At 38.3% G+C, this 57,671-nt stretch carries 45 protein-coding genes, 1 tRNA gene, 1 rRNA gene, 1 other RNA gene and 1 pseudogene (1 of these 49 running past the window's edge); 38 read left to right on the forward strand and 11 right to left on the reverse strand.

The features are described from left to right. The 3 genes from rrf to ssrA form a co-directional block, all read left to right on the forward strand. Positions 1–90, forward strand: a 5S ribosomal RNA gene (gene rrf / locus C4S38_RS13490); the annotation flags it as partial. 136 nt (positions 91–226) lie between these two features. Next, on the forward strand, positions 227–1,108 hold the full coding sequence (locus C4S38_RS13495; protein WP_103984131.1) for an alpha/beta hydrolase: 882 nt from the start codon (positions 227–229) through the stop codon (positions 1,106–1,108). A 55-nt stretch (positions 1,109–1,163) separates the two neighbouring features. Then, positions 1,164–1,563, forward strand: a transfer-messenger RNA (tmRNA) gene (ssrA, locus tag C4S38_RS13500). Between the two features lie 49 nt (positions 1,564–1,612). Here the strand turns inward: ssrA and C4S38_RS13505 are convergent. After that, positions 1,613–1,855, reverse strand: a pseudogene (locus tag C4S38_RS13505) (site-specific integrase); the annotation flags it as partial. A gap of 431 nt (positions 1,856–2,286) precedes the next feature. Between C4S38_RS13505 and C4S38_RS13510 the strand changes: the two are divergent. Beyond that, positions 2,287–2,502, forward strand: coding sequence for an NVEALA domain-containing protein (locus C4S38_RS13510; RefSeq protein ID WP_103984132.1), 216 nt, complete (start codon positions 2,287–2,289; stop codon positions 2,500–2,502). A gap of 216 nt (positions 2,503–2,718) precedes the next feature. Then, positions 2,719–3,867 carry a 6-bladed beta-propeller gene (locus tag C4S38_RS13515; protein ID WP_160034735.1) on the forward strand — a complete coding sequence of 383 codons (1,149 nt, stop codon included), beginning with the start codon at positions 2,719–2,721 and terminating at the stop codon, positions 3,865–3,867. 457 nt (positions 3,868–4,324) lie between these two features. Here the strand turns inward: C4S38_RS13515 and C4S38_RS13520 are convergent, their stop codons facing one another. The 6 genes from C4S38_RS13520 to C4S38_RS13545 all read right to left on the reverse strand — a co-directional run bounded on the left by C4S38_RS13520 (position 4,325) and on the right by C4S38_RS13545 (position 11,178). Beyond that, positions 4,325–5,119 (reverse strand): M23 family metallopeptidase, encoded by a 795-nt coding sequence (locus C4S38_RS13520; protein ID WP_394340857.1) that lies wholly within the window; start codon positions 5,117–5,119, stop codon positions 4,325–4,327. 182 nt (positions 5,120–5,301) lie between these two features. Then, positions 5,302–6,480 carry a mannonate dehydratase gene (gene uxuA / locus C4S38_RS13525; protein ID WP_103984135.1) on the reverse strand — a complete coding sequence of 393 codons (1,179 nt, stop codon included), beginning with the start codon at positions 6,478–6,480 and terminating at the stop codon, positions 5,302–5,304. Positions 6,481–6,550: 70 nt separating this feature from the next. Continuing rightward, complete coding sequence (locus tag C4S38_RS13530; RefSeq protein ID WP_099465807.1) at positions 6,551–7,363, reverse strand: SDR family oxidoreductase; 813 nt, start codon at positions 7,361–7,363, stop codon at positions 6,551–6,553. Between the two features lie 61 nt (positions 7,364–7,424). Further along, on the reverse strand, positions 7,425–8,057 hold the full coding sequence (locus C4S38_RS13535; protein ID WP_103984136.1) for a glycerophosphoryl diester phosphodiesterase membrane domain-containing protein: 633 nt from the start codon (positions 8,055–8,057) through the stop codon (positions 7,425–7,427). A 408-nt stretch (positions 8,058–8,465) separates the two neighbouring features. Then, positions 8,466–9,407 carry a malate dehydrogenase gene (gene mdh, locus C4S38_RS13540; RefSeq protein WP_099465814.1) on the reverse strand — a complete coding sequence of 314 codons (942 nt, stop codon included), beginning with the start codon at positions 9,405–9,407 and terminating at the stop codon, positions 8,466–8,468. 232 nt (positions 9,408–9,639) lie between these two features. Then, positions 9,640–11,178 carry a fimbrillin family protein gene (locus C4S38_RS13545; protein WP_103984137.1) on the reverse strand — a complete coding sequence of 513 codons (1,539 nt, stop codon included), beginning with the start codon at positions 11,176–11,178 and terminating at the stop codon, positions 9,640–9,642. Positions 11,179–11,501: 323 nt separating this feature from the next. On the opposite strand from C4S38_RS13545, the gene C4S38_RS13550 reads away from it, so the two are divergent. Beyond that, positions 11,502–11,771 (forward strand): helix-turn-helix domain-containing protein, encoded by a 270-nt coding sequence (locus C4S38_RS13550; protein ID WP_234999387.1) that lies wholly within the window; start codon positions 11,502–11,504, stop codon positions 11,769–11,771. 5 nt (positions 11,772–11,776) lie between these two features. Here the strand turns inward: C4S38_RS13550 and C4S38_RS13555 are convergent, their stop codons facing one another. Genes C4S38_RS13555 through C4S38_RS13565 form a run of 3 tightly spaced genes read right to left on the reverse strand, consistent with a single transcriptional unit; the run spans position 11,777 to position 14,091 of the window. Continuing rightward, on the reverse strand, positions 11,777–12,961 hold the full coding sequence (locus tag C4S38_RS13555) for a class I SAM-dependent rRNA methyltransferase (protein ID WP_103984139.1): 1,185 nt from the start codon (positions 12,959–12,961) through the stop codon (positions 11,777–11,779). After that, positions 12,962–13,543, reverse strand: a complete 582-nt coding sequence (locus C4S38_RS13560; RefSeq protein ID WP_103984140.1) for a 3'-5' exonuclease — start codon at positions 13,541–13,543, stop codon at positions 12,962–12,964. It lies immediately after the preceding gene. After that, a complete protein-coding gene (locus C4S38_RS13565; RefSeq protein WP_099465819.1) occupies positions 13,540–14,091 on the reverse strand; it encodes a DUF5063 domain-containing protein in 552 nt (183 codons plus the stop codon). The genes C4S38_RS13560 and C4S38_RS13565 overlap by 4 nt, the downstream gene beginning before the upstream one ends. 261 nt (positions 14,092–14,352) lie before the next feature. Between C4S38_RS13565 and C4S38_RS13570 the strand changes: the two genes are divergently transcribed. The 22 genes from C4S38_RS13570 to C4S38_RS13675 all read left to right on the forward strand — a co-directional run bounded on the left by C4S38_RS13570 (position 14,353) and on the right by C4S38_RS13675 (position 40,798). After that, the gene (locus C4S38_RS13570) at positions 14,353–14,928 is read left to right on the forward strand and encodes an HU family DNA-binding protein (protein ID WP_103984141.1); all 576 of its coding nucleotides are present in this window, start codon (positions 14,353–14,355) and stop codon (positions 14,926–14,928) included. Positions 14,929–15,044: 116 nt separating this feature from the next. After that, complete coding sequence (locus tag C4S38_RS13575) at positions 15,045–17,552, forward strand: FtsK/SpoIIIE family DNA translocase (RefSeq protein WP_103984142.1); 2,508 nt, start codon at positions 15,045–15,047, stop codon at positions 17,550–17,552. Positions 17,553–17,556: 4 nt separating this feature from the next. Then, on the forward strand, positions 17,557–18,240 hold the full coding sequence (locus C4S38_RS13580) for a LolA family protein (RefSeq protein ID WP_103984143.1): 684 nt from the start codon (positions 17,557–17,559) through the stop codon (positions 18,238–18,240). A 39-nt stretch (positions 18,241–18,279) separates the two neighbouring features. Beyond that, on the forward strand, positions 18,280–19,233 hold the full coding sequence (trxB, locus tag C4S38_RS13585) for a thioredoxin-disulfide reductase (RefSeq protein ID WP_099465823.1): 954 nt from the start codon (positions 18,280–18,282) through the stop codon (positions 19,231–19,233). A gap of 60 nt (positions 19,234–19,293) precedes the next feature. Further along, positions 19,294–20,070 (forward strand): glycerophosphodiester phosphodiesterase family protein, encoded by a 777-nt coding sequence (locus C4S38_RS13590; protein WP_103984171.1) that lies wholly within the window; start codon positions 19,294–19,296, stop codon positions 20,068–20,070. Positions 20,071–20,081: 11 nt separating this feature from the next. Next, entirely contained in the window at positions 20,082–21,560 is a 1,479-nt protein-coding gene (locus C4S38_RS13595) for a glycoside hydrolase family 10 protein (RefSeq protein WP_103984144.1), read from the forward strand. 47 nt (positions 21,561–21,607) lie between these two features. After that, positions 21,608–22,039, forward strand: coding sequence for a hypothetical protein (locus C4S38_RS13600; protein ID WP_103984145.1), 432 nt, complete (start codon positions 21,608–21,610; stop codon positions 22,037–22,039). 97 nt (positions 22,040–22,136) lie between these two features. Next, positions 22,137–24,365: a TonB-dependent receptor gene (locus C4S38_RS13605; protein WP_103984146.1), complete on the forward strand. Its 2,229-nt coding sequence runs from the start codon at positions 22,137–22,139 to the stop codon at positions 24,363–24,365. Between the two features lie 31 nt (positions 24,366–24,396). Beyond that, positions 24,397–24,732, forward strand: a complete 336-nt coding sequence (locus C4S38_RS13610) for a cation transporter (protein WP_099465842.1) — start codon at positions 24,397–24,399, stop codon at positions 24,730–24,732. A gap of 192 nt (positions 24,733–24,924) precedes the next feature. After that, on the forward strand, positions 24,925–25,452 hold the full coding sequence (locus C4S38_RS13615) for an RNA polymerase sigma factor (RefSeq protein ID WP_103984147.1): 528 nt from the start codon (positions 24,925–24,927) through the stop codon (positions 25,450–25,452). A 1-nt stretch (position 25,453) separates the two neighbouring features. Then, positions 25,454–26,731, forward strand: coding sequence for a porin family protein (locus tag C4S38_RS13620; protein ID WP_103984148.1), 1,278 nt, complete (start codon positions 25,454–25,456; stop codon positions 26,729–26,731). Between the two features lie 55 nt (positions 26,732–26,786). After that, entirely contained in the window at positions 26,787–27,584 is a 798-nt protein-coding gene (locus tag C4S38_RS13625; RefSeq protein WP_103984149.1) for a BFO_2992 family lipoprotein, read from the forward strand. A gap of 154 nt (positions 27,585–27,738) precedes the next feature. After that, positions 27,739–28,488, forward strand: coding sequence for a BFO_2992 family lipoprotein (locus C4S38_RS13630; protein ID WP_103984150.1), 750 nt, complete (start codon positions 27,739–27,741; stop codon positions 28,486–28,488). A 66-nt stretch (positions 28,489–28,554) separates the two neighbouring features. Next, the gene (locus tag C4S38_RS13635; protein WP_103984151.1) at positions 28,555–29,121 is read left to right on the forward strand and encodes a YIP1 family protein; all 567 of its coding nucleotides are present in this window, start codon (positions 28,555–28,557) and stop codon (positions 29,119–29,121) included. A gap of 15 nt (positions 29,122–29,136) precedes the next feature. Further along, positions 29,137–29,598, forward strand: coding sequence for an SsrA-binding protein SmpB (smpB, locus tag C4S38_RS13640; protein ID WP_103984152.1), 462 nt, complete (start codon positions 29,137–29,139; stop codon positions 29,596–29,598). Between the two features lie 25 nt (positions 29,599–29,623). Continuing rightward, positions 29,624–30,556 carry a nucleoside recognition domain-containing protein gene (locus C4S38_RS13645; protein WP_234999390.1) on the forward strand — a complete coding sequence of 311 codons (933 nt, stop codon included), beginning with the start codon at positions 29,624–29,626 and terminating at the stop codon, positions 30,554–30,556. Beyond that, positions 30,553–34,245 carry a methionine synthase gene (gene metH / locus C4S38_RS13650; protein ID WP_103984154.1) on the forward strand — a complete coding sequence of 1,231 codons (3,693 nt, stop codon included), beginning with the start codon at positions 30,553–30,555 and terminating at the stop codon, positions 34,243–34,245. The genes C4S38_RS13645 and metH overlap by 4 nt, the downstream gene beginning before the upstream one ends. Positions 34,246–34,409: 164 nt before the next feature. Beyond that, positions 34,410–35,375 carry a DUF3810 domain-containing protein gene (locus tag C4S38_RS13655; RefSeq protein WP_103984172.1) on the forward strand — a complete coding sequence of 322 codons (966 nt, stop codon included), beginning with the start codon at positions 34,410–34,412 and terminating at the stop codon, positions 35,373–35,375. An 89-nt stretch (positions 35,376–35,464) separates the two neighbouring features. Then, the gene (ileS, locus tag C4S38_RS13660) at positions 35,465–38,884 is read left to right on the forward strand and encodes an isoleucine--tRNA ligase (RefSeq protein ID WP_103984155.1); all 3,420 of its coding nucleotides are present in this window, start codon (positions 35,465–35,467) and stop codon (positions 38,882–38,884) included. Between the two features lie 126 nt (positions 38,885–39,010). Continuing rightward, the gene (locus C4S38_RS13665) at positions 39,011–39,391 is read left to right on the forward strand and encodes a TraR/DksA family transcriptional regulator (RefSeq protein WP_099465837.1); all 381 of its coding nucleotides are present in this window, start codon (positions 39,011–39,013) and stop codon (positions 39,389–39,391) included. Next, positions 39,392–40,012 (forward strand): lipoprotein signal peptidase, encoded by a 621-nt coding sequence (locus C4S38_RS13670; RefSeq protein WP_099465838.1) that lies wholly within the window; start codon positions 39,392–39,394, stop codon positions 40,010–40,012. Next, positions 40,013–40,798: a DUF4296 domain-containing protein gene (locus C4S38_RS13675; protein WP_103984156.1), complete on the forward strand. Its 786-nt coding sequence runs from the start codon at positions 40,013–40,015 to the stop codon at positions 40,796–40,798. Positions 40,799–41,115: 317 nt separating this feature from the next. Here the strand turns inward: C4S38_RS13675 and C4S38_RS13680 are convergent, their stop codons facing one another. Further along, complete coding sequence (locus C4S38_RS13680; RefSeq protein ID WP_103984157.1) at positions 41,116–41,886, reverse strand: RNA methyltransferase; 771 nt, start codon at positions 41,884–41,886, stop codon at positions 41,116–41,118. A 73-nt stretch (positions 41,887–41,959) separates the two neighbouring features. Here C4S38_RS13680 and tamL point away from each other — a divergent pair, with 73 nt between their 5' ends. From tamL to C4S38_RS13730, 10 genes are all read left to right on the forward strand, one after another. Further along, positions 41,960–44,320 (forward strand): translocation and assembly module lipoprotein TamL, encoded by a 2,361-nt coding sequence (gene tamL, locus C4S38_RS13685; RefSeq protein WP_103984158.1) that lies wholly within the window; start codon positions 41,960–41,962, stop codon positions 44,318–44,320. A 66-nt stretch (positions 44,321–44,386) separates the two neighbouring features. Further along, positions 44,387–44,460 (forward strand) — tRNA-Arg (locus C4S38_RS13690). A 613-nt stretch (positions 44,461–45,073) separates the two neighbouring features. After that, positions 45,074–45,640: an RNA polymerase sigma-70 factor gene (locus C4S38_RS13695; RefSeq protein WP_234999400.1), complete on the forward strand. Its 567-nt coding sequence runs from the start codon at positions 45,074–45,076 to the stop codon at positions 45,638–45,640. A 152-nt stretch (positions 45,641–45,792) separates the two neighbouring features. Next, positions 45,793–46,731, forward strand: coding sequence for a FecR family protein (locus tag C4S38_RS13700; protein WP_103984159.1), 939 nt, complete (start codon positions 45,793–45,795; stop codon positions 46,729–46,731). 220 nt (positions 46,732–46,951) lie between these two features. Continuing rightward, positions 46,952–50,245 carry a TonB-dependent receptor gene (locus C4S38_RS13705; RefSeq protein WP_160034738.1) on the forward strand — a complete coding sequence of 1,098 codons (3,294 nt, stop codon included), beginning with the start codon at positions 46,952–46,954 and terminating at the stop codon, positions 50,243–50,245. Positions 50,246–50,269: 24 nt separating this feature from the next. Beyond that, positions 50,270–51,967 (forward strand): RagB/SusD family nutrient uptake outer membrane protein, encoded by a 1,698-nt coding sequence (locus C4S38_RS13710; protein ID WP_160034741.1) that lies wholly within the window; start codon positions 50,270–50,272, stop codon positions 51,965–51,967. 19 nt (positions 51,968–51,986) lie between these two features. Then, positions 51,987–53,996, forward strand: a complete 2,010-nt coding sequence (locus tag C4S38_RS13715; RefSeq protein WP_103984174.1) for an FAD-dependent oxidoreductase — start codon at positions 51,987–51,989, stop codon at positions 53,994–53,996. A 19-nt stretch (positions 53,997–54,015) separates the two neighbouring features. Beyond that, positions 54,016–54,846, forward strand: a complete 831-nt coding sequence (locus C4S38_RS13720) for a DUF4886 domain-containing protein (RefSeq protein WP_160034744.1) — start codon at positions 54,016–54,018, stop codon at positions 54,844–54,846. 30 nt (positions 54,847–54,876) lie between these two features. Then, entirely contained in the window at positions 54,877–56,244 is a 1,368-nt protein-coding gene (locus C4S38_RS13725) for a Gfo/Idh/MocA family oxidoreductase (protein ID WP_099465501.1), read from the forward strand. Positions 56,245–56,360: 116 nt separating this feature from the next. Continuing rightward, positions 56,361–57,671, forward strand: partial view of a mandelate racemase/muconate lactonizing enzyme family protein gene (locus tag C4S38_RS13730; protein ID WP_200817980.1) — the 5' portion only. The gene runs 39 nt beyond the window's last position; only the first 1,311 of its 1,350 coding nucleotides appear in the window; its start codon is at positions 56,361–56,363; the stop codon falls past the right edge of the window.

Genomic DNA, 57,671 nt, shown 5'->3' on the forward strand with positions numbered 1-57,671 from the left:
GATCCACCTCTTCCCATACCGAACAGAGAAGTTAAGCCTCGTCGCGCCGATGGTACTGCGTAACAGTGGAAGAGTAGGTAGCCGCCGTTTTAAAGGAGAGAAGGAGTCCATTCATCTGAGTGGACTCCTTTTTTAGTTTGTGAAGGTGACAGTTTATTTTTTATGTTGGTGTTGATTGGAAAATCAAATAAGATGTATATATTCGTCCATTATAAATATTACTGATATGATAAAGAAATGGATGTTTTTGTTTATTGGAATGTGTTGTATGGCAAACGCTGTTATAGCGCAAAATAATCCTGTTCTTTTATTCCCTAAAGGTGCTCCCGGCGAAACAATTAAGTTGATAGAGAAGGCCGATAAGGATGGAGGGAAGGTAGGCGGAGAGACAGTACTTCGTATCACTAATGTAAGCGAACCGACAATTACTGTTTATCCTGCACCGGATGAAGTTGCAACAGGTGCAGCAATGGTTGTTTGTCCCGGAGGTGGATATAATATCCTTGCTTATGATTTGGAAGGGGATGAAGTCTGTGAATGGCTTAATAATATCGGTGTTACAGCTGTATTACTTAAGTATCGGGTGCCTCGGAGAGCTGAACGGGCAAAACATGAGGCTCCTCTTGAAGATATTCAAAGAGCTATGAGTTATGTGCGTTCTCATGCTGAAGATATGAATATAGACCCGCAAAGAATAGGAGTAATGGGGTTCTCTGCTGGAGCTCATTTGGCAGCTATGTTGAGTAATAATTATAATGAGAGAACCTACCAACCTATTGATGCAGTAGATAAAATTAGTTGTCGACCTGATTTTTGCTTATTGGTATATCCTGCTTATTTGGATGGTGGCAATTTTCAGTTAGCCCAGGAATTAAAGGTTTCATCGGAGACACCACCTACAATGATTGTCCAGGCTGAAGATGACAAGTCTTATATTAATAGTAGTCTTTTTTATTATTATGCATTGAAGGAAGCTGGGGTTCCTGCACGGATGCATTTATATAGTAATGGTGGTCATGGGTTTGGGTTACGTGATACAGGAGCCTCTGTTAATGAGTGGCCTGACAGAGCAGAAGATTGGTTTCACGAAATTAATATAATAGAATAGGGTTTATAGATGATATAATATGGAGATTTTTTGTATCTTTGTATTTGCAAACTAAGGGGCTGACCGGTTTTGACAGCGGGCAGAAGTGGTTTGTAAGCATGTAGTGCGTGGTTGGCTTGCACTTAAATCTCAGACAACGAACAATTAACTGGCGAAAACAATTACGCTCTCGCTGCTTAATCGAAGTATAGTAGATTAAAGCTTAATCCCTGCAATAGTTGCGGGGACGTGACATCACCCGGATGCTGTTGCTCCGAAGCGTTCCGATAAGGTGGTGCAGCAATATCGGAGATAGCGAGAAATAAGTCTCGGGTTTCTTGTGAAAGTTTAGAGAATAAGAATTAAGTGGGTGGCTTCGGTCTTGCTTAGTTCCGACAATGAAGGCGAAGATAAACATGTAGAAAGCAAATTAGTTCCTCGTTTGGACGAGAGTTCGAATCTCTCCAGCTCCACAAAGACTACTGATTATCAGTAGTCTTTGTTGTTTAGGGACTATTTCGGGGATTAAGCGTTTGTTTTAGCTGATTTTTTGTTGAATAATTTCATGGCTTCTCGCTTTGCCGAATCTGCAATGTCAATGTATGGCTTCATTGATTTGTAGTCGCTATGCCCAGTCCATTTCATAACAACTTCAGGTGAGATGCCAAGCATTAGTGCATTACATATGAACGTACGTCTCCCTGAATGTGTTCCGAGTAATTTGTATTTTGGATAAACTTCGTCTATTCGTTTTTTCCATATATAATAGGGATGGCACTATTGCTCAAGAAATAGGAAACGGAAGAATTGTCTTTGGTAATTTATATACCATAGATCCTCATGTTAAAGGGGAACTGTGGGTAGAAGGAGATGTAGTAAAGAAATCAAATGGTTAAACAATAAATAATTAAAATCATGGCAAAGTAGTAAAAATCTGATTACGTCCAACCGACAAAGAGGAATCACCGATTAAGGTTTACCGGTTAGTTATTAATGCTTTGATGTATCAACCATCGATGCCTATTATAATCTGGTAAAATTTGTAATTATATGAAATGTCATTAAAATGTCATTATTTTTTTTGCTTTAAAAATTACTTAATCAGTTAATTTTGTTCAAAATTAAAAGTTTATAGATTTAAAACCCAATAATTGCAAAATAATATATTTCCTAACAATCATATTAATAAAATAGTAATTATGAAGAAAAAAATCGTAGGTTTAGTTTCCGTAAGTGCGATAACAATCGCGGGCTGGTATTTCAGCCAAAATAGTGAAGTTAAACTATCTGATTTGACATTGGATAATATTGAAGCATTAGCAGGTGGAGAAAGCGGGAGTGAATACCATTCGGCTTTTAAATATAATCCCATTTTAGATAGGAATATATGTAACGGACCAGGTAATGCTTGTTAAAGAAAAAAGAAATATTTCAGTTTAAACGTGAAGTTTATTTATATAAACGATAAAAAACATAAAGAGAGAGGTAAAATATCACCTCTCTTTTTTGTATTTCACGTATTATTGAAACATTATATTACAAAAAGATTAACTCATTTTCCCTTTTTACGAAGAATTATAAAAATAAGATACGAAATTAGCAATGACTTTTACAATTTAAAATGAATGTATATGAGTGAAATAAAAATGAATATGTGTAAATTACTAATTGTAATAGGATTAGTAATAGTTATAAATTCATGCCAAAAAGATACAGATAAAAAAAATATGGCAAATATTGATGATATAACTATATCAAATAATGATCCTCATATTTGCCTAGACAGTATAATAAAAGACATATCTTTTATTCCACTTCAAACTATTGATGATAATCTAATCGGATTTATATCCAATCTGGTATTTGCTGAAAACAGAATTATTGTAGGAGACAACATATCTTCAAAAGGCATATATTTGTTTGATTGTAAAGGGAACTTTCTCAATAAAGTTGGTAATATTGGGAATGGACCAGGTGAATATAATAATTTTACCTATATAACATTAACTCCTGACAAAAAATCAATTATTGTAATAGATGGAAATAATGGGAAAGCCTTATACTATGATCTTAATGGAAAGTATATTAAAGATCGTAATCTTCCTTTTAGAAGTGAAATTGTAGAACAATTTGGAGGGGATAAATGGATATTTACTAATACAGCTGGAGTTTACGATGGTAGTAAATCATTAGACAATACATTAGTTATAACTGATTCAAAAGGAGAAATTCTTAGTAGCAATTTTCCTAGTACATATAGAAAAGATTTTAATTTGGTAACTCATCCAAATCATTTAATGATAAATAATAAAGTCGTTTACTATAATCCAAATCTTTCAGATACTATTTACCAATTAGATAAGCACATTGTACCTCGTTATGCGATATCAGTAAAAGGTACAAACAGGCCATCACTTGAAGGAAACAATGCCATGCGAAATTATATTGATTATATTCAAAATTCAAAATGTTTCAATGGTGATTTTGTTGAACTAGACAAATATATATTTATCGGTCTTTTCCCAAATGGTACATATCCCTCTGTTTATACTAAATCAATGAAAAATTGTTATCAGATAAACGATGAATATGATCATACACAATATGCTTTCTTTAAAAATTATGATATTCTTAAAAGTATAGATTCAAAACATTTGGCAATTGGGACAAGTTCCGCCAATTATATTAGTCTATTGGAACAAATCGGCGTTTCTTCCATTGATTTTCCCGAAATCAATAAAGAAGACAATCCAATAATAATTGTGTATTCATTTTTCTAATATAATTATCAAAAAACTTATATTTTCATTCACATTGAATTAATATATAAGTTTTTTGATTTTACAACCATAAGCAAAAATGATTTGTCGGCTAAGAAATGTTGTTGACGAACTGGCCGATCTATTTTGGAAAAAAGTAGTCAGGTTATTGTTAACAAGTAGAAGTTTGACGTTTAAGTACCATTTAATGACTACTTAAACGTCAAACTATTTTTTTACTTTTCGTTCTGAAAAACTGTACTGGTGGTTTTGCCAATTATAGTCTAGGTGATTTTTATAAGATGATTCTGAATTTAGTTCTTATATATTTAATGTATGAGATAGATTGGTCCCCACGTTATAAAAATAAGGACTAAAAACGGTTCTTCCTTGTTCTTTTTATAGTATTTATTTTCATGCTTGCTCGCTGTATTTTTTGTATAATCAATGCGTTACTCTACTCCTTTCTGTTCCTTTCTTATTTTGTGGTTTTTTTATAGGCTTTTGCCAGTTGATGTGGCAAAACATCTGAGGTTTTAACATTGACAGTATTCCCTCTTTTCATGCAAATAATATTTTTTCGTTTTAGGGTTCTTTGCTCCATATCAAAAATAATGTTCGGATTAAAATGCTCTCCGTTGATACGGGTTTCAAAATGCAGATGTTCTGTTGTGGCTCTGCCTGTACGACCGGTTAATCCGATGGGATCACCTGCTTTTACATAGTCTCCGGACTGAACAAGATTTTTTGAGTTGTGACTATAAACTGTTTCCAACCCGTTAAAGTGTCGGATGACAATTACATTTCCATAAGCTGCAAATGGTTTTGCCATACGTACGACTCCGTCGAATGCTGCAACAATAGTGTCATTAGGGCAGGTTTTTATATCTGTACCCGAATGGCCTTTCCGCCGACCTCCATATGGCGATATCACTTTTCCATTTGGAAGAGGAAATGCGTATGCACCTTCAGGAATGATACTAAGATCGATGATTTCAGTATTGCTGTTTTTGAATAATTGAGGATCTTTTATGGCTATATAGCTTTTCTCCTGGAGAGAAAATGTTTCTGAAACTTTTCTTTGAGGTGGATGTATTTTAAGTATTTCAGGAGCCGGAGGCAGAACAATACTGAAATCTTTTATAGGTAAAGGGATGTTCTGTTCGGGAAAGTTAACCGATACGGGTATTTCTTTTTTTTGTTTTTTTTTGTTTGGTGTTGCACCATAAGTTGCTGTTGCAATCAGTAATGCTAATGCGAGTTTATATAGTATTTTTGCCATTTACAACTTTGTTAATAAAACAAAAGTAATAAAAAGCCGGCAGAGAATAGGCCTCTGCTAACTATTTTATAACTTATTTGGAATAATTATGGCCTTAAAAGTATGGAGAGAAAAAGAATCCGGATTTCTTCCGAGAGGAATTTTAAATTCTTTCGGAAGAAATCCGGATAGTATTATTTGGAAGAGAAAAGCGAACATGCAATCCCCATTTCTAGTCCACGTAACTCGGCCAGTCCGCGTAAGCGTCCAATGCAAGAGTAGCCAGGATTTGTTTTCTTTTTTAAGTCATCAATCATTTGATGACCATGATCCGGCCTCATTGCTATACTGCATTGGCGGCGTTGCTGGATGGTAAGTAGCGCTTTCATCACCTTATACATATCTACATCTCCTTCCAGATGATTCGCTTCATAGAAATTACCTTCCGGGTCACGTTTAGTACTACGGAAATGAACGAAATTGATCCGTTCGGCATATCGTTCTATCATGCCTGCCAAATCATTGTCACTTCGTACGCCAAATGACCCGGTGCATAAACATAGCCCATTGCTTGGATTAGGGACGGCTTCAATGAGTTTTTGAAAATCATCTTCAGTGCTTAAAATTCTAGGTAACCCTAAAATAGAAAAAGGAGGATCGTCTGGATGGATTACCAGACTTACGTTTGCTTCATCGGCTACCGGTGCAATTTCTTTTAGGAAATAGATTAAATTGGAACGGAGTTTTTCTGCAGTCACATTTTTATAACGGGATAATTCTTCGCGGAATTGCTCGATAGTGAAACTCTCTTCTGATCCGGGTAACCCGGCAATCATGTTACGGGTAAGAAGATGACGTTCGTCCTCACTCATGGACTCATATCGTATCCTGGCTATTTCTATTTCTTCGGAGGTATATTCTTGTTCTGCTTCGGGACGTTTAAGAATAAACAAGTCAAAAGCCATGAATGCTGCCCGTTCAAAACGAAGAGCTTTTGATCCATCTGGCATTGTATAAGCCAAGTCCGTACGTGTCCAGTCAAGGACGGGCATAAAGTTGTATGTAACTACTTTAATACCACATGCACCTAAATTTTTGACGCTTTGTTTGTAATTTTCTATGTAATGCTGAAAGTTCCCTGTTTGCGTTTTGATATGTTCGTGTACAGGAACACTTTCCACAACATCCCATTTTAACCCTGCTTCTTCAATGATCGCTTTCCGTTTTTTTATTTCTTCAATTGTCCATATTTCTCCGTTTGGGATATGATGGAGTGCGTTGACAATTCCGGAGGCACCCGCCTGACGAATGTCCCGGAGGCTGACCGGATCCTGAGGTCCGTACCAGCGCCAAGTTTGATTGCATAAATACATGAATTTCTTTTTTAGTGGTTTGAATTTACTCTTTTTTATTCTTTTCGTGGTTTATGATCGTATTTGTGGTTTATATGGAGAAGGCATCAAAACCTCCGTCGACAATAGCAACAGTTCCGGTTACAAATTTAGAAGCTTCGCTGATAAGATACTGAATTGTTCCATAAAGTTCTTCAGGTTTACCCAAGCGACGGAAAGGCGTATGAGCAACTACCGACTCGGCACGCGAAGTGTAAGAACCATCCGGATTTGTCATCAACGTTCTGTTTTGTTCTGTTAGAAAAAAACCTGGAGCTATGGCGTTTACACGTATTCCTTCACCAAATTTTGAAGCTAATTCACCTGCCATGTATTTAGTCAGGTTCGTGATTGCAGCTTTAGCAGCTCCGTATCCAACTACACGAGTTAATGGGCGTAAAGCAGATTCGGAAGAGAAATTTACAATAGCTCCTTCTTTCTGTTTTGCCATAACTTCTGCAAAAACCATTGTCGGAAGTACGGTACCGAACAGGTTTAAATCAATAACTTTTCTGAAAGCTTCTATATCCAGATCGAAAATGGTTTTGTCTGGTGCAATAGTAGCTCCTGCCATATTACCTCCTGCTGCATTGAGCAAAACATCGATGCGTCCGTATTTGGATAGGATGTCTTTTTTGTTTTGTTCCAATACTTCTTTTTTCAGTACATCTGTCAGGAGGAAAGATGCTTCTCCTCCTTTTGCTTTGATTTCTGCAACAATTTGTTCGCCTACTTCTGCAGCACGATCCAAAATAATAATTTTAGCACCTTCTTCTGCTAAATGTCCGGCTATACCTCGTCCCAGGATACCGGCTCCTCCTGTAATAATAATGACTTTGTCTTTAATACAAAATAAATTTGCCATGTCCTTTTAATTTAAAGTGTGATAATCTCATATGTTTGTAATTTTAGTGGTTTCTATGTTTTTATGACTCCGTAGTGGTTCCTGTTAGTGTATTTAATTTGCGGAACGTATAACAATACATCATATATATCAATGGCATTGCGAAAAGAATCCCGATACCAAACAACAATATTCCGACGATCATAATACCGAGCATTGCCAAAATTAACATAAATAATTGTCCTACTTGTCCCTGGGTTATTTCCCAACTTCGTTTTATCGAATCCATAAAACTTGCATCTTCTTCAACGATGAATGCTGCAAAAAATTGCAGACGCAAAGCTAAATAAATACCAGGAATAAGAAATACGAGACATCCGATAAATACAGCAATACCAACAATAATGCTGGCTGTGCAGTAAGTGAATATTTTACGGGCCTGTTGTCCGTATGCAGAAAACTGCGGTTCGATACCATCCAAAGTCTGGAATAAGTTTTTAATATATCCCATTGAAAAAATCAGAGAAATAATAATGCTGATGAAATTTACAATAATTTGTCCTGTTATTGATCCGCTGCTTGGCAATGCAAATATGCCTAACGTAAATGATAATATAAACATGCCAATAAGTAATCCAACTAATACCCAAATCTGGGATTTGGTGTATTTCCATGAAGTACTGAATACTTCGGAAATCATAAATTTTGCTTCCATAGATTATCTAGTTTTTATCTGTTTAAATGCAAATTTAAAATATATTATTGAATAAAGCAATTTTATATTTTATTTCGTAGATCAATTTGAACGAATAGATTTTCGATTTGTCAAAATGTGATATATGACTGATATCTAAATATAAAATAAAGCTATTTTTAAGAATAAAAGAATGTATAAACAATAAAAGATTCTACATTTGTACGTTTTTCTGAAAAATAGATGTCTAGTATATAACCAGAACCGATAAATTATGAAGTAATATGATTAAGGCAAGTTGATCAATTGAAATCTTATTTCATAGGTGTTTATTTAGGAATGAGCTTACATAGATAATCATAAAAAAGAGGGTAACTTCAATTTGAAGTTACCCTCTTTGGCTATATAATCAACGAGTTTGTTAATCGATTATAATGCACCAACTTCTTTTAAAGCTGCGTTTGTTGCGCGAACAGCAGCAGCGCTCTTTTCGAACAATGCTTTTTCGTCTGCAGTCAGGTCAAGTTCAACGATCTTTTCAACACCGTTGCGACCAATGATTGCCGGAACACCGATGCAAATATCGCTTTGTCCATATTCGCCATCCAAAGCAACGCAAGAAGGAATCATTTTCTTTTGGTTGTGAAGGATTGATTCTACTACAAAAGCTCCTGCAGCACCTGGTGCATACCATGCAGAAGTACCTAATAATTTAGTTAATGTAGCACCACCTACCATAGTAGAAGAAACTACTTCCTGTAATTTTTCAGCGCTCAATAATTTGCTAACAGGAATACCTTTGTATGTAGCCAGACGAGCTAATGGAATCATAGTTGTATCGCCATGACCACCGATTACCATACCTTCTACTTCGTTGGCATTGCAACCTAGAGCCTGAGACAGGAAATATTTGAAACGTGAGCTATCCAGAGCACCACCCATACCAATGATGCGGTTTTTAGCAACACCTAAAGATTTCAGTGACAAATAAGTCATTGTATCCATCGGGTTAGAGATAACAACCAAGATAGCATTTGGAGAATATTTCAGAATGTTCTGTGCAACGCTCTTAACGATACCAGCGTTAACACCGATCAGTTCTTCACGAGTCATACCCGGTTTACGAGGAATACCTGAAGTGATAACAACAACGTCAGAGTTTGCTGTTTTTTCGTAATCGTTTGTGCAACCTACAACTGTAGAATCGAAACCTAGTAGTTGAGCTGTCTGCATCATATCCATAGCTTTGCCTTCGGATACGCCTTCCTTAACATCAAGCATTACAACTTCGTCTGCCACTTCATTAAAGGCGAGAACATTTGCACAAGTAGCACCTACATTACCGGCGCCAACAACTGTTACTTTAGACATAATAATAAGTTTTATATGTTTTACTTATATAATAATACTTCCATCTCTCTTAAAAGCGAGACAAAGGTACAACCTATTACGAAATGAAGAAATATTTCCGTATATATTTTGCGGGGGCAGATTATTAATTATCGCTAAATGGGAAGGCGGATGGGCGGACTAAGCTATTTGCCCGATCCTCACCATCCGCCTATTGGTTTCTATACCGTCTTTAAGACGATCCCCGTCCGATCTATTGGATTTCGAGAACCGGGAAGTCTTTGCCGTAGACATACACCCACCTGATGCCTGTGTCTGCGCCTGCATTGGCGTTCAGGGCTTCGAGCAGGGTTGTTTCAGCCTCGCTTATCTGTGTGCTGAATTTTCCACTCTTATCAAATTGTGTTGATTTGTCAAAAGAAGAAAAAGAAACCTCTTTCCAATAATATCCGATAACCGCATTCGCTTCCGTTGTTTCTGTCGTTTTGATTACGGAATAACTGTTCTTGATCGTACCGCTGCCAGTGCCGCTTCCTGCGATGTTGACCGGGGTAGTTGCATCTCCCGTTTCCGAAACAAAGCAGTTGCTGATTGCGGCTCCTGCAAAACTTCCTGCAATACCGCCGATCGTGTTACCGGAAATTGTTCCGGTGAAGGAACATTGCGATATGGTTGTACCTGCGCCTGCTACGCCGACCAGGCCGCCGATTGTGCTGCCGGTGGATGTGACGGAACTTGTCCCTGCCACATGGCAGTTGGTCACGACCGCATTCGTGACGGTGTCGGCAAGAAGGGCGATGCCGTCTGCCGTCCCGTTTATCGAGCCGGAGAGGCGGAGGTTGCGGATGGTGTCGGAAGGGGTAGTTTCGTTTCCTACCGTCCCGAACAAACCGGCCGTTCCACTGATCCCGCTGATCGTATAACCCTGGCCGTCGAAAGTGCCGGTGAAGGGATAGCCGGCATTGCCGATGGAACCGAAGTCGGCAGGTACGGATATATTGTTGTATAACCGGATCGCCCTGACACCATCTACTGTTGTGCAGAGAGAGTCAGGTATCTCTCCGCCTTTGTTTATGGCATCCCTGAATATCTCTAATCCTTTTAGCGTATAGATACCTGCATGCGGCTGTCCGTAAACAGTCTCTTCGCCGTCCGGCCCGCTCCAGTTAGCAATCCAAGGGCCTACGCCTACACCGAAGTTTTCGGACAGATCCATGGTGATGCGCATGTGTTCACCGGCTTGGAGTTCACCGTTGGTAAGATCGATATCCTTCAAAGTCCCATAATATTTATTGCCACTGTAGGTAATACAAAAATCACCGGCTGTAGCAAAGTCTGTACCCAGAGCCGATGTCAGCGGGGGCAGATAGATGAGCGAATAGGTTGCGCCACTGACTGTTTGCTTATCCAGATTACCGAATGAAACTGTCAGGGCATCTGTCACACCTTCAGCCTTCTTTGTTATACGCAAGGCGTTATCCCTGTCTTGCTCAGCCGTCCATTTCTGTGGGATAGCATAGAAAGTGATGGATATGGATTCCTGTGTGATGTCCTCATTGTTCCAATTACGTACGCGTATGCTTAATTTGCTTACTATATGCTTGAAAGGCAGGGTGACGGATGGGCTTTCCTCATATTTGGCCGTAGCTCTTGCGCTGATAAAAACTTCCAGCGGGGTAACGGATTTATCGTTCAGTTTGTCTTTCGCGGGATTAGTGTCACTCTTCTTATTACCCTCAACGAAATCGACCGTTCCCGAAGCAGGATTGTCGTCGTTGCCGCTACCCTCCATCGTTACCCCTGTCGGAGTCGTGTAGGCAATAAAGGGTATCTCGTTTTCTTTGTCCCCCCCATTTCAGCTCTTCTGTGCCTTCAGCCGGAGTTCCGCTTTCTCCTATTTCCAATGTCCCTTTGTTACCGTTTTTGACGTGGTAAACAAGTGTTTTTACCTCTCCCTTATCATGTTTACGTACATAGATCCCATTGATATAGGGGAGCGGGACGATTTCGCCTTTCTCGGCTCCTAACGCTTTGGAGGAAAGAACGGCGGATTCTTGCAGGGTGGAGGAGAAAAAAAGGTTTATCTCTCACCTTGTTAAACTTATAGAAGAAAATTTGTCAGATAAGAACTTTAAAGTGAAGGATTTGGCTGATTGTGTGAACATGAGCCAAACTACGTTATATCGGAAAGTAAAACTGATCACGGCATTAAGCGTTATCGAACTGATCCGTAATGTCCGTTTAAAAAGAGCTGCTGTATTGCTTAAATGCCATAGATACTCTATACAAGAAGTTTCCGAAATGGTAGGCTATAATGATATCCCAACATTCCGGAAACATTTTACTGAATTTTTCGGGAAAGTCCCCTCTGCTTATGCTAAATAAATAATTTATTCTACATACAAAACCAATCCTTTCAGATATTCGCCTTCCGGGTGATATATATTAACCGGATGGTCGGCTGGCTGGGTAAGCTGGTGTAAAATGCGTACGCTTCGTCCTGATTGAGCAGCAGCACTGAATACTGCTAGCCGGAAGTTCTCTTTGCTTACTACCTGTGAGCATGAGAAGGTAAACAGGATACCTCCGGGCTTGATCTTCTCGAATGCGATGGCATTTAGCTTGCGGTAGCCTTGCAAAGCATTTCGTAATACATTTTTGTGTTTGGCAAAGGCGGGAGGGTCAAGGATAATCAAGTCATAGTTGCTTCCCATCTTTTCAAGGTATTTGAAAGCATCTTCCGCATATGCATCATGCCTTGTATCTCCGGGGAAATTCAGCTCTACATTTTTCTTTGTCAGACTAATAGCTTTTGCCGAACTGTCTACCGAGTGAACTACTTTTGCTCCTCCGCGCATGGCATAGAAAGAAAAGCCTCCTGTATAGCAGAACATATTTAATACGGAACGGTCTTTGGAATAATGTTCCAGCAAAGAACGGTTTTCGCGCTGGTCTACAAAAAATCCTGTTTTCTGTCCTTTTTGCCAGTCAACACAGAACTTTAATCCGTGCTCCAGTGCAATATCTTCTACTTCTCCACCATATAAATACCCGTCTTCGCTATCCAGGTTCGCTTTAAATGGCAGGGTGGCTTCCGATTTATAATAGATATTTTGTAGAGTGTCTCCAAGCACAGTTTTTAATGCTTCTGCAATTTGATGGCGTGCATAGTGCATACCAACCGAATGGGCTTGCATAACAGCCGTATGTGCATACATATCTATTACCAATCCAGGCAGATTATCTCCTTCGCCATGAATCAAACGGTATGTGTTGTTGTTTTCCGTACCGGCTAATCTTAACGACTTACGGAGAGTATATGCAATGCGGATGCGTTCTGTCCAGAAATCTGTATTGACTGTAGCAGGCTTAAATGATAAAATACGCACGGCTATACTTCCTATCTGGTAATGACCGACTGCCAAAAAGCGCTGGTTTTGTCCGTAAACTTCTACCAGATCACCTTCTTCGGGCTTTCCTTCTATAGACTGGATTGCACCTGAAAATACCCATGGGTGGAAGCGCAATAGCGATTCTTCTTTCTTTGGTTTCAGAAAAACTTTACAATAATTCATCTATGCTTGATTCAATAAGTTATATATTTGGAGACATGCCCATGCATCTAATGATGCATATTTTTTTTGCGATTCAGTAAGAACATCTGCTTCCCAATTAGTCAGCCGTTGCCCTTTAGATATCTTTTTCTTGAATAAAATGGCATATATTTTTTGCAGGCTGGCATCTTCTATGCCGAATTTCACTACGTATTTCTGCAAATCCAGAAAGTTTACCGGCTCTGCATTTGTACGTTTATGCAGGGCGGCAAAATCATCCCTGAGGGAAAGGCCTATTTTCATCACATTGTTGTTCTGTATAAAATCGACCAGCGATTTAGGTATATCAATCCGGTTTAGCCGGAATAGAAAACATGTGTCTTCGGTTGATATCTGCATCAGTGATATTTTATAATGTTGCCCTTTCTTAAAGCTGGGACGTGTCTCGGTATCGAATCCGACTTTCGGGCATTTTGACAAATATTCAACGGCTTTATCGGTGTCCTTTTCCGTATCTATTATAAAAATCCGGCCTTTAAATTCTTCTATAGGAAGGGTGGCTATATCTTCTTTTTTTATTGTATGTGTGTATTGTTGTATCATTCGTTGTTGTTCTTTTCCAGATTTTCTTCGTCATCATAGCGTACAGCATGGAGTGCTTTCAAGGCATTCAATAGCTGTTGCCCCCAATATTCACGAAAATTTGTACGGCATAAGGCAATTGCGTTTTGCATGACTTCTTCGTTCCCCTGGCGGAAAAGCGAGATGAAATTTCCGGTGTCCTGGTATACATCGGCTAGATTTTCGGAAATGAAAGCTGCTATCGGAGCATCGCTATATTGCATATCCGGATGGAAAGTTTCCAGATAAGTATCTTTGTCTCCAAGCAAGTTGGCTATTTGGTTGCGTACGGATTCGTACATATCTTCGGTAACAGAAAATTCCAGTTCTGCCTCGTCGTCTGCTTCGACATCCGGTAAAAGGGATGCTTTCAGGTATAATAAGGGCAACATCTTTACCGATTTGTCTACAAATTCATACAAATCACGTTGTCCGGCGGTTTCAACGAAGGAACAAAATTCTAGTGCTACAGTGACAAATTCTAGCGTATTCCGTTCGTATATAGGATTATTTTCTTTCTCTTTTTCCATTTTTGTTTCTATAGTTTCCTACGATAACAGTTTGCAAAAATAGCAAATATTGTGATACTTTTAGGCAAACCGTTCGTATATTTGTACTTGAATGAAAGTACGGTTGATAACTGTCAGCCAAGCGGCCGACAATTGTCAACCGTATGGCTGATAATTATTAACCGTATGGTTGACAATTATCAACTTATATTTTCTATGCTACCATTTGAGGTAGAGCAATATTATAAATAACAAAAAGTAAACGTATAAATATAAAAAATAATGGCAATAAAATTTACCGCCCATCGCACTCCGAAACCAAATGGTCGTAAAGGAGAAACATTAACGCATGCACGTGCCTTGTGTCATGGTACATATAAACTGGATGAAATCTGCCGGTTGATATCCGAACGTTCGTCGGTAACGTCGGCCGATGTAAAGGCTGTTCTCGATTCTCTTTCCTGGGTATTGGATTATGCCTTGAGCGGAGGCTATCATGTGGAGCTTGAAGAACTGGGATATTTCTCGCCTTCTTTACGGAGTAAGCAGAAAGAGAACGGGAAGGTCAGCGTATGTGTAGACGGTATAAACTTCCGTTGTTCTACAAAGTTGAAAGAGAAAATGAAAGAGATAAAACTGGAACATATCAAACCCCGGGTAAAAGATAACGTTTCTGTCGATGCAAAAAGCAGGTTGCAGGATTATCTGGAACGAAATAAATGTGTTACACCCCGTATATATGCCGGCTTGATGAACTGTTCGCGTTATCGGGCACAAGCGGATCTGACATCTTTTGTAGAAGAAGGACTCCTGCAAAAAGTAGGACATCATAATAAGGTTTTGTACCTGCTTGCGTGAGTTTTTCGGAGTGATAAGTGAAAAAATACTCGATAATTCTATGTACATTTGCAAATTGTTAAAACGGGAAAGGGCATACCGCTATTGTCCGTATTTATAAAAGGGAAGCAATATATATGGCAAAAAAAACGACTTCGGCGAAACAAAGTAGTAACGAAGAAAGCAAACTCGGTTCTGTAAGATCCTTTTTTAAGAATGAACGTACGCGTTTTATATCCGGGTTGATTATTTCTATAGTTACTATATATATAGGACTGGCTCTTATTTCTTTTTTCTTTACGGGAGGGGCAGATCAAAGCAAAATAGAAAATATACCTTTATCCGACCTGGTAACCAATCATGGTTCGGTAGAGAACTGGACAGGAGCCAGAGGTGCTTATCTTTCCGATTTGCTGATGAATCGCTGGTTCGGCATATCATCTTTTATGATATTATTCTTTTTGGGCTCTGTGGGTGCGAAGCTGATGAATCTGAACCGTATCTCTCTTTTGAAACGGTTTCTGTTCTGTTCGGCCTGGTTGCTTTGGGGATCGCTGTTTTTTGCCTTTATCTTTATAAAAGGATACGAAGATACCTTCATCTATTTGGGAGGGCAACATGGGTATTATCTTTCCGAAATGATGATTAATAATATCGGTATTCCGGGAACTATCCTGTTTCTGGTCGGTTTTTTTCTGATAATCGCCATTTTTACCAGCAAACGTACGATACCTCTTTTACAGAGGTTCTTGTCATTCCATTGGCTGAAGAAGCGTTTTGATAAAGAGGAACAGGCAGAAAGCGATGAAGAAGATGAAGGAAAGGATATTCCTTCTTTTTCCGAACAACCCGATGAAAAACCGGAAATGGAAGATGAGGTATTTGATACCGCGAAAGAATTGGCAGAAGTCGATGCAGCCCGTATGTCTGTAAAAAGTACGTATGCTCCGACTACTACGACTGTGAGTGATGCCTTCGAAGTGACTGTTCCGCGTGATGAAGAAGAATATATTCCTGTTTCAAAAAATAATAACACAGAAATAGACGATACGGATTCGGATGATAGCGGAGATGGGACATTTACCGTAGAAGTACCTTCAGGAGATGATGAGGTATACGATGGCTCAGCTTTAGGTGAATATGATCCGAAACTGGATTTATCCCATTACCGCTATCCTACGATCGATCTGTTGAAAAAATACGATCAGGGAGACCAACAGGTGGATATGGAAGAGCAAACGGCTAATCAAAAGCGCATCAAGCAAACACTGGAAAGTTTTGGTATCAGCATTGCCTCTATTAAAGCAACGGTTGGACCGACAATTACGTTATATGAAGTAATACCCGATACCGGTGTACGTATTTCCAAGATTCGTAACCTGGAAGATGATATTGCACTTAGTCTTTCTGCTTTGGGCATTCGTATTATAGCTCCGATGCCGGGTAAAGGCACGATTGGTATTGAAGTGCCAAATAAAGATCCCCAGATGGTTGCCATGCAATCGGTTATTGCTTCCCGTAAGTTTCAGGAATCAAGGTACGACCTGCCGGTTGCATTAGGTAAGACTATTACGAATGAGATATTTATGTTTGACCTATGTAAAATGCCTCATTTACTTGTTGCCGGTGCGACAGGACAAGGTAAGTCTGTCGGATTGAATGCTATTATTACCTCATTGTTGTATAAGAAACACCCGTCGGAATTAAAGTTCGTACTGGTAGACCCGAAGATGGTAGAGTTTAGTATTTATTCGGAGATAGAACGTCATTATCTGGCCAAGTTGCCGGATGCCGATAAGGCTATTATTACGGATTTTACGAAGGTGATCCAGACGTTGAACTCGCTTTGTAAGGAAATGGATGACCGCTATGATCTGTTGATGAAGGCGCATACACGTAATATCAAGGAGTACAACGCTAAGTTTATAAGCCGTCATTTGAATCCGGAAAAAGGCCATAAATTCATGCCTTATATCGTAGTTATTATAGACGAGTTCGGCGATTTGATTATGACGGCCGGAAAAGAAATAGAATTGCCTATCGCCCGTATTGCCCAGAAGGCGCGTGCGGTTGGTATTCATATGATTATTGCAACGCAGCGTCCGTCAACCAATATTATTACGGGTACGATCAAAGCAAACTTCCCGGCTCGTATGGCTTTCCGTGTTTCGTCGATGATCGATTCGCGCACCATACTTGATTCTCCGGGTGCAAATCAGTTGATTGGCCGGGGCGACTTGTTATTCTCGCAAGGTAATGATATGACACGTGTGCAATGTGCCTTTGTTGATACACCTGAGGTAGAACAAATAGCCTCTTTTATCGGAGGACAGCCGGGCTACCCTACAGCCTTCCAGCTGCCTGAATATGTGGGCGAAAATGATGGAGAGAAGGTTCCGGGAGCAGTCGATTTGTCGGATCGTGATCCGCTTTTTGATGAAGCTGCCCGTTTGATTGTTATTCAGCAACAAGGTTCTACATCACTTATCCAGCGTAAGTTTGCCATTGGTTATAACCGTGCCGGACGTTTGATGGACCAGCTTGAAGCAGCCGGTATAGTAGGGCCTTTTGAAGGTAGCAAGGCGCGTCAGGTGTTGATTCAGGATGAATATAACCTGGAACAATTGTTGAATTCGTTAAAGTAACAGGATGGAAATAGAAAAGAAACAAAGAATGGTGCGTATATTTATCCGCGCTTATCTGATATTACAGCTATTGTTGCTAGCCGCATTAATAGGGTTTACTTGTAATGCCCAGAATGCAGACGATATTTTGGGTAAGGCGGCTATGGCTTATGATAAATCGAATGGGATAGAGGCTGCTTTTACAACTCATACCCGTTCTGACCAGCAGAATGTACCGGAAAGTTTTTCCGGTGTTATTAATATGAAAGGGGAGAAATTTATGTTGAAAACCCCGGATATGAGAATATGGTTTGACGGTAAAACACAATGGGCATATATGGAGCGGAATGATGAAGTGAATGTAACAACACCTTCGGGGGAAGAACTTCAAATGACGAATCCGGTATTACTGTTGGGTTCTTATAAAAAAGGTTTTACTCCCTTGTATAAAGGTGAGAGCACGGCAGCTAATGGAAAATCGGCTTATGATATAGAATTGACTCCCCGAAAAAAAGGGGATATACAGCGCGTATTTCTTCAGATAGAAAAGAATACGTATCTGCCTGTGGGCATTAGTGTGGATTCTAAAAATGGCGTTACCATGACAATCCGGATCAGTAAATTGAGGACGGAAGTAAACCAACCGGATTCTTACTTTGTTTTTAAAGATGCAGATTTTCCTGACGCAGAAGTGATAGATCTCCGCTGATGTAGATTATAAAAGTAAATTATCAAAATAAGAAAGACTATGGACAACTCAACAAATGAAAAAGTTCGCTGCCTGATTATCGGTTCGGGCCCTGCCGGATATACGGCCGCAATCTATGCCTCTCGTGCAAACCTGAACCCAGTGCTTTATGAGGGTATTCAGCCGGGTGGACAGCTTACAACGACAACCGAAGTTGAAAATTTCCCGGGTTATCCTAATGGTATAACAGGGCCGGAATTGATGGAAGACCTGAAAAAACAGGCTGTTCGTTTCGGTGCGGATATTCGTATGGGCATTGCAACTGCATCGGATTTATCATCTGCTCCATATAAGATCACAATTGATGGAGAGAAAGTGATTGAATCCGAAGCGGTTATTATATCGACAGGTGCGACGGCCAAATATCTGGGTATTCCCGATGAACAGAAATATGCAGGTATGGGAGTATCGGCTTGTGCTACTTGCGACGGCTTTTTCTATCGTAAAAAGATTGTTGCTGTTGTAGGGGGGGGGGATACGGCATGCGAAGAAGCTATCTACCTGTCGGGTTTGGCAAAACAAGTTTATCTGATAGTGCGTAAACCTTATCTGCGTGCATCAAAAGTAATGCAAGAACGTGTGTTTAACACTCCCAATATTATCGTATTGTTTGAGCATAATACAATTGGACTGTTTGGCGAAAGTGGTGTGGAGGGAGCTCATCTGATAAAGAAAATGGGACAACCCGACGAAGAAAAGGTTGATATTGCTATTGATGGTTTCTTTTTGGCTATTGGTCATAAACCAAACTCTGATATTTTTAAAGAATGGTTGGAAACAGACGAAATTGGTTATATAAAGACAATACCGGGAACACCCCGTACTACTGTGCCGGGCGTTTTTGCCGCAGGAGATGTGGCAGACCCGATTTATCGCCAGGCTATTACAGCTGCAGGAAGCGGATGCAAAGCTGCTATAGAAGCCGAACGGTATCTGTCTGAAATAGGAAAATAGTTATCAGGGCAGGCTTTAGTGCCTGCCTTTTTGTTTAATTTTATATATTATATTTTTACCATGAAATTAAAAACTACTATTGTTGTCCTTCTCTGTGCTTTGATGGCACTGCCTGCTGTTGCGAAGGATAAGACGAAAGTGATTGCACATCGGGGGTATTGGAAAACAGAAGGTTCTGCTCAGAATTCTATCCGTTCTTTAGAATTGGCAGACCAGATTAAAGCGTATGGTTCCGAGTTTGATGTTCATTTGACCTCTGATAATGTCCCCGTTGTTTACCATGATATGGATATTCAGGGGTTGAACATTCAAAAGACTCCTTATGCTCAACTGAAAGATTTGAAGTTGGGTAATGGTGAAACTTTACCTACATTGGAACAGTACCTGGACAAAGCTAAGGCATTGAAAAATACAAAGCTGATTTTTGAATTGAAAGTACATGACACACCGGAACGTAATCGTGAAGCTGCACGTATTGTTGTTGACATGATTAATAAAAAAGGACTGGCCAAGAAGACCGAATATATTACTTTTAGCCTGGATGCTGGTAAAGAACTGATCCGTTTGGCACCGAAGGCAAAAGTTGCCTATTTGAACGGAGAATTATCTCCCCGTGAATTGAAAGATTTGGGTTTTGCGGGATTGGACTATCAGTTTAATGTATTAAGACAACATCCTGATTGGATTCCTGAAGCAAAGAAGCTTGGTTTGACAATTAACGTATGGACTGTGAATGAAGAAGCTGTAATGAAAGAGATGATTGCAAATGGAGTTGATTTTATTACAACAGATGAGCCGGTTGTTTTGCAGAAATTATTAAATTCGCGCGCTAAATAGAACGTGTGTAAATGAAAAGATATTGTTGGTTATTGCTGTGGGCTTTGTGGATACAAAGTGCATTTGCGATGAATTTACCTAAGCATGAAGTACGTGCGGTGTGGCTTACAACTGTTTATGGCTTGGACTGGCCACATCGACCGGCTACAACGCAGGCAGGCATAAAAGCCCAGCAACAAGAACTTTGCAATATCCTGGATCGTTTGCAAAATGCTAATTTCAATACTGTTTTTTTGCAGGTTCGTTTACGTGGTAACGTTATTTACCGCTCTGCCATAGAACCGGCAAGTAAAGTATTTTCCGGAAAAGAAGGAGTAATGCCCGGATATGATCCGTTGGCATTTGCAATAAAAGAATGTCACAAACGGGGGATGGAATGCCATGCCTGGTTTGTGACATTTCCTTTGGGTACGGCCAAGAATGTGAAAGAGCAAGGACGTTTGTCGGTGGTGAAACGCCAGCCTAAATTATGTAAATTGCATAATGGTGAATGGTATCTTGATCCGGGTGTTCCGGGTACGGCCAATTATATCTTGTCGTTGGTAAAAGAAATTGTGAATAATTATGATGTTGACGGCATTCATTTCGATTACATCCGTTATCCGGAGCAGGCGAATCGTTTCCCGGATAAAAGCGTATATAAGATGTATGGAAAAAAGGAGTCATTAGATAATTGGCGGCGTAATAATATCAACCGGATGGTGGTTGAGATTTATGATTGGGTGAAACAGGCAAAGCCTTGGGTACAGGTAAGTAGTTCCCCTCTAGGTAAATATAACCGTATTCCCCGTGTTCCTGATGCGGGATGGACAGCTTATGAAAGTGTTTTTCAGGACCCTAAAATGTGGATGTTGCGGGGTAAACAGGATATGATTGTTCCTATGATGTATTATTTGCATGATAACTTTTTCCCTTTTATGGATAATTGGGTAGAGAATTGTAATGGGCGTCTGGTGGTGCCGGGACTTGGTGCTTATCGCATGGATAAGAAAGATGCGGACTGGACGGTGAACGATATTACCGATCAGATTGATTATAGCCGATATTATGGCGGGGCAGGCTGTGCTTTCTTCCGCTGTGAAAATGTACTGGATAACAGTAAGGGGCTGTATGATGAATTAGTCAATGTATATTATAAATACCCGGCGCAATTACCTCCGCTTACCTGGTTGAATAATACTGTACCGTCTTCTCCCGAAGAAGTTTACGTACAACGGACTGGTAATGAGCTTAAACTTTCATGGCAAAAGCCTGCTTCCGAAAAGCAAGACCTGACTTATACGGTATATTATTCTTTGTCGGATTCTATTGATTCCGATGCTTCTAAATGTATATTGATGACGAATGTGCATGCAAATGAAATTTATCTGCCTGTGGATTCTTTAGTAGAAAGAGGTTATACATTTAGTGTTTCGGCTTCTACCCGTTATCACATAGAAGGAGCTCCTTCCAAAGAGACTTATTACTATCTCTCAGATTTCCCTAAATAATATTAACTGTTAGTGTTTGTTAAGAGATTCTTGTATCTTTGTGCGATATGAAACAGAAGGTTACAATTTTATTGATACTTATGCTTGCCGGGCTTGTGTTCTATGGTGGAGCCGGCGTGAATATTATATCGTATTGTTGTAACCATTGCCGTGTTGCTGGCATAGAGGCCATAATAGAGAACCAATGCTGTGAACTTCATGATCATGATCACTCTGTGCAAAAAGCGAATCAAATGCTTTATGTTGATGGGTGCACAACTGAATGCGGAATGGAAAGATTGCATTTTGACTGGACTTCTGTACAATCTTTATTCCCTAATTTGCAACCGGCTGTTTTTGATTTGTGGTTTGCTAAGGCACTGAATATTTCTTTACTTCCTGAACTTCAAATAAAAGATTTATTATCTGTTACTTCTATTGGACCTCCAGTTAATTGTCCACGGTTGTATTTGTCTATCCTCACAATTCTTTTGATTTAATTTCTGTAAGTTCAACTTTATTTGGATGAATAATCATATTACGATCGTTTGACGATTGTAGTAATTGTACTTATATGAATTAAATTGAAAGAATTTTATGTTGAAACATATTTATTTTATAATATTGTTTTTCCTGGTTTCTTTTTGCGCCATTGCCGCGGAAAATGATGTGAAAGGACGTGTCTTGGATGAAAATAACCAACCCATTATAGGGGCTAATGTGTATTGGGAAGGGACGCAACAAGGTACCACTTCAGACATGAATGGCCATTTTGTATTACCGAAGAAAGGGAAAGTAGAAAATCTGGTGGTAAGTTATATAGGATATACTACTGCTGTTGTCCCGGTGAAAGGTTCGAAAGAAGAGCTTCATGTTGTACTGAAAGGAGAGGTTGCCTTGGATGAGGTGGTTGTAAGTGAACGTAAAATGGGAACTATTGCTTCCCGGGTAAGTGTTTTACAAACTCAGAAAATTACTTATGATGAACTTTGCCGTGCAGCTTGCTGTAATTTGGCGGAAAGTTTTGAAACAAACCCTTCTGTAGATGTTTCTTATGCTGATGCTGCAACCGGTGCGCGACAGATTAAATTGTTGGGACTGTCTGGTACGTATGTGCAGATGCTGACAGAAAATTATCCGAATTTTCGTGGAGCTGCGTCTCCCTATGGTTTGGATTATGTTCCGGGCCCCTGGATGGAGAGTATTCAGGTATCGAAAGGTACTTCGTCTGTAAAGAATGGCTATGAAGCATTGGCCGGGCAGATCAATGTGGAATTTAAAAAGCCTCCTACAGCAGATATTTTTTCCGGAAACCTTTTTGTCAGTGATGCCGGACGCTATGAAGGAAATGCAGATGCTTCCTGGCATGTTAATGATAAGTTGTCTACCGGATTATTCGTGCATTATTCAAATGATAAAATGCAGCATGACGGCAACGACGACGGATTTTTAGATACGCCGTTAAAGGAACAAGTTAATGTGATGAACCGGTGGTTTCATAAATTGGATAACTATGTTGCTCAGTATGGTGTTCGTTATCTGCATGAAGACCGGACAGGCGGACAGGTTACCAAACACCATGATTTCGTTGATCCATATCAGGTTAAACTGAATACGAACCGTGCGGAATTGTTTACTAAACAGGCCTATATTATTGATAAAGAGAAGGTGGAAAGCGTTGCTCTGATACTTTCCGGTTCGTATCATGAGCAAAAATCCAGATATGACCGTACGCCTTACAATGTATATCAGAAAAATGTGTATGCTTCCTTATTGTATGAAAAGGAATTTACACCTAAGCATAGTTTAAGTGCAGGGTTGAGCCTTAATTATGACGGATTTGATGAAAATCTTGGACAGCCAGTCAATAATGTAATGGAGCATTCTTTTTATGATCGTTCGGAAACAGTGGCCGGGGCATACGCTCAATACACATACAATCTAAATGATAAACTGATTCTTTTAGCCGGGCTGCGGGCTGATTATAGTACATCGTATGATTTTTTTGTTACTCCCCGAATACATATTAAATATAATCCTTTTACCTGGTTCCATATTCGTGCCTCTGCAGGGAAAGGTTTTCGTACGGCAAATGTGCTAGCCGAAAATAATTTCCTGCTTGCTAGTAGTCGTAAAATAGATATTGCAGATCATTTGGATCAGGAAGAAGCTTGGAATACGGGTTTAAATCTTTCTTTTTATATACCTTTGTTTGGCAAGGAACTGACATTGAACGGAGAATGGTATTATACCGATTTTCTGAAACAGGTTGTTGTTGATATGGATAGTGATCCGCATGCTGTGAGTTTCTATAATCTGGACGGCCGGTCATATTCCAATAGTTTTCAGGTTGAGGCGACTTATCCTTTTTTCAGGGGATTTACTTTAACTGCCGCATATCGCTATACGGATGCTAAAACCGATTATAAAGATGTTGAAGGTAAAATAACTCGTCTAAAGAAGCCTTTGGTAAGTGATTTTAAAGGACTACTTACAGCTTCATACCAGACTCCTTTGAAAAAGTGGCAGTTTGACGTAACCGGACAGTTTAATGGGGGCGGACGTATGCCAATGCCAGATAAAGTAAATCCATTATGGAAACCTGATTTTAATGCATATACAGTTGTGAATGCACAGGTTACGAAGTATTTTCGTCGGTGGTCAATTTATATAGGTGCCGAAAATTTGTTTAATTACAAACAAAAGAATCCTATTATAGATGCAGAAAATCCCCGGGGAGAAAACTTTGACGGTTCTATGGTCTGGGGGCCTGTACATGGAAGGAAGCTATATGCTGGTGTCCGTTTTAATATTAGTCGTGATTAATGATAAATTATTTACTTTAAATTATAGTGATATGAAACAATTACTTTTGACACTGTTGTGTGTGTTATTTGCTTTTTCACCGGCGTTTTCTCAAGATTCAAAAAACAAAAAAGAAACATCTACTTTTTATATAGCAGCGATGGATTGTGATCATTGCATTAAAAAAATAGAGAAGAATATCGCTTTCGAAAAGGGTGTAACTGATTTAAAATGTGATCTTGCCACCCGTACGGCCATTATTACGTACAAAGCTGGTAAAACGTCGGAAGTGAAATTAATTTCAGCTTTTAAGAAGATTGGTATGGAGGCTGTCGCTGTGGATAAAGGAGCGGGTTGTCCGGTTCCTCCTTCAAAAAAAAGTAATTAAGAAAATGCTCATTAACAAAGATTTTCATCGGAACATTGTATATTTGCATGGTATTCCGTAGTAATATAAAAGGCGGGCTATTTTGTCCGCCTTTTTTTGAATTTTTTTTCTATGCAATGCAGCGTTTATTAAATTAATAACATCATTATATTGTATCACCGCCGTAAACGGAAGGTATCCAAGCACTGCTGAATGAAGGAACAACAACTGATAGAAGGTTGTCGGAAGGGAAATAGATTGGCTCAAAAGGAGCTGTATGATATTTATTCCCGTAAAATGATGGGAGTTTGTCTGCGTTATGTGAGCGACAGGGAGACTGCCCGTGATTTGTTGCAAGATGGTTTCGTGAAAGTATTTACCAGTGTGGATTCATATACGGGAATAGGTTCCTTTGAAGGGTGGATGCGGAAGATCTTTGTCAATTGTGCGTTGGAATATTTACGTAAATCGGATGTACTGCGTGAGGCTACGGATTTGGATAATACGGCAGAGTTGATTAATCCGGACAGCTCCGTTGTTTCAGATTTGTCTGCAGCAGAGTTGATGGCATTAGTGCAGGAATTACCTGCCGGTTTTCGTGCTGTGTTTAACATGTTTGCAATAGAAGGCTATTCGCATAAAGAAATTAGTGAAATGTTGAATATCACAGAAAGCACATCGCGATCGCAATTTACACGGGCTAAGCAGTTGTTGCAACGTAAGATTAATGAGTTGTATTGAAATGAAAGGTAAGGAAAGAGATAAATTTGATGATTTGTTCCGTTCGAAATTGGAGGATTTCGAAATGGATACAATGCCAGGCGATTGGGAGGCTATAGCCGATCGTTTGCCCAAGGAAGTATCTGTTCCTTTTCGTAAAACTTTATATTATTGGGCTGCAGCAGCAGTTGTTTCTTTGTTGATGATTACGGGTAGTGTTTATTTATTTAACCACGAACAGTCCGATCTTCCGATAGCAAAGGAAATAATAGAACATACAAAGGAGATAGAGAACCATATAATTGAAGATAAAAAGGTGATTGCCGAAGTGTCGGAAACTTCTGTAAAACAGGATGAAAATAAGACAAAGAAGATGAATGTGGCAGTTGTACGGTCTCCTGCAAAAAGCCAAGGTAAAAGGACTATGATTAGTTCTCACGCAAATGTTGTTCCGGAAGTAAATATGTTATCTGCTAAAAAAATGCAGACCGATAGTATAGTTACTGCAGATTTTGCACAACAGCTGTTGACAGAAGATGCAAAAACAGAAGATATTCAGGTTTTAGCAGAGAAAGAATCGCAGAATAAAGCATTGATTGCAGATGCAACACCTGTGATAAAAAAGAAAAAATCAACGGCTTCCCGTAAATGGGGATTCGGTATGGGGGGAGGAGGCCTTTCGATTGGAGCGGATAATTCTGTCCCCCAGTATATGATGAAAAGTGCGTTGTTGACAAGTGATCAATTGCTTTCGATGAATGCTCCTTTTTTTAATGAAGAATTGCCGAAAACAGATGTACACCATAAAACACCGGTCTCTTTCGGATTATCGGTGAGTCGTTATTTGAATAACCGTTTTTCGTTGCAGACAGGGCTTAATTATTCTTTTTTATCTTCTGAATGGACAACGAATGGTTCTTATCATGGTGAGGTAAAACAGAAATTGCATTTTATCGGAATACCTCTTTCGGTTGCTTATAAAATTGTAGAATGGAATCGTTTTCAGGTTTATGCAGCAGCCGGAGCTATGGCAGAAGTTAATGTTGCAGGAAAGCAACGGTCAAAATTCTTTTTTGATGATAAAGAAATATCCAGTGTATCGGAACGCGTGCGGATGAAAGAATGGCTTTGGTCTGTTAATGCCCGCGCTGGTGTAAGTTACCCGTTGATTCGTTTTGTAAGTGCATTTGCCGAAGTTGGTGCCGGATATTATTTTGATAATGGAAGTAGCATTGAAACGATTCATTCAGAAAAGCCGTTTAATGTGAATTTTCAGTTAGGTTTCCGGTTAGGTTTCTAAAATGGAATAGAATAATAATTCATAAATATACAAATACTTAAAAACAGAAATTAAAATGAAGAAACGTGGATTTTTAGGAATGGTAGTGGCGTCTGCCTTACTTTTGTTGACCTCTTGTCTTGGTGATTCAAATAACCAACAGACATTGTCGTCTATACCTGGTGTTATCTCTACTTCAAAGGATTATAAGACTATAATCAAAACAGCAGCAGGTGCTGCTATTTATTCTCCTAGTTTGGAAACTGCCGGTTATTTGCCCGGTCAGTGTGTATTGGCTTCTTTCACGATTGATTTTGATGCTGCAGAAAATGCAAATGCTGCTTCCAACGGGTATTATTATGCAACAATGAATGCTGTACCGACTAATGTTGACAGATGGTATGCTAACCCTATAATGGGAGATACAACTAAACTTCTGGATAAGGAACAAGCTGTTACGAGCCCTATTGATACTCGTTATGGTGCTGCATATTTAGAAGGAATGCTATTCTTGTTCTCGGATTTTACACATTTAACAAAGCAAGAGTCAAACTGGTACTTGTCGTATGATGGAAATCAGACAGCTGTTGAAGAAAACGGAAAGAGAATCTATTCTGTTTTCTTGAGAGCTGCAATTAAGACAGAAGGTCAGACTCCGTCTTTGAACTCAGTTGTGGTTAACGCATTTGATGCTAAAACAATGATTGATGGTTTCAACACAAAGGAAAAGGATTTGGGTAATAAAGAGTATTATATTAAAATCAATTATATCAAAGAAATTGATGCAAAAGATCCTACTAAGTTTACCTGGACATCAACAGATCCTACGTGGATGAAACTCTCTGTTCCTGCAGATAATACGACTGGAAAATAATTCGTATAAAAGATAAAGTAAGTCCTGACCCGGTAAAATAAATTCCGGGTCAGGACTTTTTTGTTTTAAGTGGTTTGTATATACCTGATTATAGGGAATATTATCTATTTCTCCTTATTATTTACTACCTTTGCAGAGAAAATAGTAGTGTAAGATGAAGATGTGTAAGTGGTATAGTGTGATTACGTTGCTGGTTTTACTGGTTTCATGCATGGGCCAGGATGAAGATAAACAGACGTTTGGAGGCCAATTAGGTGTTATTCAGGAAGAGCCGGAATTAGGCGTTTGTTTATGGGAAGGTGATGTTATTTATTCGCCAGCCCTGGATACAATGGCTTTGAAAGCCGGAGATTGCTGTTTGTTGAATTATACAATAGATCATGCTTCAAAAGAATCTTTGCCAGGGTATTCAAAATACAGGGCAGAAATATTAAAGTATGAACCGGTTCCGGTATTTGGTTTATCTCCGAACCTGACAGATACAACCCGTATATTGGATAATGAATGTTTTATAAGTTTTTCATTGCAGAGAAGTATGTATTTGAAAAATCGTTTTTTTCTTTTTACGGAACATGGTAATTATGTGGATGGACAAACTACTCTTTTTGAATTGACCTATAATCCGAAACAGGAAGCGACTATTGACCGTAATAATAATCGTGTCTATAACTTGTATCTTCGTACGGCAACGGCTGAAGATATGACAGGTATGACAGGTTCCCGCTATACATTGCCAATTGCTTTAGATTTAGAGAAATTTGTGAAGGAATCGGGTGAAATAGAAAAGAATGCGGGGTTGGATAGTTTAAAATTCAAGTTTAATTATCCACGTAGTTTTAATTCCGATACGACGGCTTGTATATGGACTTCGTCGGATATGGTTGCCTTGCCAATCAATGAATAAAAAGGCAATAGTGAAGACGAATCCTTTATATTTTTTATATTTTTGCTTTTTTAAATAGAAAAGAAGATGTACAAAGAGATATTTCAGTGGGTAATAGCTATTATAACACAACCGGCAAAGGCCTGGGATTTATTGGCAAAGAAAGATGAAAAAGATGATGAATTTTTATCCCGTTTTGTTTATCCTTTGATCGGGCTTGTTACAGTTGCCGCTTTTTTAGGAGTGTTGTTTACAAGAAAAGAATTTGATATTGAATTAGCTCTAAAATCTTCAATAAAGACATTAGTTTCATCTTTTGGTGGTTTTTATTTGGCATCTTATTTTTTGAATGAGCTTTGGCAGGGTTTATTTAAACGTGAAAAGGATATGAAATTGTGCCAGCGTTTTGTAGGATATTCTTCATCTCTGATGTTCGCATTGAATATTATATTGATGCTTTTGCCGGAATTCTTTTTTCTTCGTATATTTATTCTTTATACCCTATATATTGTATGGGAAGGTGCTGGTCCATATATGCAGATAGAAGAGAATATCCGTTTGAAATTTGTTTCAATAACAACAGCTATCATATTAATTACGCCACTTCTTATAGAGTTTATCCTGGTACTTTTGATGCCGGGATTGAGTTATTGATAAAAGAATACAGGAATGAAAGAAAAGATTAGTAACAACATACAGATAAAGAATAAACGGGCAACATTCGATTATGAGTTGCTTGATACGTTTACGGCCGGTATTGTGCTGACTGGTACAGAAATAAAATCGATCCGGTTAGGTAAAGCAAGTTTGGTTGATACATTCTGTATTGTTGATAAAGGAGAGTTGTGGGTAAAGAATATGTATATTGCCGAATACTTTTATGGTACATATAATAACCACGTCTCACGTAGGGATCGTAAGCTTTTGCTTACCAAAAAAGAATTGCGTAAAGTTGATAACGCCGTACGTACCAGTGGTTTTACTATTATTCCTACCAAACTGTTTATAAATGAAAAAGGATTGGCAAAGATTATTATAGCTATTGCTAAAGGTAAGAAAGAATATGATAAGCGTGATTCGATAAAGGAGCGTGATGACCGACGCGAAATGGATCGTGCTTTTAAGAGATAATATCTGAAGAATGCGAAATAACACAATGAACCGCATTTGGCAATGTGTTAAGAAGGCGTTGCCTAAAGCAGCCAAAACTTGTATATGGCTACTTAAAATAATATTGCCTATTTCTTTGTTGGTTCGTTTGTTACAATATTCCGGCCTGTTAGCTAAAATATCTGCTTTATTAGCTCCTGCATTCTCCTTTGTTGGATTACCGGGTGAAACAGCGATTGTATTTATTACCAGTATCTTTAGCCCTTTGTATGCTCCGATTGCATTAATCAGTTCAATGTCTTTAGGTGTAAGAGAAGCAACAATTCTGGCTTTGATGTGCCTTACATCACATAATTTAATGGTAGAATCATCGGTACAGGCTAAAACAGGTTCTTCTTTTTGGGGAATGACAGGTTTACGGTTCGTTATGAGTTTTATCATCGCTTTTTTTCTCAATCAAGTAATGCCGCACGATGGTTGGGGACATGTTGGAACAACAGAGAGCGCGGCTGTGTGTGACAGTTTATTGGAAGTACTTGTCCTTTGGTTTACTAGTTCGATGAAGGTGCTTGTTTCTATTTTGTTGATTGTAACGGTTTTGATGATTCTGCACTATGTTTTAGATGAATTTAGATTGATGAAAGGACTTTCAACGGCTTTATCTCCAATGATGAAAGTTTTTGGGTTGTCGGAAAATTCGGCTTTTCTTTGGCTGGTTGGTAACGTTATCGGGCTTGCGTATGGTGGTGCTATTATGGTTGAACAAATGGATAATAAACAGTTAACTTATAGTGAGGGAAATTTGTTAAATTATCATCTGGCAGTTTGTCACTCTTTATTAGAAGACACAATTATATTTGCTGCAATAGGCATACCGGCTTTGTGGATTTTGGGAACGCGTTTGTTTTTTGCAATTACGGTTGTTTGGGTTCGCAAAGGATATAGTTATATTTATACAAGAAGAATAGAGCGTATATGAATAAAGAAACATTTTTAAAGCTTCTTAGAGAGCGTATATTGATATTGGACGGTGGTATGGGTACTATGGTTCAAGGTTTTAAATTGAAGGAGGAAGATTACAGAGGCGAGCGTTTTGCTGATTTTCCCAAACAACTGAAGGGCAATAATGATTTACTTTGTATTACCCGCCCGGATGTGATACAATCGATTCATCGCCAGTATCTGAGTGCAGGTGCGGATATTTTTGCAACTAATACATTTAATGCCAATGCCATTTCTATGGAAGATTATGGCATGCAGGGGTATGTACGTGATATTAATCTTGCTGCCGGAATACTGGCTAGAGAAGTGGCTGATACTTTTATGGCAGAAAATACGGATCGTAAAGTTTTTGTAGCAGGCTCTGTTGGTCCTACAAATAAAACGGCATCAATGAGTCCCGATGTAAGCGATCCTGCCTATCGTGCTGTTACCTATATGGACTTATATATAGCATATAAAGAACAGGTAGAGGCTCTGGTTGATGGAGGTGTGGATATAATTCTTTTTGAAACCACATTCGATACGTTGAATGTAAAAGCTGGTTTAGAGGCAGCTGGGACCGTATTAAAAGAAAAGGGTAAAGATTTGCCGATCATGCTATCTCTTACCTTGTCGGCGCAGGGAGGACGTACATTCTCCGGTCAAACATTAATGGCGTTTCTTGCATCTGTACAACATACAAATATTGTAAGCGTAGGGTTGAACTGTTCGTTTGGCGCGGCTGATATGAAACCCTATCTGGCAGAGTTGGCAAAAAATGCTCCCTATTATATCAGTGCATATCCAAATGCCGGACTACCGAACAGCTTTGGTTTGTATGATGAGACTCCTGAAAAAATGGCTATGCATGTTAAGCCTTTTATAGAAGATGGTTTAGTGAATATACTGGGTGGATGTTGCGGAACAACGCCAGCCCATATTGCGAAATATCCAGATTTGATTAAAGGTGCCAAACCTCATATTCCGGTAGCAAAACCGGATTGTTTGTGGTTGTCTGGACTGGAGTTGCTTGAAGTGAAGCCGGAAAACAACTTTGTGAATGTTGGTGAACGTTGTAATGTTGCAGGGTCGCGTAAGTTTCTTCGCCTGATTAAGGAAGGTAACTACGAGGAAGCCCTGACGATTGCTCGTAAACAGGTGGAGGACGGTGCACAAGTGATAGACATCAATATGGATGATGGAATGTTGGATACTGTTAAAGAGATGGTTACATTTCTGAATCTGATAGCCTCCGAACCGGATATTGCCCGTGTACCTGTCATGATAGACTCTTCTAAATGGGAGGTCATAGAAAAAGGTTTGATGTGTGTACAAGGTAAAAGTATTGTAAATTCTATTTCATTGAAAGAAGGTGAGGAAGTTTTTCTTAAACATGCTGCCCGTATTAAGCAGTTAGGAGCCGCTGTTGTTGTGATGGCTTTTGATGAAAAAGGACAGGCCGATACGTTTGAACGTAAAATAGAAGTCTGTGGACGTGCTTACCATTTGTTGCGGGAGAAAATTGATTTTGATCCGAATGGAATTATTTTTGATCCGAACGTATTGGCTATTGCTACCGGAATGGAAGAACATAACGGATATGGTCTTGATTTTATCCGCGCCGTTGAATGGATAAAGACAAACCTGCCGGGAGCAAAAGTCAGCGGAGGGGTTAGTAATTTATCTTTTTCTTTTCGCGGAAATAATTATGTGCGCGAAGCAATGCATGCGGTTTTCTTATATCATGCTATCCGTAAGGGAATGGATATGGGTATTGTTAATCCTTCCTCAAGTGTTTTGTATGAAGATATTGAACCTGCTTTTCGTGATTTATTGGAAGATGTGATTTTGGCTCGCCGTCCGGAGGCTGCTGAAGAACTGATTACTTTTGCTCAAAATTTGCATGAGGAAAAAGATAGCGTGGAAGTTGAAAAATATGAAGCTTGGCGTGATAAACCATTACATGAGCGTTTGGAATATGCTTTGATAAAAGGTATTGGCGACCATTTGGAAGAAGATTTGCAAGAGGCTTTAAAACAATATCCCCGTGCTGTAGATATAATCGACGGTCCGTTAATGGGAGGGATGAATAAAGTCGGAGATTTGTTTGGTGCCGGTAAAATGTTTTTGCCACAGGTGGTTAAAACAGCTCGTACGATGAAAAAAGCGGTTGCTATTTTGCAGCCTTCTATTGAAGCGGAAAAAACGGCTGCCGGTTCGGCTAAAGCAGGCAAAGTCGTATTTGCTACAGTAAAAGGGGATGTGCATGATATAGGCAAGAATATTGTTTCTATAGTTCTGGCTTGTAACAATTATGAGGTTATTGATTTAGGAGTTATGGTACCGGCAGAAGTGATTGTGAAAAAAGCCATAGAAGAACAACCAGACTTGGTGTGTTTGTCCGGACTTATTACTCCTTCTTTGGAGGAAATGGTGCATGTGACTGATGAAATGCAAAAAGCCGGATTAAGAATTCCTATTATGGTTGGCGGTGCAACTACATCCAAATTGCATACAGCAGTTAAAATTGCCCCACATTATGATTATCCGGTTATTCATGTGCTGGATGCTTCTCAAAATCCTCTGATTGCTGCCAAATTATTAAATCCGAATACACACGATGCCTATATTGCAGAGTTGAATGAAGAATATGAGCGTCTGCGGGCATCGATGGGAAATAAAAAAGAGACGTTAGTGTCTTTAACAGAGGCACGTGCAAATGGCCAGAAGATTAATTGGAAAGATTATTCTCCGGTCGTTCCTGAAAATCCGGGAGTTCATGTAATCCCCTATATCCCGGTTGAAGAGATTATACCGTATATTCATTGGACTTTTTTCTTTAGCGCCTGGAAATTAAACGGACGCTTTGCTGAAATTACGCAAATTCACGGTTGTGATGCTTGCCGTGCTTCTTGGTTGGCTTCCTTTCCGGAAGAAGATAGGGAAAAGGCTGCCGAAGCGATGCAGCTGTATCAAGATGCAGTTCGTTTGCTAGACCGTTTGGTTGAAATGAAAGCAGAATATTGTAAAGCTATATATGGATTTTTCCCGGCTAATAGCGATGGCGATAATTTAGTTATGGGCGATACAGTCATTCCTGTATTGCGCCAGCAAGCGAAAAAAAGGGATGATGTATATAAGTCTTTGGCCGATTATATACTTCCGAAGTCGGAGGGACGTACAGATTATCTGGGCGCATTTGTGGTGACGGCAGGCGCAGGGGCTGACTATCTGAAGGATAAGTTTGAAGATGAAGGAGATATGTATAGTGCTATGCTTCTGCAGACATTAACAGACCGTTTGGCCGAAGCTACAGCCGAGTATCTGCACGAGAAAGTACGTAAGGAATACTGGGGATATGCTCCAGATGAATCACTTTCAATACCGGATTTGTTTAGAGTGAAATACCAGGGTATTCGTCCGGCAATAGGCTATCCTTCTTTACCTGATCAGTTGCTTAATTATACATTGGATGGAATGTTGGACATGTCTCGTATTTGTGTACACCTGACAGAAAATGGGGCTATGTATCCGACAGCTTCGGTAAGCGGATTGTATTTTGCACATCCCGATTCTCAATATTTTATGATCGGTTCTATTGATGAGGAACAAATGAAAGATTACGCAAGGCGTCGTAACCTTTCTGAAAAAGAAGTAAGGAAGTTATTAAATAAAAATATCTCGTAAGAATTAATTTAGCTGCCTATCTTGTTTGATTTGGATAGGCAACTAAACAGATTCAGATAGGCAGCTAAATTGAACAAAGTAAACATTCGGTGATTATACAAAACGTTAGGAAATACATTCGTTGGCCTTTGCTGGCAACAGGATTGATTGGTGTGTGGTGTGTAATGATTTTTCCGGGAGTGGCTGAAGTATACGCACGACAGGTTTATCCTTTGATAGCATGGGGCTTATCTCGCTTTTCTTCTTTGTTTCCTTTCTCTGTAGGAGATTGTTTTATCTATGGAAGTATAGTTGGGCTTCTCTTGTTTCCTGTTTACGCATATAAGCAGAAATATTCGTGGAAGTCTACTATCGGCCGAATGATAGAGTATTTGTTATGGGTGTACGTTTGGTTCTATCTGGCTTGGGGATTGAATTATTTTCGTGCGGATTTTTATACGCGTGCACAAGTTCAGTATGTACCTTATGTTACCGAAGATTTTAAATCGTTTCTTTCTGATTATACGGATTCTTTAAATACATCTTTTCTTTTTTACGATAAGATTGATACGGCGCTTGTATCTGCCGAAGTGAAAAAAGGATACGACACTTTGTCTGACAGATTTGGTATGATAAAACCATCAGGTTATCTTCGTCCGAAACCTATGTTAATTCCCCCATTGATGAGCGGTGTCGGTGTATTAGGATATATGGGCCCGTTTTTCAATGAATATAATTTGAATCCCGATTTATTGCCTGTACAATATCCTTTTACGTATGCACATGAGATGGCTCACGTATTGGGAATAGCCAATGAAGCAGAAGCGAATTTGTACGGATTTATGGTTTGCTCTCGCTCTTTGGTGCCGGAAATCCGTTTTTCCGCTTATTTTGCCTTGCTTACGTATGTCTTGAATAATGCATATCTTTTACTTAACGAAGAGGAGTTTAATCAATGGAAAGATACAATTTCTCCTGAAGTCCGGAATCTGTATAATCAAAAACTTGATTATTGGCGGTCCCGTTATAAACCTTTGATTGGCGATGCACAGGATGTTCTTTACGACTGGTTTCTGAAGGGTAATAATATACCTTCCGGTTATCAGAATTATTCGGAAGTTATAGCTTTGCTTATGGCCGTAGAAAGATAAATGACCGTCTGCCATTCTGTGTTGTCAATATCGAATTAAATAACTAACTTTGCGGCAATTTTTTAGAAGCAAGATAAATATATCGCGATATGAGTAAGAAATTTACCGAATATTCGAAGTTTGACTTGTCAAACGTAAATAAAGAGGTGCTGAAGAAATGGAAAGACGGAGATGTTTTCCATAAGAGTCTTGAAACACGTGAAGGACATCCTTCGTTTGTATTTTATGAAGGTCCTCCTTCTGCAAACGGTATGCCCGGTATTCATCATGTGATTGCTCGTTCGATTAAGGATATATTCTGCCGGTATAAAACGATGAAGGGCTTTCAGGTAAAACGTAAAGCCGGATGGGATACACATGGTTTGCCTGTTGAACTGGGCGTCGAAAAAGCTTTGGGTATAACGAAAGAGGATATCGGCAAAAAGATTTCTGTTGCAGATTATAATGCAGCATGTCGTAAGGATGTGATGAAATTCACCAAAGAGTGGGAAGATCTGACGCAAAAAATGGGGTATTGGGTTGATATGGATGATCCATATATTACTTACGATAATCGTTATATTGAGACATTGTGGTATCTGTTGAAAGAATTATATAAGAAAGGTTTATTATATAAAGGATATACGATTCAGCCTTACTCTCCGGCTGCAGGGACAGGTTTGAGTACACATGAATTGAATCAACCCGGTTGTTATCGTGATGTGAAAGATACTACCTGTACTGCTCAGTTCCGCATTCTGGATCCGAAGCCGGAAATGTCTCAGTTTGGTGATCCATTCTTTTTGGCTTGGACAACGACTCCATGGACATTGCCATCAAACACGGCTCTTTGTGTTGGCCCTAATATTACTTATGTAGCTGTTCAGACCTTTAATCCGTATACTGGAATGCCAATGACGGTCGTATTGGCTAAAGATTTGTTGTCAGCTTATTTTAATCCGAAAGCTGCAGATATAGCATTGACAGATTATAAAATTGGAGATAAGCTTGTTCCTTTCAGTGTAGTTGGTGAATGGAAAGGACTAGAACTGGAAGGTATGCATTATGAACAGCTAATCCCGTGGGTAAATCCGGGTGAAGGTGCTTTTCGCGTAATTACCGGCGATTATGTAACAGTGGAAGACGGTACGGGCATCGTACATATTGCTCCGACATTTGGTGCGGATGACGACCGTGTAGCTAAAGCTAAAGGCGTTCCTCCGTTAATGATGGTAGACAAGGAAGGCAACAAACGTCCGATGGTGGATATGACCGGTAAGTATTACAAACTTGAAGATTTGGACTCAGTATTTGTTCAGAATCAGATGAATGCTTCCGATTATGATCCTTTTCAGGGCAAGTTCGTGAAAAACGCTTATGATCCGGCAAAGACAGATAAAGATGAAACGCTGGATATAGAAATATGTATGATGCTGAAAGTGCAGAATCGTGTGTTCCGTATTGAAAAGCAAGTACATAATTATCCGCACTGCTGGCGTACGGATAAACCTGTGTTATATTACCCATTGGATAGCTGGTTTATCAAGACAACTGCTTGCCGTGAAAGAATGATTGAATTGAATAATACAATCAACTGGAAACCTCAAAGTACTGGTGCCGGCCGTTTTGGTAAATGGTTGGAAAATTTACAGGATTGGAATTTGAGCCGTAGCCGTTACTGGGGTACTCCTTTGCCAATCTGGCGTACGGAAGACGGAAGCGAAGAGAAGTGTATCGGTTCGGTTGAAGAATTGTATAACGAAATAGAAAAAGCGGTAAAGGCTGGCTTGATGGAAAGTAATCCATATAAAGACTTTAAAGCTAAAGTATATACAAAGGATAATTATGATAAAATTGACTTACACCGTCCGTATGTAGACGATATAATATTGGTTTCGGATAGTGGAAAACCGATGAAGCGCGAGACAGACCTTATTGATGTTTGGTTTGACTCGGGTGCAATGCCTTATGCCCAGATTCATTATCCGTTTGAAAATAAAGACGCATTTGACAGCCGGACAATTTATCCTGCCGATTTTATCGCTGAGGGAGTAGATCAAACACGTGGATGGTTCTTTACCCTGCATGCATTGGCAACAATGATTTTTGATAGTGTTGCTTATAAAGCTGTTGTTTCCAACGGTCTTGTTTTGGATAAGAACGGAAACAAAATGTCTAAGCGATTAGGCAATGCGGTAGACCCATTCTCCACTATAGAGCAATATGGCTCTGATCCGTTACGTTGGTATATGATTACCAATGCTTCTCCTTGGGATAATATTAAGTTTGATATAGATGGCATAGAAGAAGTTCGCCGTAAGTTTTTTGGTACGCTATATAATACATATTCATTCTTTGCTTTGTATGCAAATGTGGATGGGTTTGATTATTCGGAACCGGATATTGCAATAAACCAACGTCCCGAAATTGATCGTTGGATTCTTTCATTATTGAATACACTAATAAAAGATGTAGACAATTATCTGGAAGCATACGAACCTACGCGTGCCGGACGTGCTATATCCGATTTTGTTAATGATAATTTGAGTAACTGGTATGTACGTTTGAACCGCCGTCGTTTCTGGGGTGGGGGAATGACTGCCGATAAGTTATCCGCTTATCAGACACTATATACTTGTCTGGAAACTGTAGCTAAGTTGATGGCGCCAATAGCTCCGTTCTATGCGGATCAGCTGTTCCATGATTTGATAGCTGTAACAGGACGCGAAAGTGTAGAATCTGTTCATTTGTCTACTTTCCCGGTTGCAAACGAAGCAATGATTGACAAGAATCTGGAAGAACGTATGCAGATGGCACAAAGTGTATCATCAATGGTGTTGGCTCTGCGTCGTAAGGTGAATATCAAAGTACGCCAGCCGCTGCAGACAATTATGATTCCGGTTGTTGATGCGCATCAACAGGAAAGTATCGAAGCTGTAAAAGATTTGATATTAAACGAAGTGAATGTAAAAGAACTGAAGTTTGTTGGTAATGCTGCAGGTATTCTGGTAAAGAAGATCAAACCGGATTTCAAAAAATTAGGTCCGCGTTATGGTAAAATAATGAAGAGCCTGGCTGCTGCAATTCAAGCAATGAGCCAGGAGGATATCAGTGCTTTTGAAAATACCGGTACATATACTTTGAAGGTAGACGGGCAGGAAGCTTTGATTGAACGTGATGACGTGGAAATTATTTCAGAAGATATTCCTGGTTGGTTGGTTGCAAATGAAGGTCGTCTGACTGTTGCTTTGGATATTACGATTACTGAAAGTCTGCGGAAGGAAGGCTTGGCTCGCGAATTGGTAAACCGTATTCAAAATCTTCGTAAAAGCAACGGTTTTGATATTACGGATAAAGTGAATGTAACTATACTTTCTACCGATGAAATGGATGCTGCGGTTGAAGAATACAATATATATATTGCAAATCAAGTTCTTGCAGTATCGGTTGAAATCGTAGATGTGATTAGCGATGCTACAGAACTGGATTTTGAAGATTTTAAATTGTCGGTGAAAGTAGAAAAGGTGTGATTTTTTAATGAAAAAGAGAAGTCGGATACCATATATATTTAATAAAGTATGTATATTTGGACTGTAACGGTTGAATTACCCCTGATATATATAAAGAGTTATTGTCGAACCTAAAAATTTTGAACCATGGCAGAAAAAACTAGATATTCGGACGCAGAACTGGAAGAGTTCCGTTCTATTATATTAGACAAACTGGATGTTGCTAAAAGGGATTACGAATTGTTGAGAGCAGGTGTTACGAATTCTGACGGAAATGATGTTGCTGATACATCTCCTACATTTAAAGTGCTGGAAGAGGGAGCCGCGACGTTATCGAAAGAAGAGGCTGGCCGTTTGGCACAACGCCAAATGAAATTCATACAGAATTTACAGGCTGCTTTGATTCGTATAGAGAATAAGACATATGGCATATGTCGTGAAACAGGAAAACTGATTCCTAAAGAAAGACTTCGTGCTGTACCCCATGCAACTTTAAGTATTGAAGCTAAACAAGGAGGTGCTAAGTAGATGAAATATTCTAAAGGTTGGGGAGCAGTGTTAATTATAATACTGCTCCTTCTGCTTGACCAAGCCCTGAAAATCTGGATTAAGACACATATGCAGTTGCATGAAAGTATAGAGATTACCCCTTGGTTTTATCTGTACTTTACCGAGAATCCCGGAATGGCTTTTGGAATTGAAGTGATAGGCAAATTATTCTTATCGGTTTTCCGTATTATTGCTGTTGGTTTTATCGGCTATTACTTGTATAAGCTGGTGAAAGAAAAGTATAAATTTGGTTACATAGCCTGTATCTCTTTGATATTTGCCGGAGCAGTAGGTAATATTATCGATTCTGTTTTTTATGGCGTTATATTTGACCATAGTTTTGGCCAGATTGCTTCGTTTATGCCAGAAGGAGGAGGTTATGCTTCATGGCTGCACGGCAAGGTGGTCGACATGTTTTATTTCCCATTGATTAATACAATTCTTCCGGAATGGGTACCTGTTTGGGGCGGTGAAGAATTTATATTTTTCCGTCCTATTTTCAATCTTGCCGACTCTGCGATATGTGTAGGGGTCTTTTTGTTATTAATTTTTTACCGACATACATTGTCTGCCAGTTTGTCAAAAGACGAAAAAAAATAAATGCGGAATCTATTGTATAGATATAGTGTTGTGTTGCTGACTACAACTTTATTAATTGCTTGTAGTAAAGTACCCGATGGCATTCTTTCTGAAAAGGAGATGGAGAAGGTCATGATTGATATGCAACTGGCAGAAGCAATGATAGGCATTGATTATACAACCTATCAGGATGATGCAAAGAAGGAAGCATTATATCAATCCGTTTTTCGTAAACATAATATTTCGCAGGCAACATATGATAGTTCTTTGGTGTGGTACGGGAAAAATCTGGATATTTACATGGATGTTTATGACCGTGTAATAAGAAATCTGGATAAAAGGATTGCTGATTTGGGAGATATTCAGTCGGATGTTGCACCTGTAACAAACCAGGATTCTGTTAATATCTGGCCACGTCGTCCTTTCTTAACATTGCAACCGAAGGCTGTCTTTAATGGGGTTATCTTTGATTTGGAGCCGAAAGAAAGATATTTTTCAGGAAGTACGTTTGTTTTAGGAATGAATGTATGGGGATTAGGCAAAAACATAAAGAATTATCCGGAAGTGCGTTTAAGTGCCGTTCAGGGAGATACCATATTAACAGTTAATAATAAAATACTCCATGATGGTTATTCGGAAACTGTGTTGAAAACATTGCCTACCAGTAAGATAAAGCGTGTTTATGGCTATATCCGAATGAATAATACAGACTCTTGTTATTATAAAGTTTATCTGGACAGCATTTCATTGATGAAATATAATTATGTCATGATTGCGCCGGAGATGAAAAACAATTCGGTTAAGTAAATCCAATAGATAGTATGCGTAGAATCGCTTCGCACTATATTTATTGTCATCAGGTTTATAAGATGCATTATCTGGAACTAACGGATGAAGGTCTTTATATGGGGCTTTATCCATTGACGGAAGAAATTGCCGGAACAGAATTTTATGATGGTATTTTAGTTCCGGTCTCTAGTCAAGAAAAACAGATATATTCGGATCTAATTTCAATTCCTTTCGGGAGAAATTCTAATTTTTCCCGAAAGGAATTTATTTTCTCTTATTTAGACTTGATCAAAGTTTCTTTACAAGTGGAAAAAGAAAGGCCGGTACGATTAGTGCTATTGAACGGTTCTCCCCTGACGGCGACGGAACTCTGCACAAACAACAGCGGTAGCGATTGCTACATTTAATGATTCGGTAGTTTCTCTGCCTTCCGGATAATTAGGTATGTATAACTTTTCATTAATGAATGCTTCTATGGAAGGACGAATGCCATTTCCTTCATTTCCCATGATAATAATTCCTGTTTCGGACAATTGTTTTGAATACATATTTGTCCCATTAAGGAAGGTTCCATATATGAATGTAGACTTGGTTCGTTGTTTGGCTAAATAGTTTTTTAAATCTGTATAATGAATTTTTACATGAGCAAGTGCTCCCATAGTTGCTTGTACTGCCTTAGGACTGAAAACATCAACAGTATCGGTACTACATACGATATGTTCAATTCCGAACCAATCGGCCAATCGAATGATTGTGCCTAAATTTCCGGGATCTTGTATGTTATCTAAAGCGAGAATTAGTTGTTTTTCAGGATTTGTTTCTTCAATATCCCAAACCGGACGTTTAAATATGGCGATTACATCCTGTGGGCTTTTTAAGAAACTGGCTTTTCGTATATCTTCGTCATCAGCAACTATTATTTCTCCGGCTGGCAAATCTCCTTGTGTTGCCATCCATGAAGGTTTAGCTAACAGTAACTCACATTCAAAAAAAGGCATCATGTCTGCAACGAGTTTATTGCCTTCGGTTACGAATGTGTTGTATTCATTCCTGAATTTCTTTAATTCTAATGAATGTATGTACTTTATTTTATTCTTGCTCAGCATCTTTACTCTTTTTACAAAGCAAAAGTACGCGAAATTATTTAAATTCAAGTACATTTGCGGCGTAAATGGTCGGATGATGAATAAACCCCAACATATATTATTTCTCCTTGGTTTTGTGATGTTGCTAGTGTCTTGCAGCTCCACGAAATATGTGAATGATGGTGAGTATCTGTTGGATAAAGTCAGAATAGAGTCGGATAATAAGAATTATAAGCCTGTTGATTTAAAAGCTTATCTAAGGCAACAACCCAATTTTAAGGTGTTTGGCCTTATGAAATGGCAGCTTTATGTATACGATTGGTCTGGCCGTAATGAAAAGAAATGGATAAATAAGCAATTGCGTCGTATCGGAGAGGCTCCTGTTATTATGGATACTACGTTAGTATACCAATCTGTTGCCCAGTTAGAACGGTTTTTTGTCAACAAAGGATACATTAATGTGGAAGTAGCTGCAACAATTGATACGTCAAGAAGAAAAAAAGCAGAGGTCACTTATCATATTAAATCAAATGAGCCTTATCGTATACGGAATTATACATCTCGCTTAGATGACCCCAAAATAGACAGTATTGCTCATATGAAAGCACCACGCAGACCAAAGTTGGCTTCTGCATTTCGTCCGGCTCCTGAAGGTTACACGTCATTAATAAAAGATAGTGCTTTGTTTGATCGTGACGAATTGGATAAGGAACGTCAACGCATCACTTCATTATTAAGACGTCGTGGTTATTATGCTTTTAACCGGGATAACTTGGTCTATGTGGCGGACAGTGCTTTTAATCGGAATGTAGTTGATCTGGAGATGCTGTTAAAACCATATCGTCGTGTTCTGGCGGATGGTTCTGTGATAGAAAGTCCCCATAAACAATATTATATTAAAGATGTAACAGTTGTAACGGATTATAATCCAATAGGGATATCGGAAAATGAATCTATATTTACCCGGACAGACTCTGTTAAAGTTGGAGAAATTAATGTTTTGTACGGGAAGAATGGGCATTCAATCCGTCCATCGGTTTTACGTAAAAGTGTTTATTTAGCACCGGGGCAATTATTCAGTGAACGTAATGTCGACCAGACTTATTCTTCGTTTGCAGCATTACGCGCATTGAAGAATGTTAGCATACGTTTTACCGAATTGGAGGAACAGGATACAATGAAATTGAATTGTATTATTTTGACGTCTCCTACAAAATCACAAGGGTTCGGAGTGGATTTGGAAGGTACTAATTCTGCCGGAGATTTTGGTTTTGCTTCGAGTTTGAATTATCTGCACAGGAATTTGTTTAAGGGGTCAGAAACATTTTCTACTAAAATTCGTGGAGCCTATGAATCATTGTCGGGAAAGAAAGGCAGTGGACTTGCTAACTACTGGGAGTTAGGAGGTGAAGCTTCTATTTTGTTTCCCCGTTTTGTCTTTCCTTTCCTTTCAGAAAATTTCAGACGTAAACTGCGTGCTTCAACAGAATTGAAAGTAAGTTATAACAGGCAGACACGTCCTGAGTACGAACGGGCTATTCTTTCTGGAGGATGGAGTTATATCTGGCAAGACAGATCAAATTCCCAGGCCCGTCATACATTCAAATTGTTGGATATAGATTATGTTTATTTGCCGAAAATTGATGCAGACTTTAAGAGTAGTCTTCCTGCTTCTACGGCATTGTATAATTATTCGGATCAATTTATTGTAGGATCTGGCTATACTTATTCCTTTAGTAATTTTACTCCTCAGAACCGTCAACGTAATACACATTCGTTGCGCGTGTCTGTTGAGTTAGCCGGCAATCTGTTGAATGCACTTTCTCATATAACCGGAGAACATAAAGATTCGGAAGGACGTTATAAACTATTTGGTATTAATTATGCCCAATTTGTGAAAGGAGATATAGACTTTAGTAAAGGGATTGCTTTGGATAGTAGAAATAAACTGGCCTTCCATGTGGGAATAGGAATTGCTTTTCCATATGGAAATGCAAAAATGCTACCTTTTGAACGGCGTTATTTTTCGGGTGGGGCAAATAGTGTCCGTGGATGGTCTGTTCGTGAGTTGGGACCAGGGAGTATGGCGCTAACAGATACTACTTCATTTGCATTACAAGCTGGAGACATTCGTTTGGACTTGAATTTGGAATATAGAACTAAGCTGTTTTGGAAATTCGAGATGGCAGCTTATGTAGATGCGGGAAATATATGGACGATTCGTCCTTATAAAGATCAGAAAGAAGGTAATTTTGATTTTTCTCGTTTTTATAAAGAAATTGCGGTCTCTTATGGGTTAGGACTTCGATTGGACTTCGATTTCTTTTTGCTTCGTTTAGATACGGGGATGAAAGTATATAATCCTCAGGAGAGAGGATCGAAACGTTGGGCAATAACAAATCCTAATTTTAAAAATAATTTCGCTTGGCATTTCGCAGTCGGCTATCCTTTCTAATAAAAAACTATGTGAAGATTTTGCATATTAAAATAATAATAATACCTTTGCACCGCAAATAAGGCTGGTTCCGTAGCTCAGCTGGATAGAGCAACGCCCTTCTAAGGCGTGGGTCGAGCGTTCGAATCGCTCCGGAATCACTAACCATAATAGGTTGTAAATAAATGGCTTGCATACTTTTATCCTTCACTTCTTTTTTTAATCTTTAAAAAAACTGACAAATTATTTATGTACAAGCAATATTGTTTGTCGTTTTGTTTGTTGCAAAAATTTAAAGATTACGGCAACACTTCATTTTGTAGTCTTGAAAATAAGACAGACTGTTAGAAAAATTATGCGATTTATTTAGCTATCACTCATGAAAGAGTAGTAAGGTATATTAGAATTGAGCATGAAATTGATGGCTTATTTCAATTTGATAATGGAAAGGTTGTTTGTAGAAATGATGCCAAGATTTTAAATCAACGATTAGCATTTGTTCTTTCTGAGTATCAAGAATAATTAAGGAATATTCCTGATATAAATATTTATACGTGTCCCCAATTAAAAGAAAAATTAGAGGGCAATTTTAAAAGTAACAAATATGTTACGATTAAAGAATATATAGAACATCGTATAAACAATCTGAAGAAGGGAAAAAGAGTTTCTTATTCTATAGGTATTGCGCAGTTTCCGAAAGGAGGCTGCGCAGTTTTTTATGATAAGAATTACATATTTGTCGGATGAACCATTTTTATTACATTTGCATTACTTATGGAAGAGCAACAGACAGATATGAGATTATTTTCCATACTCTTTGAGAAGTACAAAGAGCCTTTTACCTTGTTTGCCAATTCCTATATACGTGACAGGGTTGTCAGCGAAGACATTTATGTGGAAGCGATGATGCACTATTGGGAGAAACGCCATGAACTTCCATCCGACACGAATATTCCAGCTTATATTCTTACTTCGGTAAAAAACAAGGCATTAAACCATTTACGGCATCTGGATGTAAAAACGGAAGCGGAGGAACTGTTGCTTAGTCATAGTGTGAGGGAATTGAATTTTCGTATTTCTTCCTTAGAATCATGTGATCCTTCAGAACTGTTCACAACTGAAATGCGGGAAATCATCCGTAAGGCATTGGGCGAACTGCCGGAGCAAAGCCGCCTCATTTTCAGGAAAAGCAGATTTGAAAACAAAACTAACCGGAAAATTGCCGAAGAGTTGGACATTAACATCAAAACCGTAGAGTATCATATTTCCAAAACACAGAAAATATTACGTTTACGCTTAAAGGATTATTTACCGCTACTGATCTTTTTAGATTGCTTCTGATTTGTTTTTTCGGCGTTATCGAAAATAGAATTGATTGCTCGTTGTAGTACATGACGGTGGATTTTCATAAAAAAAATCTTTATAGTTTAGGGTATTTCTTGTAAAGCGTGTTATTATAATGAGGAGGAACTAAAACCTCCAATCGGATAACAGTGGAAAAAGAATTATTACATACATATTTCAGAGGGAATACAACTCTGGAAGAAGAGAAGCAGATCATGGACTGGGCGGAAGCATCGACAGAGAACCACCATGAGTACTTGAAAGAACGCATGATCTGGAATGCGATATTAGTCAATTATAAATTGACAGAAAGCCAGTCCGTTTCCTTCAACCGAAAACGTTCCTTTAATTTATGGAAGTTTGCTGGTATCGCAGCATCCCTCGCATTATTAATTACTCTTTCATGGACGTTACTCAATATGCCGTCAGAAGATACGGAAGGTCTGCAAGCTGTCTTGGTTCCTGCCGGACAGCGTGTGCAACTTATTTTGGAAGATGGGACTAAAGTATGGTTGAATTCCAACAGTTCATTTACCTACCCGACTTCCTTCGGTAGCAAATCGCGTGAAGTCGAACTGAACGGAGAAGGCTTCTTCGAGGTCGCCAAAGATACCCGGAAACCTTTTATTGTAAAGACTAAAAAGTATGACATTAAAGTATTGGGTACGACTTTTAACGTGTATGCCTACGACCACGAAGCTAATACATTCGAAGCAGCCCTGCTCAATGGATCAATAGATATATCCTCTAAAGCGAATGAAAAAAATCATATCATTCTCAAAACTAAAGGGAAAGTGAGCGAAGTAGACGGTTTATTACGCAAACAGGCAATAGACAATCCCGACCGCTTTAGATGGAAAGATGGCCAAATCTACTTGGATGATGTGCCGTTTGAGACATTGATGGAGAAATTCTCGCTATATTATGATGTACATATCAAAATAGAGAATACCAAAGTATTAAACTATCATTGTACCGGAAAATTCCGACAAAGCGATGGGATAGAGTATGCATTGAGAGTGTTACAGAAAGACGTGAAATTTTCTTTCGACAGAGATGAAAAAGACAAAACCATTCTCATTAAATAAAATTGTAAATACTAAAGATTCAAATTATGATGGATAGTTCATAAACGTGATACAAAAAGTGTCCGAAGAGAGTGGGGACAATCTTCGGACATAAGCTAACATGAGACTTGCTGCAACTACGACTTTTAAATCTCAGTATTAACCTTTAATCATTTACAAAAGTATGATAAATAATTTATTTCTAATACCTTTTTCAAGTAAAAAACATCTAAAACGAAAGATGAAGATATCCACTTTTCTACTATTCGGGGTTGTCTTTTCGCTATTGGCAGGAAATGTAAGTTCTCAAAATGAGAAAATTTCATTGGTCAAGCGAAATACAGCAATCATTGAAGTTCTCAATGAGATTGAGTCACAAACCGATTATTTATTTGTGTACGATAAAAAAAACGTTGATACAAATAAAAATATCTCTATCTATGCGGATAAGGAAACGGTTGCATCCGTGTTGAATAATATTTTTAAAGGGACAAACATTATCTACAAGGTAGAAGGGAGTCATATCATTCTGACTAAAAACAATATATCGACTATTTCTCAGCAGACCGGAAGAAAAATAACAGGAACAATCCTTGATTCGAAAGGAGAACCGATTATCGGAGCGAATGTAGTCGTTAAAGGAGGTGCCAATGGTGCTATTACGGATATAGATGGAAAATTTACGTTAGAAAATATCCGGAAGGGAAATATCATTCAAATTTCGTATATCGGATATGTAACCCAAGAAATCACCTACAATGACCAAACAAATTTACTTATTAACTTAAAAGAAGACTTACAAACTCTGGATGAAGTAGTTGTTGTGGGATACGGTATACAAAAGAAAGTAAATCTGACCGGTTCTGTTGTATCGGTAGATATGGATAAAATAAAAACACGTCAGGTTTCTCAGACTTCAATGGCATTGCAAGGTGCAGTCCCCGGATTGACTATACAGCAAACCAGCGGACAACCGGGAGACGATGGAGGAACTATGCGTATAAGGGGTATTACGACCTTGAATAATCAGGATCCTTTATTATTGGTAGACGGAGTAGAAATGCCGATCAATAGTTTAGATCCCAGTTGGATAGAATCGATATCTGTTTTAAAAGATGCCGCAGCATCGGCCATCTATGGTAGCCGGGCGGCTAATGGCGTTATTTTGGTTAAAACTAAAAGGGCGAGTCAGGAAAGTTTGTCTGTGTCGTATAATGGATGGGTAGGATGGCAATCTGCCACTAAAACACCTAAAAAGGTAAACGCTTTAGACCATATGAGGCTATTAAATGTGGCTAACACCAATGCTGGGATAACGACTAATTTCACGGAAGAGTATATTAATGAATATGCTTCGAAAAGGCTTACTGATCCTGATAATTATCCGGATACGGACTGGCTGGATGAGTTAATGTCGAATGACGGATTTATGCAAAATCATCAAATCATATTATCTGGTGGAACAAAAAAAGTGAAGGCTATTGGCGGTATTGGATATTTAGAACAAAACGGACTTATTGAAAATCTCAAACTCAAACGGTATACGATGCGTTTAAATACAGATTATGAAATTAACCGGAATCTTTCAGCTCAATTGGATATCTTTTTGGGTATGAATAAGCGATATCAACCTTCCCGCACCGGAACGGAAGCTTTTAGATGGGCTATACGTGTACCGGCAACCCAGCAATCCGTATTATCCAATGGACAATGGGGACAAGGATGGAATGGAGATAACCCGGTTGCATTTGCCAAAGATGGAGGGCTTGAGAAGAAAGAAGATCCTTCTGCTATAATAAATCTAGGATTGACCTATAAACCGTTAGACTGGATTGTAGTTCAAGGAAATTATAATGCTAATTATTATCAAAATTTTAGATCTACATTTAATAAAGCTGTCACTTCATATAATCCGGATGGCTCAGTTGCTTACACAAATCCTACTCAGTCATCATTGATTGAATATATACAGAAGGGGCTGACTAATCAGGTAACATTGACAGGTACGGCTTCCAGAAGTTTTGGGAACCATGGTTTTACAATATTATTTGGTTATGAACAAAGACAAATAGAATATACGAATGTAACGGCAACACGTAAAAATTATATCTATCCTGAATATCCTGTATTGAATGCAGGTGGTACGGACGGGCAACTAAATACCGGAACAGGGGGCGAACTTTCTTTACGCTCTTATTTTGGCCGTTTAGGTTATGATTATGCAGGGAAATATTTATTTGAAGCTAATTTAAGATATGATGGGACTTCTCGTTTTGCATCCAATAAAAGATGGGGAGCTTTTCCTTCTTTTTCGGTAGGATGGCGTATTTCTGAAGAGTCTTTTATGGAAAAGATGAAGGGTGTCTTGAATAATTTGAAACTAAGAGCATCATGGGGAAAGTTAGGTAATCAGGATGCTACAGGATATTATCCTTATTTCCAATATGTTTCCTTAGGACTTCCTTATGTATTTGATGGAGTTTCTACTTCCGGAGCCGGAATAACGCAAATGGCAAATAAAGAGTTGACTTGGGAAACCACAACAATGACAGGAGTAGGATTGGATGTTACTTTATGGAATAAATTAAATGTGACAGCCGATTGGTATTATAGAAAAACAAAAGATATTCTTTTTGAAGTAGATATACCTCTATCGGCAGGGGTATCCAAGCCGGTACAAAATATGGCAGAAGTTGAAAATAAAGGATGGGATATAGATATCTCTTATGCGGATAAAATCAGTGATTTCAATTATAGGATTGCTTTTAATTTATCGGATGTTCGTAATAAAGTAACAAGAGGTAATACACCACCTGGACTGACTATCATAAGAGAAGGTGCTCCTATAAATGCAATTTATGGCTATGAGGCTATCGGGTATATCCAACCGGAAGATTATAATAGTGATGGAAGCTATAAATATGCAACACAATTTACCGGATTCGCTCCAGGAGATATCAAATATAAAGATCAACTAACGGTGGATACCAATAACGATGGCATTCCGGATGCCAATGATGGTATTATTAATGATGATGATAAAGTTGTTATAGGAAATCAGATTCCTCGTTTTACATTTGGATTGTCTCTTGCTGCAGATTATAAGGGTATAGATTTCAGTATGCTTTTACAAGGTGTCGGAAAAAGAGATGGGTATTTATACGGACAGGGTATTATGCCATTTTATGTGGGAGGTACTGCCATGGAAATCCATAAAGATTATTGGACAGAAACAAACAGAAATGCTTCCTTTCCAAGGTTGTATTTTAATACTGTGAATAATACCGAGCATTCTTCATTCTGGAAAAAAAGTGCAGCTTACGTACGATTGAAAAATATTCAAATAGGATATACAATACCGAAAGATATTGCTAAAAAGATCTATTTGGATAATGTCAGGTTTTATTTAAGTGGCGAAAATTTATTGACTTTTACTGATTTTTGGGAAGGATATGACCCGGAAGCTCCTGTCGGTATAGGCAATTTCTATCCTATGTGTAAAGTAGTATCGTTTGGTGTACAAGTGAGATTTTAGTTATTCATTAATAATATGATAATGATGAAAAAAATAAATATATATATTTTTAGTTTGTTGCTTATTTTAAGCACATTGTCTTGTGTGGACTTTTTAGATAAAGAACCACTGGACGCTCCCTCGGATGAATCTTTTTTGAGGAATGAAAATGAAATGCAAATGGCTCTTACTGGCTGTTATAATATTCTTTGGACTCAGTGGAATAATATGCCTTTTATGTTTGCATATGATTGTGCATCAGACATAGGATATGAACGAGATGCCAATGATTTGTTAAAAATGGGACAAGGGGCAGGCACTCCTTCTAATAAAATAGCTGCATTATATTGGACAGAGTTTTACGAAGGTATCGCACGTTGTAATTTTTTGATCAACAATATGAATAGAGGCAAAGAAAACGTATCTCCGGCCGTATATGATAAAATTGAAGCAGAAGCCAAATTTTTAAGGGCTTATTATTACTCCAACTTAATAGAATTGTTTGGGGATGTCCCTCTTATTTTAGATGTAGTATCTTTAGAAACATCTCAAGTAGCGAATACCCCCAAATCGACTACTGTCGATTTTTTATTACAGGAGTTGACAGAAGCGGCAGATATATTGCCGGAAGAACATAAACCCCTTTCCGGTAAAGCTTCAAAAGGTGCCGCATTAGCTTTAAAAGCGCGGATTGCCTTATATAATGAAAGATGGCAGGAGGCGATCTCCGCAGCATCAGGGGTGATGGCAATGGAAGGCGATTTATATGGTTTGGAAGACGATTATTCTCTTCTTTTTAGGAAAGATGGCCAAAGTTCCAAAGAAATTATATTTTCCATTCAATATATGAATCCGGATAAAGTACATACGATGTATCGATTAATAGGTTCACGAACTGCCGGTGGCTTTACAAATAAGAAACCTGCCTATCAGATGGCCGATTCATATGAATGTATAGACGGATTGCCCATTGATAAATCTCCATTATATGATCCTCAAAAACCCTGGGAAAACAGAGATCCCCGTTTATATTATACAATTGCTGTTCCCGGCTCAGAATTTCTAGGATATCAATTTGAAACACATGCAGATAGTATACTAATATGGAATTATCTGACAGAAACCCCTACACGTATAGCAAATAAAGACGCGAATAACAGCAGTAATCCATATTCCACTTATACGGGAATCTGCTGGAGAAAATACGCGAATGTAGAAGACCGACTAACTTCTAATTTATGTGAAACAAATGCTATTGTGATTCGTTATGCTGAAGTTCTGTTAATATATGCTGAAGCGAAAATAAAGGCAGGAGAGATCGATCAGTCGGTATTAGATGCTATAAATAAAGTGAGAGGTCGGGAATCGGTTAAAATGCCAGGTATTACAACAACAGATCCAGTAGAATTATTTTATGCCGTATGTCGTGAACGTAAATACGAATTAGCATCGGAAGGATTCCGGTTATTTGATATCAGAAGGTGGGGAATAGCAGAAGATGTTATGAATCAACCTTTATTGGGAAGGATGAGTAAAGGATATCCGGAACAGCCTCCCAGAATAGATTCATATGGGAATGCTTATTATGATGATAGCATAATTGCTAAACCAGGCGAATCTTCTGAATATAAAATGCGGTTAGTCGATAACCGTACATTTAATCCGAATAGAGATTACTTATGGCCGATTCCTTTGACAGAAATGGAAACGAATACTGCCATAAAGCAAAATAATGGGTACTAATTAAATGAAGCTAAATATTATGATACAAAAAATGATTAGTTCGTGTTTGTTACTGGTATGTCTTTTTATATCCTGTAATAGTCACGAAACAAATGGAGATATTAAAAAATATGATGTTTGTGTATACGGAGGAACTGCTTCAGGTGTGATTGCTGCATACTCGGCAAAAAAAATGGGGAAATCGGTTGTAATTATTGAACCGGGAAAATATCTCGGAGGAATGACTACAGGTGGCCTGGGAGCTACTGATATTGGAAACAAATTTGCAATAACAGGCCTTGCACGTAAATTTTATCGTGATCTTGGTCGTTATTATGGGAAATTTGAACAATGGAGATTTGCCCCAAGCGCAGCTTTCAAACTAATGGATCAATATGTGAAGGATGCAAATATCGATGTGATTTATTACAGACGCATAGTAGAGGCCAATGTGGTAAATACGGTTATCAAATCTATTGCACTGGAAGATTCCCGGTATCCGGACGAAGGAGAGTTACTTCAAATCGAGGCAAAACAATATATCGATTGTTCTTATGAAGGAGATTTAATGGCAAAATCGGGAGTTTCTTATTTCATTGGTCGTGAAGACAATGGTAAATACGATGAAACATTGAATGGTTCTCAAATGTCAATTTGGCATCAATTCCCTGATGGAGTTGACCCTTATCGTGTTGAAGGAGATCCTAAAAGTGGTTTATGTTGGGGTATTCAAAATCAAAAATTGAATGAGATAGGCAAAGGAGACCAATTGATACAAGCTTATAATTTTCGTTTGTGTCTTTCAGATGATAAAAACAATTCACGTCCTTTTGTAAAACCAGATAATTATGATCCTGATAAATATGAGCTGTTGGCCAGAGCTATGAAGAAGATGGATTCTAACATCGCAAATTATTTGCTTATAAAAGATGTGGGTGTAAACGAAGGCAAATATGATGTGAATAATAAAGGGCCTCTTTCAACAGATATGATAGGTATGAATTATGATTATCCTGATGGGAATTATGAAACAAGAGAACGTATCTGGCAAGAGCATGTAGATTATACAAAAGGATTGATGTATTTTCTAACTCATGATGAACGTGTTCCTATTGAATTGAGAAATGAAGTTTTGAAATATGGTTGGGCAAAAGACGAGTTTGTTGATAATGGCAATTTTCCAACACAGTTATATATTCGTGAAGCAAGACGAATGAATGGTGAATATATTATGACCCAAAAGAACTGTATGGGAGAAGAATCTGTTGGAGACGCAATCGGTATGGCAGCTTATGGAATGGATTCACACAATTGTCAACGTGTTGTTGTTAATGGTATGGTGAAAAATGAAGGAGATGTGGAATATCATGGTTTTCAACCTTATTTTATTTCCTATAAAAGTATTACTCCAAAGCGCGAAGAGTGTTCCAATTTATTGGTTCCCGTTTGTGTATCTTCTTCACATATAGCTTATGGTTCTATTCGTATGGAACCGGTGTTTATGGTGTTGGGACAATCTGCCGGTGTGGCTGCAACTTTGGCAATAGATCAAAAATGTAGAGTGCAGGAAATAGATGTAACCAAACTTCGAAACATTTTAAAAGACAATCCTTATCTGGATGGCTCTATTGCAGAAATTCTTGTAGATGATGCCGATATCGATAAGATAAGTAGATCAGGTGGTTGGAGTAAACAAATAGGTGCTCATTATAAGAATAGTTTCCTTTGGTCTCCTAATACCGGCGGTAGTTCTCATTTGTCGTTTAAACCGGTTGTAAAAGAAGCAAGTGTTTACGAAGTTTATTTCTATTGTACCAATATTTCAGATGATAGTATGCCTGGTAAGATGGTTTTTGAGATACAATGTAAAGATGGCAAAAAGATGGCAGAGATAGATCCTAAATTGAGTAAAACTTCTTGGGTGAGTCTCGGTAAATACTCGTTCGAAAAAGGATTTGGTAATTCAATAATTAAAATTTTAGGTGATGCATCTACAGGACCTATTTTTGCTGATGCTATATTATTAGTTCCCGTTGAATCAGATAAATAGAATTTTTAATTAAATGAATATGAAAAGATTATTTAATATAGTGCTTGGATTATCTTTTGTGACAATCTGTGCCTTTGCTAAGAATTCTACAGATACATTAAGAGTATTGGCAATAGGAAATAGTTTCAGTATCGATGCAATGGAGTATTTGGATACGATAGCTAAATCTCAGAATAAATGCTTAATATATGGAAACATCGTAAAAGGTGGGTGTTCATTAGAACGCCATGCAAATAACATTAAAGAGTCGGTAAAGGAGTATTCTTATATAAAAAGTGTTTTAGGAGAACGAACGACTACAAGAATGGTCAACCTGAACGATTTTATTGATGATGAAAAATGGAATTGTGTTTCAATTCAACAAGTGAGCCACTTGCAAGGAATGTGCAATTCTTATTACCCATATATAAAAGAAATTATTTCTTTTCTTAAAAATGAGTTGAACTGGAATTTTCAAATCTATTTCCACCAAACATGGGCTTATCCAGTTTATTCTGAACACAAAGGTTTTAAGTATTATCATAACGACCAACGAGAGATGCTTGATTCCATAAATGTGAATGTTTCTCGAGTAACTAAACAAGAAAAAATTAAAAAAATATTTTTTTCAGGAAATGCAATCCAATTGCTAAGAGAAACAAATGGAGAATCGGTAAACAGAGACGGTTTCCATCTTAACGTATTGGGAAGATATGCTGCAGCATGCGTATGGTATGAGACTTTGTTTAAAGAATCGGCTTTGAAAATTAAATACAAACCTTCTGAACTATCAGAAGAGGAGGCCTTGGCTGCAAAAAAAGCGGCTCATACGGCTGTTAAGAAGGGATTTAAAGTAAATTTTAGCAAGTAAAATTAGGTATTGCAATTTAAAGTTAAGATTATGAGTACAACACGTAGAGATTTTATAAAGAAAACATCTTTAGCTGCTGCCGGTTTGACTGTTGGTATGGGATTCCCTACGATTGATGCTAAAAAAAGTATTTTGGGAGCGAATGATCGTGTAAGAATGGGATTTATTGGTGTAGGTAATCGTGGTAGCCAGTTATTGGAGGCATTTTTGAAAGTGCCGGATGTTAAAGTAACTGCTTTGTGCGATTTGTATAAGCCTTATTTGTATCGTCAATATGAAAAAGTGAATACTCGGTTCTTCTTACCTAAAGGACGTCCGGTTCCTAAAATGAATGAACAGTTGGATTCGAATGTTGCAAGATATGAGGATTATCGTAAATTGTTGGATGATAAAGATGTAGATGCTGTGTGTATTGCAACACCAGACCATTGGCATGCTTTGCAAGCGATAAATTCAGTGGACGCCGGTAAGGATATTTATTTGGAAAAACCGGTTTCAATGACTGTTTATGAAGGCAGAAAGATTGTTGAAGCAGTAAAAAGAAACAATCGAGTTGCTAGTGTTGGATACGTTAGACGTTGTTCGGCTTTATATAATAAAATTCCGGAGATTATTAAAAGCGGTAAAATAGGAGAAGTATCAATGATTTCATCTCATTACTTTAGCAATATGACTCCGAATGGTATTGGCAGAATGAAGCCGGAACAGCCTCCTAAAGATTTTAATTGGGATATGTGGTTAGGCCCGAAACCTTATAGAGAATATCAATACAATATTGCTCCGTATATGTTCAGATGGTGGAAAGATTATTCTTCTCAGATAGCGAATAATGGTTCACACTATATTGATGTTGTTCATTGGCTCGTAGGAGAAAATGCTCCGGTAGCTATTACAGCACTAGGAACGAATCATATTATCAAAGATGATAGAGATATTCCTGAAAATATGGAAATTACCTATGAATTTGCTTCAGGGAAAATATTTAATTTCAGAGTTTGCGAAACAGCAACTGCTCCTGGATTAAAATTTGGTAATATTGAAATCATCGGAACAAAAGGCTGTCTCTATTTAGGAGATGCAGGTTATAGATTGTACCCTGCTCGTCCCGGACAGTTCCAAAACTGGGAAAAACCTTTTGAAGCTGAAGAGTATGATGCTCCAAGAGAAGATTTGGCATTGAAGCATGTTACTGATTTTATAGATTGTGTTAGATCGAGAAAAACTCCGGTTTCTTCTATTGAACAGAGTTATCGTTCTTCATCTTTTGCTTTATTAGCAAATATAGCATTGGAAGTTAAACAAAGAATTATTTGGGATCCAGTAGCTGAGCGAATAACAAATTGTGATAAAGCCAATGATTTGTTGCATTACGAATATAGAGAACCATGGACTTTATAACTAATTAATTAGATACTCTACTGTCTGGGATTGGGAAATCAAGACAGTAGAGTTTAATTTGCAGAATTATGAATAGACGGTTTTTTATGAAGGAGTTGAGTGCTATAGCTGCAGGAATGATAGGTTCCAATGGGATGTTTAGTAGTTGTAGTACAAATCAGGCAATCAATAGGAAAATTAAGATTTCAAATGCCAATTTAAAAGTAGAAAGGGAACCTTTGATTCGTCCTTTAGGATTTAAAGGAGGTTTTATAAATGAGTTGTGGCAATCCGTTTGTTGTTTGACAAGTGAGTCTGGCATACGAAAAATTGGAACGGGTACACAGAGTATTTTGTGGAGTGATTCGTCTGTTTTTGTAAAGCATTCAGAAAGTGAAGGCAATTCTTTAATGTTGGCTATAACAGAAAGAGCTCTGAGTCTCATAAAAGGCAAAATGTTTCGATCTCCCATTGATTTGTTAGATTCTATTTATGATGAGCTTTATGATTACGGGAAGAGTATAACCGGGAATCCTAATTTAAAAAAAACCTTTGTATTGAATTCTTTGGTTTGTGTTGATAATGCAGTTTGGTTGTTGTATGCTGCTGAAAATGGTGTAACTCTTTTTGATGATATGATTCCGGGTAAATACAAAAAAGCTTTTTCATTCAAACACAAACAAATAGCAATTACTCCGTTGATATCATACAATGTATCTCCTGGAGAAATCCTGAAGATTGTTTCTGATGGCCATTTCTTCTTGAAAATTAAGATTGGGCAACCCGGAACACAAGATGAGATGTTAAGAAAAGATTGTGAACGGATAAGTCTGATCCATAAAACAATTGGGAAAACTTCTACTCCATATACCAAAAATGGAAAAGTTCTGTATTATTTCGATGCTAACGGAAGGTACGAGTCGAAAGATACCTTATTACGATTCATTAATCATTTGCGTAAAATAGGTGCTTATGAGCAAGTGGCAGTAATTGAAGAGCCTTTTCCAGAGAATAATGAAATAGATGTTCATGATATAGAACTTAGAATTGCAGCTGATGAAAGTGCTCATACCGAAGAAGATGCTCTTATTCGTATCGGAATGGGATATAGGGCGATTGCATTGAAAGCGATTGCAAAAACCGTAAGTATGAGTATTAAAATCGCTAGTGCTGCATACGAAAACAACATTCCTTGTATTTGTGCTGATCTAACAGTTTCGCCTCTATTGGTTGAATGGAATAAGAATTTTGCAGCTCGATTGTCTCCGTTTCCGGAGTTGAATTCTGAGATGGGATTGGTAGAAACAAATGGAAATCAAAATTATAAGAATTGGAATTTGATGCAAACATACAGTCCTTCATTCGAAAAAAAATGGACAAAAATGAATCAAGGAATCTTTAATTTGGATGAAGAATTTTTCTTATCGGGTGGAGGTGTTTTTGGTGAT

The organism is Parabacteroides chinchillae (assembly GCF_900108035.1).
GTDB lineage: Bacteria > Bacteroidota > Bacteroidia > Bacteroidales > Tannerellaceae > Parabacteroides > Parabacteroides chinchillae.

What these genes read in the sequence shown, in the direction of transcription:
- C4S38_RS13495 (WP_103984131.1), top strand. Translation starts at nt 227, where the DNA reads ATGATAAAGAAATGGATGTTTTTGTTTATTGGAATGTGTTGTATGGCA.
- C4S38_RS13510 (WP_103984132.1), top strand. Translation starts at nt 2,287, where the DNA reads ATGAAGAAAAAAATCGTAGGTTTAGTTTCCGTAAGTGCGATAACAATC.
- C4S38_RS13515 (WP_160034735.1), top strand. Translation starts at nt 2,719, where the DNA reads ATGAGTGAAATAAAAATGAATATGTGTAAATTACTAATTGTAATAGGA.
- uxuA (WP_103984135.1), bottom strand. Translation starts at nt 6,480, where the DNA reads ATGTATTTATGCAATCAAACTTGGCGCTGGTACGGACCTCAGGATCCG.
- C4S38_RS13530 (WP_099465807.1), bottom strand. Translation starts at nt 7,363, where the DNA reads ATGGCAAATTTATTTTGTATTAAAGACAAAGTCATTATTATTACAGGA.
- C4S38_RS13535 (WP_103984136.1), bottom strand. Translation starts at nt 8,057, where the DNA reads ATGGAAGCAAAATTTATGATTTCCGAAGTATTCAGTACTTCATGGAAA.
- mdh (WP_099465814.1), bottom strand. Translation starts at nt 9,407, where the DNA reads ATGTCTAAAGTAACAGTTGTTGGCGCCGGTAATGTAGGTGCTACTTGT.
- C4S38_RS13545 (WP_103984137.1), bottom strand. Translation starts at nt 11,178, where the DNA reads ATGGAGGGTAGCGGCAACGACGACAATCCTGCTTCGGGAACGGTCGAT.
- C4S38_RS13555 (WP_103984139.1), bottom strand. Translation starts at nt 12,961, where the DNA reads ATGAATTATTGTAAAGTTTTTCTGAAACCAAAGAAAGAAGAATCGCTA.
- C4S38_RS13560 (WP_103984140.1), bottom strand. Translation starts at nt 13,543, where the DNA reads ATGATACAACAATACACACATACAATAAAAAAAGAAGATATAGCCACC.
- C4S38_RS13565 (WP_099465819.1), bottom strand. Translation starts at nt 14,091, where the DNA reads ATGGAAAAAGAGAAAGAAAATAATCCTATATACGAACGGAATACGCTA.
- C4S38_RS13570 (WP_103984141.1), top strand. Translation starts at nt 14,353, where the DNA reads ATGGCAATAAAATTTACCGCCCATCGCACTCCGAAACCAAATGGTCGT.
- C4S38_RS13575 (WP_103984142.1), top strand. Translation starts at nt 15,045, where the DNA reads ATGGCAAAAAAAACGACTTCGGCGAAACAAAGTAGTAACGAAGAAAGC.
- C4S38_RS13580 (WP_103984143.1), top strand. Translation starts at nt 17,557, where the DNA reads ATGGAAATAGAAAAGAAACAAAGAATGGTGCGTATATTTATCCGCGCT.
- trxB (WP_099465823.1), top strand. Translation starts at nt 18,280, where the DNA reads ATGGACAACTCAACAAATGAAAAAGTTCGCTGCCTGATTATCGGTTCG.
- C4S38_RS13590 (WP_103984171.1), top strand. Translation starts at nt 19,294, where the DNA reads ATGAAATTAAAAACTACTATTGTTGTCCTTCTCTGTGCTTTGATGGCA.
- C4S38_RS13595 (WP_103984144.1), top strand. Translation starts at nt 20,082, where the DNA reads ATGAAAAGATATTGTTGGTTATTGCTGTGGGCTTTGTGGATACAAAGT.
- C4S38_RS13600 (WP_103984145.1), top strand. Translation starts at nt 21,608, where the DNA reads ATGAAACAGAAGGTTACAATTTTATTGATACTTATGCTTGCCGGGCTT.
- C4S38_RS13605 (WP_103984146.1), top strand. Translation starts at nt 22,137, where the DNA reads ATGTTGAAACATATTTATTTTATAATATTGTTTTTCCTGGTTTCTTTT.
- C4S38_RS13610 (WP_099465842.1), top strand. Translation starts at nt 24,397, where the DNA reads ATGAAACAATTACTTTTGACACTGTTGTGTGTGTTATTTGCTTTTTCA.
- C4S38_RS13615 (WP_103984147.1), top strand. Translation starts at nt 24,925, where the DNA reads ATGAAGGAACAACAACTGATAGAAGGTTGTCGGAAGGGAAATAGATTG.
- C4S38_RS13620 (WP_103984148.1), top strand. Translation starts at nt 25,454, where the DNA reads ATGAAAGGTAAGGAAAGAGATAAATTTGATGATTTGTTCCGTTCGAAA.
- C4S38_RS13625 (WP_103984149.1), top strand. Translation starts at nt 26,787, where the DNA reads ATGAAGAAACGTGGATTTTTAGGAATGGTAGTGGCGTCTGCCTTACTT.
- C4S38_RS13630 (WP_103984150.1), top strand. Translation starts at nt 27,739, where the DNA reads ATGAAGATGTGTAAGTGGTATAGTGTGATTACGTTGCTGGTTTTACTG.
- C4S38_RS13635 (WP_103984151.1), top strand. Translation starts at nt 28,555, where the DNA reads ATGTACAAAGAGATATTTCAGTGGGTAATAGCTATTATAACACAACCG.
- smpB (WP_103984152.1), top strand. Translation starts at nt 29,137, where the DNA reads ATGAAAGAAAAGATTAGTAACAACATACAGATAAAGAATAAACGGGCA.
- C4S38_RS13645 (WP_234999390.1), top strand. Translation starts at nt 29,624, where the DNA reads ATGAACCGCATTTGGCAATGTGTTAAGAAGGCGTTGCCTAAAGCAGCC.
- metH (WP_103984154.1), top strand. Translation starts at nt 30,553, where the DNA reads ATGAATAAAGAAACATTTTTAAAGCTTCTTAGAGAGCGTATATTGATA.
- C4S38_RS13655 (WP_103984172.1), top strand. Translation starts at nt 34,410, where the DNA reads ATGATTTTTCCGGGAGTGGCTGAAGTATACGCACGACAGGTTTATCCT.
- ileS (WP_103984155.1), top strand. Translation starts at nt 35,465, where the DNA reads ATGAGTAAGAAATTTACCGAATATTCGAAGTTTGACTTGTCAAACGTA.
- C4S38_RS13665 (WP_099465837.1), top strand. Translation starts at nt 39,011, where the DNA reads ATGGCAGAAAAAACTAGATATTCGGACGCAGAACTGGAAGAGTTCCGT.
- C4S38_RS13670 (WP_099465838.1), top strand. Translation starts at nt 39,392, where the DNA reads ATGAAATATTCTAAAGGTTGGGGAGCAGTGTTAATTATAATACTGCTC.
- C4S38_RS13675 (WP_103984156.1), top strand. Translation starts at nt 40,013, where the DNA reads ATGCGGAATCTATTGTATAGATATAGTGTTGTGTTGCTGACTACAACT.
- C4S38_RS13680 (WP_103984157.1), bottom strand. Translation starts at nt 41,886, where the DNA reads ATGCTGAGCAAGAATAAAATAAAGTACATACATTCATTAGAATTAAAG.
- tamL (WP_103984158.1), top strand. Translation starts at nt 41,960, where the DNA reads ATGATGAATAAACCCCAACATATATTATTTCTCCTTGGTTTTGTGATG.
- C4S38_RS13695 (WP_234999400.1), top strand. Translation starts at nt 45,074, where the DNA reads ATGGAAGAGCAACAGACAGATATGAGATTATTTTCCATACTCTTTGAG.
- C4S38_RS13705 (WP_160034738.1), top strand. Translation starts at nt 46,952, where the DNA reads ATGAAGATATCCACTTTTCTACTATTCGGGGTTGTCTTTTCGCTATTG.
- C4S38_RS13710 (WP_160034741.1), top strand. Translation starts at nt 50,270, where the DNA reads ATGAAAAAAATAAATATATATATTTTTAGTTTGTTGCTTATTTTAAGC.
- C4S38_RS13715 (WP_103984174.1), top strand. Translation starts at nt 51,987, where the DNA reads ATGATACAAAAAATGATTAGTTCGTGTTTGTTACTGGTATGTCTTTTT.
- C4S38_RS13720 (WP_160034744.1), top strand. Translation starts at nt 54,016, where the DNA reads ATGAAAAGATTATTTAATATAGTGCTTGGATTATCTTTTGTGACAATC.
- C4S38_RS13725 (WP_099465501.1), top strand. Translation starts at nt 54,877, where the DNA reads ATGAGTACAACACGTAGAGATTTTATAAAGAAAACATCTTTAGCTGCT.